Source organism: Spirulina subsalsa CS-330, assembly GCF_028330765.1.
GTDB classification, from domain to species: Bacteria; Cyanobacteriota; Cyanobacteriia; order Cyanobacteriales; family Spirulinaceae; genus Spirulina; species Spirulina subsalsa_A.
In genome coordinates, this window is the sequence record NZ_JAQMTY010000176.1 from 1 (window position 1) to 54,048 (window position 54,048).

50 protein-coding genes and 1 pseudogene are annotated in these 54,048 nt (G+C 54.2%); 20 read left to right on the plus strand and 31 right to left on the minus strand.

Annotation, left to right across the window (positions count from 1 at the left end; all coding sequences use genetic code 11):
- Positions 1 to 306 precede the first annotated feature (306 nt).
- Positions 307 to 693 (minus strand): hypothetical protein, encoded by a 387-nt coding sequence (locus PN477_RS12340; protein ID WP_272119885.1) that lies wholly within the window; start codon positions 691 to 693, stop codon positions 307 to 309.
- Between the two features lie 55 nt (positions 694 to 748).
- Here PN477_RS12340 and PN477_RS12345 point away from each other — a divergent pair, with 55 nt between their 5' ends.
- Together PN477_RS12345 and PN477_RS12350 are read left to right on the plus strand one after the other, a co-directional pair.
- Positions 749 to 1,600: an urease accessory protein UreD gene (locus PN477_RS12345; RefSeq protein WP_272119887.1), complete on the plus strand. Its 852-nt coding sequence runs from the start codon at positions 749 to 751 to the stop codon at positions 1,598 to 1,600.
- 46 nt (positions 1,601 to 1,646) lie between these two features.
- Complete coding sequence (locus tag PN477_RS12350) at positions 1,647 to 3,851, plus strand: ComEC/Rec2 family competence protein (protein ID WP_272119889.1); 2,205 nt, start codon at positions 1,647 to 1,649, stop codon at positions 3,849 to 3,851.
- Here the strand turns inward: PN477_RS12350 and PN477_RS12355 are convergent.
- The 5 genes from PN477_RS12355 to serA all read right to left on the minus strand — a co-directional run bounded on the left by PN477_RS12355 (position 3,838) and on the right by serA (position 9,876).
- Positions 3,838 to 4,263: a hypothetical protein gene (locus PN477_RS12355; protein WP_272119891.1), complete on the minus strand. Its 426-nt coding sequence runs from the start codon at positions 4,261 to 4,263 to the stop codon at positions 3,838 to 3,840. The genes PN477_RS12350 and PN477_RS12355 overlap by 14 nt on opposite strands.
- 226 nt (positions 4,264 to 4,489) lie before the next feature.
- Positions 4,490 to 5,767 carry an adenosylhomocysteinase gene (gene ahcY, locus PN477_RS12360; protein ID WP_272119893.1) on the minus strand — a complete coding sequence of 426 codons (1,278 nt, stop codon included), beginning with the start codon at positions 5,765 to 5,767 and terminating at the stop codon, positions 4,490 to 4,492.
- A gap of 89 nt (positions 5,768 to 5,856) precedes the next feature.
- Positions 5,857 to 6,933, minus strand: a complete 1,077-nt coding sequence (locus tag PN477_RS12365) for a hypothetical protein (RefSeq protein ID WP_272119895.1) — start codon at positions 6,931 to 6,933, stop codon at positions 5,857 to 5,859.
- A 329-nt stretch (positions 6,934 to 7,262) separates the two neighbouring features.
- Positions 7,263 to 8,186 (minus strand): 50S ribosomal protein L11 methyltransferase, encoded by a 924-nt coding sequence (gene prmA / locus PN477_RS12370; RefSeq protein WP_272119896.1) that lies wholly within the window; start codon positions 8,184 to 8,186, stop codon positions 7,263 to 7,265.
- A 109-nt stretch (positions 8,187 to 8,295) separates the two neighbouring features.
- Positions 8,296 to 9,876, minus strand: a complete 1,581-nt coding sequence (gene serA / locus PN477_RS12375) for a phosphoglycerate dehydrogenase (protein WP_272119897.1) — start codon at positions 9,874 to 9,876, stop codon at positions 8,296 to 8,298.
- Between the two features lie 236 nt (positions 9,877 to 10,112).
- On the opposite strand from serA, the gene PN477_RS12380 reads away from it, so the two are divergent.
- Together PN477_RS12380 and PN477_RS12385 are read left to right on the plus strand one after the other, a co-directional pair.
- Entirely contained in the window at positions 10,113 to 10,619 is a 507-nt protein-coding gene (locus tag PN477_RS12380) for a hypothetical protein (RefSeq protein ID WP_272119898.1), read from the plus strand.
- A gap of 226 nt (positions 10,620 to 10,845) precedes the next feature.
- Positions 10,846 to 12,990 carry a tetratricopeptide repeat protein gene (locus tag PN477_RS12385; RefSeq protein ID WP_272119900.1) on the plus strand — a complete coding sequence of 715 codons (2,145 nt, stop codon included), beginning with the start codon at positions 10,846 to 10,848 and terminating at the stop codon, positions 12,988 to 12,990.
- A 369-nt stretch (positions 12,991 to 13,359) separates the two neighbouring features.
- On the opposite strand, the gene PN477_RS12390 is transcribed toward PN477_RS12385, so the two are convergent.
- Both PN477_RS12390 and PN477_RS12395 read right to left on the minus strand, forming a co-directional pair.
- On the minus strand, positions 13,360 to 14,352 hold the full coding sequence (locus PN477_RS12390) for an adenylate/guanylate cyclase domain-containing protein (protein WP_272119902.1): 993 nt from the start codon (positions 14,350 to 14,352) through the stop codon (positions 13,360 to 13,362).
- Positions 14,353 to 14,429: 77 nt separating this feature from the next.
- The gene (locus tag PN477_RS12395; protein ID WP_272119904.1) at positions 14,430 to 15,530 is read right to left on the minus strand and encodes an agmatine deiminase family protein; all 1,101 of its coding nucleotides are present in this window, start codon (positions 15,528 to 15,530) and stop codon (positions 14,430 to 14,432) included.
- Positions 15,531 to 15,720: 190 nt separating this feature from the next.
- Here PN477_RS12395 and PN477_RS12400 point away from each other — a divergent pair, with 190 nt between their 5' ends.
- The gene (locus PN477_RS12400) at positions 15,721 to 17,019 is read left to right on the plus strand and encodes a homoserine dehydrogenase (RefSeq protein ID WP_272119906.1); all 1,299 of its coding nucleotides are present in this window, start codon (positions 15,721 to 15,723) and stop codon (positions 17,017 to 17,019) included.
- Positions 17,019 to 17,210, plus strand: a complete 192-nt coding sequence (locus tag PN477_RS12405) for a hypothetical protein (RefSeq protein ID WP_272119907.1) — start codon at positions 17,019 to 17,021, stop codon at positions 17,208 to 17,210. The genes PN477_RS12400 and PN477_RS12405 overlap by 1 nt, the downstream gene beginning before the upstream one ends.
- 59 nt (positions 17,211 to 17,269) lie before the next feature.
- On the opposite strand, the gene PN477_RS12410 is transcribed toward PN477_RS12405, so the two are convergent.
- From PN477_RS12410 to PN477_RS12445, 8 genes are all read right to left on the minus strand, one after another.
- A complete protein-coding gene (locus PN477_RS12410; RefSeq protein ID WP_272119908.1) occupies positions 17,270 to 17,848 on the minus strand; it encodes a cytochrome C in 579 nt (192 codons plus the stop codon).
- A gap of 1 nt (position 17,849) precedes the next feature.
- Entirely contained in the window at positions 17,850 to 18,755 is a 906-nt protein-coding gene (locus PN477_RS12415) for an AAA family ATPase (protein WP_417158805.1), read from the minus strand.
- Between the two features lie 116 nt (positions 18,756 to 18,871).
- A complete protein-coding gene (locus PN477_RS12420; RefSeq protein WP_272119910.1) occupies positions 18,872 to 19,783 on the minus strand; it encodes a bifunctional riboflavin kinase/FAD synthetase in 912 nt (303 codons plus the stop codon).
- Between the two features lie 68 nt (positions 19,784 to 19,851).
- Positions 19,852 to 20,151: an acylphosphatase gene (locus tag PN477_RS12425; protein ID WP_417158803.1), complete on the minus strand. Its 300-nt coding sequence runs from the start codon at positions 20,149 to 20,151 to the stop codon at positions 19,852 to 19,854.
- Between the two features lie 280 nt (positions 20,152 to 20,431).
- Positions 20,432 to 21,004, minus strand: a complete 573-nt coding sequence (locus PN477_RS12430; protein ID WP_272119915.1) for an alpha/beta hydrolase — start codon at positions 21,002 to 21,004, stop codon at positions 20,432 to 20,434.
- A gap of 122 nt (positions 21,005 to 21,126) precedes the next feature.
- Positions 21,127 to 23,355 carry an O-linked N-acetylglucosamine transferase, SPINDLY family protein gene (locus PN477_RS12435; RefSeq protein WP_272119917.1) on the minus strand — a complete coding sequence of 743 codons (2,229 nt, stop codon included), beginning with the start codon at positions 23,353 to 23,355 and terminating at the stop codon, positions 21,127 to 21,129.
- Positions 23,356 to 23,473: 118 nt separating this feature from the next.
- Positions 23,474 to 24,079 (minus strand): type IV pilin-like G/H family protein, encoded by a 606-nt coding sequence (locus PN477_RS12440; RefSeq protein WP_272119919.1) that lies wholly within the window; start codon positions 24,077 to 24,079, stop codon positions 23,474 to 23,476.
- A 100-nt stretch (positions 24,080 to 24,179) separates the two neighbouring features.
- A complete protein-coding gene (locus PN477_RS12445; protein ID WP_272119921.1) occupies positions 24,180 to 25,499 on the minus strand; it encodes a class I SAM-dependent methyltransferase in 1,320 nt (439 codons plus the stop codon).
- A 176-nt stretch (positions 25,500 to 25,675) separates the two neighbouring features.
- Here PN477_RS12445 and ggt point away from each other — a divergent pair, with 176 nt between their 5' ends.
- From ggt to PN477_RS12465, 4 genes are all read left to right on the plus strand, one after another.
- On the plus strand, positions 25,676 to 27,223 hold the full coding sequence (ggt, locus tag PN477_RS12450) for a gamma-glutamyltransferase (protein ID WP_272119923.1): 1,548 nt from the start codon (positions 25,676 to 25,678) through the stop codon (positions 27,221 to 27,223).
- Positions 27,224 to 27,372: 149 nt separating this feature from the next.
- Positions 27,373 to 27,513 (plus strand): hypothetical protein, encoded by a 141-nt coding sequence (locus tag PN477_RS12455; RefSeq protein ID WP_175551105.1) that lies wholly within the window; start codon positions 27,373 to 27,375, stop codon positions 27,511 to 27,513.
- Positions 27,514 to 27,561: 48 nt separating this feature from the next.
- A complete protein-coding gene (aroQ, locus tag PN477_RS12460) occupies positions 27,562 to 28,029 on the plus strand; it encodes a type II 3-dehydroquinate dehydratase (RefSeq protein ID WP_272119925.1) in 468 nt (155 codons plus the stop codon).
- A gap of 96 nt (positions 28,030 to 28,125) precedes the next feature.
- On the plus strand, positions 28,126 to 28,653 hold the full coding sequence (locus PN477_RS12465) for a HEAT repeat domain-containing protein (RefSeq protein ID WP_272119926.1): 528 nt from the start codon (positions 28,126 to 28,128) through the stop codon (positions 28,651 to 28,653).
- A gap of 20 nt (positions 28,654 to 28,673) precedes the next feature.
- Here the strand turns inward: PN477_RS12465 and PN477_RS12470 are convergent, their stop codons facing one another.
- The 4 genes from PN477_RS12470 to PN477_RS12485 form a co-directional block, all read right to left on the minus strand.
- The gene (locus PN477_RS12470) at positions 28,674 to 29,627 is read right to left on the minus strand and encodes a PhoH family protein (RefSeq protein WP_272119927.1); all 954 of its coding nucleotides are present in this window, start codon (positions 29,625 to 29,627) and stop codon (positions 28,674 to 28,676) included.
- 9 nt (positions 29,628 to 29,636) lie between these two features.
- A complete protein-coding gene (locus tag PN477_RS12475) occupies positions 29,637 to 30,035 on the minus strand; it encodes a KH domain-containing protein (protein ID WP_272119928.1) in 399 nt (132 codons plus the stop codon).
- Complete coding sequence (gene rpsP, locus PN477_RS12480; RefSeq protein WP_072620599.1) at positions 30,035 to 30,286, minus strand: 30S ribosomal protein S16; 252 nt, start codon at positions 30,284 to 30,286, stop codon at positions 30,035 to 30,037. The genes PN477_RS12475 and rpsP overlap by 1 nt, the downstream gene beginning before the upstream one ends.
- 93 nt (positions 30,287 to 30,379) lie before the next feature.
- On the minus strand, positions 30,380 to 31,474 hold the full coding sequence (locus PN477_RS12485; protein ID WP_272119929.1) for a metal ABC transporter substrate-binding protein: 1,095 nt from the start codon (positions 31,472 to 31,474) through the stop codon (positions 30,380 to 30,382).
- Between the two features lie 188 nt (positions 31,475 to 31,662).
- Between PN477_RS12485 and PN477_RS12490 the strand changes: the two genes are divergently transcribed.
- Positions 31,663 to 32,382 carry a metal ABC transporter ATP-binding protein gene (locus PN477_RS12490; RefSeq protein ID WP_417158806.1) on the plus strand — a complete coding sequence of 240 codons (720 nt, stop codon included), beginning with the start codon at positions 31,663 to 31,665 and terminating at the stop codon, positions 32,380 to 32,382.
- Between the two features lie 17 nt (positions 32,383 to 32,399).
- Positions 32,400 to 33,257, plus strand: coding sequence for a metal ABC transporter permease (locus tag PN477_RS12495; RefSeq protein WP_417158807.1), 858 nt, complete (start codon positions 32,400 to 32,402; stop codon positions 33,255 to 33,257).
- Between the two features lie 7 nt (positions 33,258 to 33,264).
- On the opposite strand, the gene PN477_RS12500 is transcribed toward PN477_RS12495, so the two are convergent.
- From PN477_RS12500 to PN477_RS12515, 4 genes are all read right to left on the minus strand, one after another.
- A complete protein-coding gene (locus PN477_RS12500) occupies positions 33,265 to 34,608 on the minus strand; it encodes a restriction endonuclease subunit S (protein WP_272119932.1) in 1,344 nt (447 codons plus the stop codon).
- Complete coding sequence (locus tag PN477_RS12505; RefSeq protein ID WP_272119933.1) at positions 34,608 to 36,032, minus strand: class I SAM-dependent DNA methyltransferase; 1,425 nt, start codon at positions 36,030 to 36,032, stop codon at positions 34,608 to 34,610. Before PN477_RS12505 ends, PN477_RS12500 begins: the two co-directional genes overlap by 1 nt.
- Before the next feature lie 33 nt (positions 36,033 to 36,065).
- Entirely contained in the window at positions 36,066 to 38,453 is a 2,388-nt protein-coding gene (gene hsdR, locus PN477_RS12510) for an EcoAI/FtnUII family type I restriction enzme subunit R (RefSeq protein ID WP_272119934.1), read from the minus strand.
- Between the two features lie 63 nt (positions 38,454 to 38,516).
- The gene (locus PN477_RS12515) at positions 38,517 to 38,762 is read right to left on the minus strand and encodes a hypothetical protein (RefSeq protein WP_272119935.1); all 246 of its coding nucleotides are present in this window, start codon (positions 38,760 to 38,762) and stop codon (positions 38,517 to 38,519) included.
- 282 nt (positions 38,763 to 39,044) lie between these two features.
- On the opposite strand from PN477_RS12515, the gene PN477_RS12520 reads away from it, so the two are divergent.
- Positions 39,045 to 39,302: an AbrB/MazE/SpoVT family DNA-binding domain-containing protein gene (locus PN477_RS12520; protein ID WP_272119936.1), complete on the plus strand. Its 258-nt coding sequence runs from the start codon at positions 39,045 to 39,047 to the stop codon at positions 39,300 to 39,302.
- 358 nt (positions 39,303 to 39,660) lie between these two features.
- Here PN477_RS12520 and PN477_RS12525 read toward each other — a convergent pair whose 3' ends face one another.
- Complete coding sequence (locus PN477_RS12525) at positions 39,661 to 39,864, minus strand: hypothetical protein (RefSeq protein ID WP_272119937.1); 204 nt, start codon at positions 39,862 to 39,864, stop codon at positions 39,661 to 39,663.
- Positions 39,865 to 39,877: 13 nt separating this feature from the next.
- Entirely contained in the window at positions 39,878 to 40,330 is a 453-nt protein-coding gene (locus PN477_RS12530) for a hypothetical protein (protein WP_417158808.1), read from the minus strand.
- Positions 40,331 to 40,663: 333 nt separating this feature from the next.
- Between PN477_RS12530 and PN477_RS12535 the strand changes: the two genes are divergently transcribed.
- Positions 40,664 to 41,347, plus strand: a complete 684-nt coding sequence (locus PN477_RS12535; RefSeq protein ID WP_272119939.1) for an ATP-dependent Clp protease proteolytic subunit — start codon at positions 40,664 to 40,666, stop codon at positions 41,345 to 41,347.
- A 45-nt stretch (positions 41,348 to 41,392) separates the two neighbouring features.
- A complete protein-coding gene (locus tag PN477_RS12540; RefSeq protein ID WP_417158804.1) occupies positions 41,393 to 42,025 on the plus strand; it encodes an ATP-dependent Clp protease proteolytic subunit in 633 nt (210 codons plus the stop codon).
- 74 nt (positions 42,026 to 42,099) lie between these two features.
- On the opposite strand, the gene uvrC is transcribed toward PN477_RS12540, so the two are convergent.
- The 5 genes from uvrC to PN477_RS12565 all read right to left on the minus strand — a co-directional run bounded on the left by uvrC (position 42,100) and on the right by PN477_RS12565 (position 47,682).
- Positions 42,100 to 43,971 (minus strand): excinuclease ABC subunit UvrC, encoded by a 1,872-nt coding sequence (uvrC, locus tag PN477_RS12545; protein ID WP_272119940.1) that lies wholly within the window; start codon positions 43,969 to 43,971, stop codon positions 42,100 to 42,102.
- Positions 43,972 to 44,097: 126 nt separating this feature from the next.
- Positions 44,098 to 44,916: a Cof-type HAD-IIB family hydrolase gene (locus tag PN477_RS12550; protein WP_272119941.1), complete on the minus strand. Its 819-nt coding sequence runs from the start codon at positions 44,914 to 44,916 to the stop codon at positions 44,098 to 44,100.
- A 213-nt stretch (positions 44,917 to 45,129) separates the two neighbouring features.
- On the minus strand, positions 45,130 to 45,387 hold the full coding sequence (locus PN477_RS12555) for a hypothetical protein (RefSeq protein WP_272119942.1): 258 nt from the start codon (positions 45,385 to 45,387) through the stop codon (positions 45,130 to 45,132).
- 235 nt (positions 45,388 to 45,622) lie between these two features.
- The gene (gene phoU / locus PN477_RS12560) at positions 45,623 to 46,294 is read right to left on the minus strand and encodes a phosphate signaling complex protein PhoU (protein ID WP_272119943.1); all 672 of its coding nucleotides are present in this window, start codon (positions 46,292 to 46,294) and stop codon (positions 45,623 to 45,625) included.
- An 83-nt stretch (positions 46,295 to 46,377) separates the two neighbouring features.
- Positions 46,378 to 47,682, minus strand: coding sequence for a sensor histidine kinase (locus tag PN477_RS12565; RefSeq protein ID WP_272119944.1), 1,305 nt, complete (start codon positions 47,680 to 47,682; stop codon positions 46,378 to 46,380).
- A gap of 263 nt (positions 47,683 to 47,945) precedes the next feature.
- Here PN477_RS12565 and PN477_RS12570 point away from each other — a divergent pair, with 263 nt between their 5' ends.
- From PN477_RS12570 to PN477_RS12590, 5 genes and pseudogenes are all read left to right on the plus strand, one after another.
- On the plus strand, positions 47,946 to 48,575 hold the full coding sequence (locus tag PN477_RS12570) for a 7-carboxy-7-deazaguanine synthase QueE (protein ID WP_272119945.1): 630 nt from the start codon (positions 47,946 to 47,948) through the stop codon (positions 48,573 to 48,575).
- Between the two features lie 14 nt (positions 48,576 to 48,589).
- Positions 48,590 to 48,979 (plus strand): 6-carboxytetrahydropterin synthase QueD, encoded by a 390-nt coding sequence (queD, locus tag PN477_RS12575; RefSeq protein WP_272119946.1) that lies wholly within the window; start codon positions 48,590 to 48,592, stop codon positions 48,977 to 48,979.
- Between the two features lie 196 nt (positions 48,980 to 49,175).
- Positions 49,176 to 49,970, plus strand: coding sequence for a CAP domain-containing protein (locus PN477_RS12580; RefSeq protein ID WP_272147314.1), 795 nt, complete (start codon positions 49,176 to 49,178; stop codon positions 49,968 to 49,970).
- A 149-nt stretch (positions 49,971 to 50,119) separates the two neighbouring features.
- Positions 50,120 to 50,941, plus strand: coding sequence for a thiazole synthase (locus PN477_RS12585; RefSeq protein ID WP_272115949.1), 822 nt, complete (start codon positions 50,120 to 50,122; stop codon positions 50,939 to 50,941).
- Between the two features lie 120 nt (positions 50,942 to 51,061).
- Positions 51,062 to 54,048, plus strand: a pseudogene (locus PN477_RS12590) (hypothetical protein); the annotation flags it as partial.

Genomic DNA, 54,048 nt, shown 5'->3' on the forward strand with positions numbered 1-54,048 from the left:
CCGCTGGGCTAGCGGGGATAGTCTGTGGAGCGAACGTAAGACCATAAACTCCTTGCGGGTGGAGGCTGTTGCTATGAAGCAGAAACCTAAGATGTGAATCTTAGGAATCACTGTGGCTTTAGCCCGGTGAGGATGTCAATTCTCCACGCAAAAACTGCAAGCAGGTGCGGGAGTATGACAAGCATCGCTATGGTGAACGCCATCTATAGCGGTTTTCATAAACTTGAGGTACAAAGATCCCCCTCAATCCCCCCTAAAAAGGGGGAAGTGGCGTTCTCATCCTTTCGCAATCTGCTAAATGCTTGTTCAACTCGGATCACTGGTGGAGCGTCGTCCGAGTTCGTAAATGCCACAGCCAACACAGGCGAGGATGCCGCCGCTGACCCCCCAACTCTGACCCAAACTCAACTCCACAAACCAATGACACGCCACACCCCCCACGAGGAACGGAATTAAGGTCATCAGGACGGCGGATAAGCTGTTGAAGGATTCGCGGGCGGGGCGGGAGGCTTCAAAGTCTTTCGCGGACATGTAGAGGGAGCGATCGGCGAAGTTAAACCAACGGGTTAGTTGGTGTTCAATCCAGTGGCGCAGGGTTGTTAAACTCAGGTAGAGCGCGAGCGACCAGAGGGCTGCACCCGCTAGAAAGACGGTATCGACGGGGATAACAAAGGGGAGGAGATCGCGCAACATGGGGGAATGACCAGATTATTTAATCCTATTTAAAGAATTTTGAGTGGATATGGAGATGATTGTAACAAACCCTTACGATGTAGACGCTGGGGGCTGGCAGGGGGAATTAGAGCTTGACTATGGTGCGATCGCAGGCAAAACGGTTTTACAACGCTCGTACCATCGTGCGCCGCTCAAAGTCCAGCGATCGCTCTATCCCGAAGGCGATCGCTGTTGCCACACGGTCATGCTCCATACCGCTGGGGGCATCGTCGGGGGCGATCGCCTTGCAACACAGATCCACCTTGCCCCCCAAAGCCACGCCCTCCTGACCACCGCCGCCGCCACGAAACTCTACCGCAGCAATGGCCCGGAGGCAGAGCACCGCATTACCGCCCAGGTGGAACCGGGGGCGGTGTTGGAATGGTTGCCCCAGGAGGCGATCGCGTTTAACGGGGCGAACTATCGCCAAACCATGGCGGTAGACCTCGAACCGGGGGCGATCTTTGCGGGCTGGGAAATCACACGCTTTGGTCGCACGGCGCGGGGTGAGCAGTTTCTCACGGGCATGTGGCGATCGCACCTGGAACTGTATCAAAACGGTGTGCCGATCTGGTGCGATCGTCAAGGCTTACCCGGCGGCATGGACACCGTCACCCACCCCCACAGCCTCAACCAACAGCCGATCATCGGTAGTTTCCTCTGGTTTGGCCAACCCATCACCCCCGAACTCCTCCACACCCTGCGCCAACTTCCCCCACCGCCCCAGGGTGAATTTGGTCTTACCACCACCCAGCACCACGGCCTCCTCGCCCGCTATCGCGGCGCATCCACCACCGATGTGAAGCAGTGGTTCATCACACTCTGGCAGTATTTACGACAACAGCAACTCAACCGCCCGCCCCTTAAACTACGAATCTGGGGCTAGTCATCGCCTCAATTGAGATTCGGTCAGATCTTGGGAGATTAAACCAATGAGTCGATTGGCTTGGGCAGTGGTGTGTATTGCCTATTTAAGCGGCGTTTTGGGGGCACAATTACCGATCGCACCCGGTGCGATCGCTCTTGCTTGGATCAGCATCGGCTTGGTTCTGAGTCGCGTCATGCCCTTCCGGTGGCGGGCTGGCCCCGATTGGCGCGTTTGGTGTAGTGCTGGTTTCATCGCCGCCCTGGCCGTGGGCTACGTTCACCTCAGCCAACCCCACCCCGTCCCCCAAGATATTCACTATCACCAAGCCCAATTGGCCGGAAAACAGGTGGTGCTCGTCGGTCGCATTACCGAACCCCCACGCCTCACCCGCAAGCAAAAAGTCCGCCTCATTCTCCAAGTGGAGCAACTCAACGGCAACGGCAATATTGCCGGCAAAGTCTACGCCACCATCCCCCTGCTGCACGGCACGGGCCTCGTCCCCGGTCAACAGGTGCAACTCCTCGGCAAACTCTACGATCCACCGCCTCCGAGCATTCCCGGCGGCTTTGATTTTCGGGACTATCTGCGGCAACAGGGGATTTTTACCGGCTTTACGGGGCAACTGATGAGCGAACCCACGGAGCGACCCAAGGGACTCTGGCAAATTCGGCAACGGATTGTGAAGGCGTTGGTAGAAGGATTGGGGAGTCCGTCGGGGTTTTTGGTGGCGGGGATGGTGTTGGGGCGCAAGGCGGTGGATTTGGCGGTGGATGTGCAAACCCAATTTATTCAGGTGGGGCTGGCCCACACCTTGGCCGCGTCCGGGTTTCATGTGTCGGTGTTGGTGGGGATGGTGAAGGGGGTGACGGGGAAATTGCCCCAATGGGTGCAATTGGTGGCGGGGGTAATGACGCTATTGATTTACGTGAGCTTGACGGGGTTTCAGGCATCGGTGGTGCGGGCAGCGTTGATGGGTGGGGTGGGTCTGATCGCGTTGGTGGCGGGGCGACGGGTGCGATCGCTCGGTCTCATTCTCGTCACGGCAACGGTGTTACTGATCATCGATCCGCTCTGGATTGTTGATGTGGGGTTTCAACTCAGTTTTATGGCAACGGTGGGGTTAATTTTGGTGACCCCTTGGGTGATGGATCGGTTTGCTCAGTGGGGACGAGTGCCGCCATCCGTTGCCACCCTCGTTGCGGTTCCCGTCGGGGCGTTGGTGTGGACGTTGCCGCTCTTGATATACCATTTCAAAACTGTTTCGCCCTATAGCATTATTGTCAACATCATCACCACGCCTTTGATTTTGATCATTAGTATCGGCGGCTTTGCCAGTGGAGTTTTGGCGTTGATTAGTCCGATGGTGGGTTCCTATGGCGCAATGTTGCTGGGGTGGCCCGTGCTGGCGTTGCGGGAAATTGTGGCGTGGTTTTATCAGTTGCCGGGAAGCTTGCGGGCAGTGGGTTCGGTGGATCTGTGGCAGGTGGCGGTGATGTATGGTCTGTGGACGATGCTGTGCGGTACGGGCTTACGGCAGTGGAAGCGATGGGGGGTGATTCTGGCGGGGTTCTTGGTGTTGGTGGTTCCCTTGGGGTATCAACAGGCGATCGCTGTCCATTGGACGCTGTTGGATACGGCTCCTGATCCGGTGTTGTTGATCCAAGATCGGGGAGCGGTGGGCTTAGTGGGAACGGGCGATCGCGATGTGATTGACTATCAACTGACCCCGGTCTTGCAGCAATCGGGGGTGAATACCTTGGATGCGGTGCTGCTGCTGCGGGAGCGCGATCGCGCCAATCTACCCAGTCTGGCCACCAATCGCAACCTCAAGCAACTCTGGGCAACCCCGCCCGCCAGTCATGGCAATAGTGCAAATTCTGAAGGATTGAACGCGATCGCACCCCTCGCCCCGAATCAAGCCCTGCAACTCCGGTCTACCACCGTCACCAACATTAACGCCGATGGCTCGCTCCTCTGGCTCCACCATCCACAACAAACCTGGCTCTTGATCCTCGCCCCCCAATCGCAATGGCCCCAGTTTGAGACGCTGCCCGATGCGATCATTGTCACGGAAGCAGCCTTAACCCCGGATCTGTTCACCCGAATGCCTGCCCCGCTGGGCATTATCCTCAGCCGCCGCGAACCGGAGCCAGATCAGACCATCACCGCCCCCCAGACTCAAATCCTTTGGACGAGCAACACCGGCCTCGTGCAATGGACACAACACCAAGGCTTGAGCACCGCCCAAGCGAGTCTCAGTCTTGAGTGATCGACAGGGTGTAGGCGCTGGCAGCACCATTCACATCACCCACATAGATCGCATGTTCCCCCGATGACCACAGGCCGGGGATTTTCGCCATGCCGCCGCTTCGAGTGGCGATCGCATAAAAACACCCATCCGGGCCAACAATCATCAAACTCGGTTGACCACTGCCGCCGTTGGCCGTGGCGCTAATTTCCACCGCCATCGCGCTACTTAAACTGATGCGATGGCTCGGATTCGTCGGTACTGCATTACAACTGAGGGCATTATTTTGAGAGGTTCCCACACATTGGGATGGGCCGCCAAACACATTTGTGCTCGATCCACAGGCTGCATTTTGGGCATCCACAGCACCCGTTAACACCGTGCCCAGCAGTGCCGTAGAGAATAAAACAGAGGGAATAAGGTGCTTAAACATGATGAGTTTCCTAACTCGTGATATCTCAATAATGGCTGATCCTGAACGCCAGTTTGCACACCATAGACCTGTTGATCAATTGGATCAGACCGCTATCAAACAAAACAGGGAAGAGGCGATCGCCCCTCCCCTATTTAGACGCACAGCCCATCAATAATGTTCATGAATGGCCTGTATCCCTGAATGCACTGGAGCGGGTTGACGCTCCAGGGGTGTCTGTCTCGGCTTAGGTTCCCACCGTCCAGGAGTTGATGTACTCTTCTTGGTCGGGGGTGAGACTGTCGATGGCGATCTTCATCGCGGCCAATTTGAGGCTGGCGATTTCTTTGTCCACCGCTGCGGGAATGGAGTGGAGGCCGGGTTCAAGTTTGCCTTTATTTTTCACCAAGTATTCACAAGCCATCGCTTGGTTAGCGAAGCTCATGTCCATCACGGCGCTGGGGTGACCTTCGGCAGCGGCCAAGTTCACCAAGCGACCTTCACCGAGGACGATGACAGATTTACCCGTCTTGAGCTTGTATTCTTGGGTGAAGTTCCGGGCTTCGAGGACTTCGTTGGTCATGGTTTTCAGGGTCGCCAAGTCGATTTCTAAGTCAAAGTGACCAGAGTTACAGACCATCGCGCCATCTTTCATCACCTCGAAATGTTCGGCACGAATCACATGTTTGTTGCCGGTCACGGTGATGAAGAGGTCGCCTTGGGGAGCCGCTTCGGCCATGGGCATGACGCGGAAGCCATCCATGGCGGCTTCGATCGCACGGGTGGGGTCGATTTCCGTCACGATCACGTTTGCACCCATGCCTTTCGCCCGCATGGCCACCCCTTTACCACACCAGCCGTAGCCAGCCACAACCACATTTTTCCCCGCCAGGAGCACATTGGTGGCGCGGATCACACCGTCGAGGGTGGATTGACCTGTACCGTAGCGGTTGTCAAAGAAGTGCTTGGTGTCGGCATCGTTGACATTCATGGCGGGGAAGGTCAAGACCCCGTCTTTGAACATGGCGAGGAGACGGACGATCCCGGTGGTGGTTTCTTCGGTGGTGCCGATGATTTCACTGATTTGGTCTTGGCGTTCTTTGATCAGGGTGGCGGTCACGTCGCTACCGTCGTCGATGATGATGTTGGGGCGATGATCGAGGGCGATTTGGACGTGGCGGTGATAGGTGGCGTTGTCTTCGCCTTTGATTGCAAAGACGGGGATGCCGTAGTCGGCGACGAGGCTGGCGGCGACATCGTCTTGGGTGGAGAGGGGGTTACTAGCGATCAAAATTGCGTCGGCACCGGCATTTTTGAGGGCGATCGCCAAATGTGCAGTCTCAGTAGTGACGTGGCAACAAGCGACGAGGCGAATTCCCGCCAAGGGGGTTTCTTTGGCAAAACGCTCTTGAATTTGGCGCAGCACTGGCATTTCACGGCCAGCCCATTCAATGCGCTTTTTCCCTTGGGGAGCAAGATTAATATCTTTGACCTCGTACTGAGGCTTCGTTATGGTTGCAGTCATACTACTTAAGATCTAAAGAAGGTGTAATTCAGTCTTGCCGATTTTAACTAAAATTTTCCATCGGTGGCAGTGAGTGAAACCGTACCCCCTTAACGAATGGCGTGGGCGATCATTTGAGCATGGACATTGAGCCGATGGCCAAAGTACCAGACATGGGCGTTGTCAGCGATACATTGGCCGGTGGCGAGGGAAATACTATGGCCGGGATTGCTCACCCAGTAGTGTTTACCGATGAGCAAACCGTCCATGGGTTTATTGCCGCGTTGGGCCAAGATGGGCAGAAGACCATGGGCACAGTAGGCGGCAAAGACCCCGGATTTGGCGAGGTAGTCGGGGGGAATAAAACTGATGAAGCCTGCGATCGCATCTTGCATGATCGCGCTAATCTGAGCCGGATCGAGAATGCCCAACGCTAACACCTTCACATTGGGCAAAGGCGGAATCGGGTTCCCCATCGGTACGCCAATGTCGCACAGTTCCGTAATGCCGAAGCTTTGGCAGGCATGGGCAAGGGCGGCGTAGTCCCGATGATAGACGAGACGGCGGCTGTTGGGATGGCCAAAGACGACGAGACGACGGGCGCGATCGCGCAAGGGTCTTAGGCCGGTGGGTTCGCCAATATTGCTACAGACTGGCAAGGCGGCAATGGGAGTCTTGCGATCGCGCCGCAACTTCAACAACAGTCGCCGATAACTTTCTTTGCTCGTCAGCGCGTAATGACTACCCCGCACCAGTTGCCCCGCCAAATGCCGCTGCCACGGCGACAACCAAAAGGAACTCGTCCAAAAAGGGCCATGATCGTAGGGATACACCTCATGGAAGATCGTCACCCAGCAGGAGGCCGTTTTTACCTGCCAATGATGCAACCCCTGCCACAACCAAGCCGGATACCCCCGCCGCGCATAGCCATAGCCCTCGTACTGCAACACAATCGGCGAACTATTCAACTGCGCCAACAGCCCCGCCCGACTCCGCTGCAAAATTTTCTGCACCGGAAACCCATCCACGTCCACATCCCCCCGCCATTCAGGATTTCCCAGCACAAAATAGGTCGTGAGATCAAACTCGGAGCGCAACACCTGCGCCAATAACAAGGCATAGTCCCCCAACCCACTCACATCAGGCGTTAAGGTCGGGACAATTTGCGTGATTTGGTTCGGACTCATGACACCACAGCCTGACAAAAAAGCAACGATGGGCGATGCTCATCCCCCATCCATAATCCTGATTCCGATGCCCTCTGATGCCCTTCACACTTTGTCTGCACAACAGTCCAAACAAAACGCGCAGGATAGTTTCATTATCATGGGGTGATGGTGTTTCACTCCAAAACGTCGAAAATATTCACAGATTCAGTACCCATTCACGGCGGCCTAGTACAGAGTCAAGACTTAATATTCGGATTGTCTTGAATGTCCAACGCTCAACGTGACGGTGCGTTACGCTTCGCTAACAGCACCCTACAAACATCCTAATTCTTGGCATTGACGCTGCACTAGCCCCGGCGCACATTAAAGCAGCACCACTCGCCCCGTTTCCAGAGGGTAGCGATGATCCAGCCGTGGGCTTCGAGGACATCGGACACCTCTTGGGCTTGTTCGAGGAGAATGCCGCTGAGAATCGCCCAGCCTTTCGGCTTCACAAGGTTCGCCATCTGGGGAATCATCGGCATGATGGTTTCGGCCAGAATATTGCACATCAAACCGTCTAAGCTGTCGTCTAGGCCCGCTTGCACGAGGTCAATGCTGCCCTGTTTGACGGTTAAGCATTCTGAGGGGATGTTGTTGAGATTGCAATTTTCAACCGTGGCCTTGACGGACATGATATCGGTATCCACGGCGTAGACATGACCTGCGCCGAGGAGGATTGCCCCGATCGATAAAATGCCGGAACCGCACCCAATGTCAGCGAGGACGGTTTCCGGAGTGCATTGCGCTTCGCGCATTTCGAGGGATTCAAGACAAAGCTGGGTGGTGGCATGGGTTCCTGTCCCAAAGGCGGAGCCAGGATCGAGGCGGAGGGGAATCCGATCGCTCTCTGGAACAGACAGCCAAGCCGGGCAGATCACGAAGCGATCTCCGATTTCCTGAATCTCCCAATGGTCTTTCCAACTGCTCGACCAGTCTTCTTCACGGATCAAGCTCCAGGTTACTTTGGGGGGCAGGATTTCAGCCGCGATCGCATCCTGTTGCAGCCAGATCGAGAGCGCCGACAGATCCAATGTGTGGGCAGTCGCTTCCGGCAGATAGGCCCGCACCCGTAACGCTCGTTCTGTCCCTAGCGTTGGCAGATCTTCCGGTGGGGTTGGAATTAAATCCGTGGCCATCCCCTGACAGCCGAACTCCGTTAAACGCCAAAAGATCACATCTTCAGCAGCCGGATGGCCAATAATTTGTAGTTCCCACCAGCGGTTTGTCATGGACTGTCCTCAATACATCAACATGGCATCATCATCCAGTATCCCCCTCAACCCTGGCCGGAGGGGCGCGATCGCCCCCCATTCTCAGGATTACATCCCACCAGCGGCCCTAGAGAGTGACGGTATAGGCATCTTCAATCCCCGCAATTTGGGTGATTTCCGTCAGCAACCCATCCGGCAACGGATCATCCAAACTCAAGGCCATCACGGCATTGCCGCGCACAATTTTCCGCCCCACCTGCATACTGGCAATATTGACATTGAAATTACCCAACATCGAGCCAATCTGACCAATAATCCCCGGCATATCCCGGTGGAGGGTAAACAGCATATGACCACTGGGAGGCAGGTTGAGGGGAAATCCATCCAGATTCGTCACCCGAATTTCCCCATCGGATTGGAGCACCCCCGTCACCGAATGCTCACCCAAGGAACCGCGCACCTCCAGATGGAGCGCACCGGAATAGTCCGACGTAGAGGCATCCTTGGTTTCCGTGACGTGAATGCCGCGCTCTTTGGCCTCAATGGCGGCATTGACATAGTTCACCCGCTCCCGCAGGGCTTGGGAGAGGAGACCCTTGAGCGAAGCCACCACGATCGGCTGACTTTGGGCCGTGGCAAGATCCCCCTGTAGTCGCACATTGAAGCGATCGACCCGACCGCCGGCCAACTGCCCGACGAGATTCCCCAGGGTTTCCGCCAATTGTAAATAGGGTTTCAGTTTTTCCATCACGTTGGGATTCAACCCCGGAATGTTCACCGCCGATCGCGCCTGTAACCCTAGCAGCACATCGCGAATCTGTTCAGCCACATCAATGGCTACATTCACCTGTGCTTCTGCCGTCGATGCGCCCAAGTGGGGGGTAATCACGATCTGCTCTTCGAGGTCTCGCAAGGGAGATTCTCCGAGGGGTTCCGAGTCGAACACATCGAGGGCGGCTCCTGCGATCGTGCCTGCTTTTAACGCTTCGTAGAGGGCTTGCTCATCCACAATCCCACCGCGAGAACAGTTAATGATCCGGGTGGTAGGCTTCATGAGACCTAAGGCATCGCGCCCAATGAGATTGGTGGTTTCTGGAGTTTTGGGGACGTGGAGGGTAATGTAGTCCGCTTCTTTGAAGATGAAGTCAAGATCCACCAAGCGGCAGCCCAGTTGTTCGGCGCGTTCAGCAGAGATAAAGGGATCATAGGCAATCAGGTTCATCCCCAAGGCTTTCCCCACAGTGGCCACATGGGAGCCGATTTTACCCAGCCCCACAACCCCCAAGGTTTTTTTATACACCTCTGCCCCCACAAACCGTTTCCGCTCCCACCGGCCCGCCTTGAGGGAGCTATGGGCTGCGGGAATGTGGCGCGAGAGGGATAACATCATGGCGAGGGCGTGCTCGGCGGCGGCGGTGGTGTTGCCTTCGGGGGAGTTCACCACGACGATCCCGCGACGGGTGGCGGCGGGAATATCCACATTGTCCACGCCCACGCCTGCCCGGCCGATGATTTTAAGTTGTGTCCCGGCATCGATCACGGCTTTGGTGACTTTCGTGCCGGAGCGAATCATCAAAGCGTCATATTCCGGAATAATGGCAATCAGTTCGTCAACGGGTAAGCCCGTTTTGACATCGACTTTGGCCACTTGAGATAGGATATCGATCCCCGCTTGATCGATAGGGTCAGATACTAGGACTTTAGCCATAACAAATAACGTTAAGAAAATCTGTAACGCTGCCGACGGACGGAGCATTGCAGTAGGCATTGTATCGGGAAACGGGGAACTGCGGGTGATGCTTGGGAAAGAATTCACAACTGGGCGGATTAGGGGCGATCGCACCTCGAAATTTTCCCCTCAATCCGCAGGGAGTTTGGTGTTCGCTGTTATTCTACGAAAGAGTGAACCCTATCCACCCTCCTGCTCTCCACACCAGACTGACCATGAACTATTTAATTGCTGTCTTTCCCGATCGCATCACCGCCGAAGCCGCCTACACCGCCCTCGAACAGGCCAAGCTGCCGATGAATCAAGTCACCATTCTCGGCCGGGGCTACAAAAGTGCCGATGAGTTTGGCCTGATTGACCCCAACCAGAAAGCCCGCGAACAGGCCAGACTGATGGCTTTCTGGTTGGTTCCCTTTGGGTTTGCGGCGGGCTTTACCTTCAATGCCATTACCCATATCAACCTCTTTGCCTGGGCGGGGGAAGTGGGGAATCATCTTCTGGGGGGTTTGTTTGGGGCGATCGGCGGGGCAATGGGCAGTGTGTTCGTCGGCGGCGGGATTGGGATTTCCTCCGGCAGCGGCGACGCGCTCCCCTATCGCAATCGCCTCAATGCGGGTAAATATTTAGTGGCGGTGAAGGGGTCGAAAAGTATCCAACAACGGGCCACCCCTGTGCTCGAAGGGTGTCAGCCGGAAAACATCCAGGGCTATTTTGAACTCTAGGCAGGGCTAGGGGGTTCCTGGCCTTGCCTCGGAGTTCTGAGGGCGCGGCTGAAACGGTCTGATCGCGTCACCGGTTGAAGTTCCGGCGGGCGATCGCAGTGCAGGCAAGATCTCAAAAATTTTGTAGGCTGAGAACAGGAAATTTGTGAAAAAAGATTCTGTTGGCTAAAAATTAGTCATGAAAGTTAAATCGTAAGCCGAACCATCCCCTCGCCGTGAACCCGCCATGACTGAGCCTCACCTGCTTGATATTTTTTCAGAACGCAATGGTACGGAGCCAACCACCCCGGCGGCGGGTCAAGGTAAACTGTTGACGGCAACGCTCCACTCGGAAACCTGGGAACTCTTGGCGGTGAATGGGGCTTTGGCTCAGTTGGCGGGGTTACCGACAGATCCGACAGAGTTAGCGGCGCGATCGCTCAATTTCTTCGACCTCTGCCCCCCGGAATCGTCCCGCGATCGCCAATCTCTCCAACGACGGCTGCGGCTCCCCCTCATTTTGCGCGATATTGCGGCGATCGCCCCCCAAGACTGGCGACTTTGGGACGAACCGCAAATTTTCACCCTCCACAGCCCCCACCATGCCAAACCCCGCTACATTCAAGGCTGGTTCCGCTGGGAACACCTCCGCGCCCACCGCATTGATCCCACCTACGACGAACTCGCCGACCTTGATCTCCACCAACCCGCCAGCCTTTCCCAAACCAACCTCGAAACCCGCATCGCCTGGAATAACTACCAGATCGAAGGGGATGTCATGTGGGAAGGCATCGACATCACCCCCCAGGAAACCCTACGCCGCCTCAATCATGTCTTAGTGGATGTGGGCAGTGCCGTTTTTGATCCCGAACATCTCCACTGCGTCGGGCACAAGCTCCACGCCCTTTTTCATGCCACCACCACCCTCATCCTCAGCATGAAACAAAACCGGGTGCAGCCGTTCCTCTTTTGTAAAGGGCAGGCTGAACCCTTGGAAACGTTGACCCTGAAGGATTTAGAACAAGCCCACGCCCTGCGAGCCATTCAAGCCCATCGCGTCTGGAATGTGCCCGACCTCGAAGCCGATTGCCCCACTCCCCTAGAGCAGATCTTGCTAGAGCGGGGCTGTCGATCGCTGCTGTTGATTCCGGTGTCGCAATCCCTGAGCACAGGCGGGTCGGAGCAGGTGCTAGGGGTGGTGATTTTGGGCTGTCCCACACCCCACCAATACGATCAACTGGATGCCGCCTACGCTGAACAATTGATCCCCGCCTTCCGTACCGCCCTGCGTCAGGCTAATCAAAACAAACTCATGCGGGTACATCCGGCGGTGGAGTGGCGTTTTGCCCAGGAAGCGGAGCGGCGCAGTTTGGGGTTGCCGCCGGAGCAGATTGTTTTTCGGGGCCTATATCCGATGTATGGGATGTCGGATATTCGCGGATCTTCCGATGAGCGGAATCGGGCGATTCAGGCGGATTTGTTGGCGCAGTTTAATTTAGCGATCGCGATTATCGATCGCGTCCTTGAAAACCAAGCGATCGCTTTTCTCCAACAGGTACGGGCCGATCTACAATTACAAATCGATCGCCTCGCTGAAGGAATCAAAGTGGAAGACGAAGTCACCGCGTTGGACTATCTTCACGACCATGTAGAAGCCTATTTTGACTATTTCGAGCAATGTAGTCCAGCGGTGAAGCAAGCGATCGCCACCTACGAACAAGCCTGCAACAACGATCACCATTGCATCTATCACGCCCGCGCCCGCTACGACAGCACCGTACAGCAAATCACCGCCCATCTACGCGACACCTGGGAACAGTGGCAAACCCAAATGCAGACCATCCTACCCCACTACTGCGACACCGAAGTCACCGACGGGATCGACCACATGATCTACCTCGGCAAAGCCATCCATCCCCAATTTTCCCAATTCCATCTCCACAGCCTGCGGTATGAACAACTCCGCGCCCTTTGTGACTGTGCCCGCACCTGTTTCAACCTCCGCGACGAGCAAGATAATCCTCTCCAAGTGGCCCATTTAATTTTGGTACAGGATATCACCGTCGATATTTTCCACGACGAACAAACGGAAAAACTCTTTGACGTGATGGGCACTCGTGACACCCGCTACGAAATCGTTAAAAAGCGCATTGACAAAGCCATTTCCACCCAAGATCAAGCCCGCATCACCCAACCCGGTATGCTCACCATCGTCTATTCCACAGAATCAGAATGGCTCGAATATCAACATTATCTACGCTACCTAGAGCGCGAAGGTTGGATCACTTGCGATCGCATCATGGGAGCCGTAGAACCCTTACAAGGGGTAACCGGCCTGAAATTTGCACGAGTCGAAGTGGTTCCAACGCCAGCAGAAAAGTCAGCATCCTAACCCCAATGAAACAGAAATCATGAATTCTTCTGCGGTTCTGGTTTCCCAATCCCTGTCAGAGGTACAGTTTTTATTTTTTACTCACTGGCCGCCTAGAATTCACTATTGCAGAAAGGAACAGTAAAAGAGAGATAGAGAAGAGCGATTGCCCCTAGCAATTCACAGTAAAAATCAAATGTCAACTTGCGGAAAGTTAAGTTCTAGTGATGTTGTCACCCTTTCAGATTTTTTATTTTTTGTCAACCTGCGGAAAGTGAGATATGGCAATCCTATTTGATTCATGAACAGGCAAGGGGCTTAAGCCCCTTGTTGATGAGGAGATAAGATCTCCGATTGATTTAGGATCGCTATAGAACTCAAAAAAATTGGTTAGATGACGTTGTTGTCCCAGAGGAGTTTGTCGAGGAGGAAGTTGTCGAGGTCTTCAAAGGTGGAGGCGTAGGTGAGGGTGGGGGTTTCGTAGCCTTTGAGGGTGACGGTGTATTGGCTGAAACGTTGTTGGGCGCGGCCGAGGTCGGCGAGGTAGTTGTAGGTGGATTCGCCGAGGGCGATGTCGCGGTGAATTTGTTTGGTGCAGGATTCGAGGCGGAAGGCGGCGTTGACGGTGTCGCCGATCGCGGTGTAGTCGGGGCGATCGCCCGTTCCCGTATTACCTACCATCGCGTAGCCGGTGTTAATCCCCACCCCAATTCGCAGGGGGAAGGGTAAGGTGTAGTGATTGCCGAGGTCGGCGGTCATTTTGTTGAGGTCGCTGACGGCTTGGAAGATGGAGAGGACATCATCTTTGGCGATCGCCTGCTCGCCATGGAACCAGATCGACATCACCGCATCGCCAATATATTTATCCACCCAACTCCCCGATTCACGGATAATCTGACCCGCCTGCCGAAACCAATCCCCGATTAATTTCGAGAGGATCTTTTCATCCAGCTTGCGCGTCAACACCGTAAAATTCCGAATATCCACCACCAGCACCGACATCAAGCGCCGCACATGGAGCACCGAGGTTTGGGTGTCTTTGGCACTGAGTAAGTCCGTTGCCTCTGTGGTTGTATTGCCAAAGAAAAACCGTAGTTCACTTTGACCAAAGGTGACATGATCGCCACTCTTGAGCACCACGGGCACATTGACCCGCCGCCCATTAATAAATGTGCCGTTGCGACTGCCCAGATCAATCAGATAAAAAATGCCGGTTTCGGTATATTGCAACATGGCGTGATTCCGGGAAATCCACCGATCCGGAATCACAAAGTTATTCTCCGCTCCCCGCCCAATTGTCCAATGGTTACGACCCACCAACGGCAAGTAGCGTTTGCCGGTAGGAGTGCGCAGTAACAGATACGGAAGGATTCCCGAATTCATACGGGCAATGGGAGAGAAGAAAAAGTGGGTGGTGTCTTGGCCTTTAATTGTACGGGTGAATGTTTAAAATGCCATCTTTAGGGTTCTTGTTGGGTGGTGCAGTGGATGCCGCCACCCCCAGCGGCGATCGCATCAATATTCAGTTGCAGGATGTCGCGTTGGGGGAAGAGGTCTTGGAGAATGCCTTGGGCCCGTTGATCGGCGATCGCGTCACCAAATTCCGGCACGAGGATCGCCCCGTTGACGCAGTAAAAGTTGACATACCCAGCGGCAAAGTCGTCATTATCAAACGTGGGGCGAATCTGTTGGGGACTTTCGAGCACAACCACTTCGAGGGGGCGATCGTCGGCATCGGTGGCGCGGCGCAGGATGTCGAGATGGTGGCGGGTGACGGCATGGTCAAAGGAATCGGGGTCTGGGTCATAGGCGGCGATGACGATGCCGGGCTGGGCAAAGCGGGCATAAAAATCCGTATGGCCATCGGTCATATCGCGCCCCCGAATCCCCGGTAGCCAGATGATTTTCCGCAGTCCGAGCAGAGGTTTTAACTGGGCTTCGCAGGTGGCTTTGTCGAGGCCGGGGTTCCGGTTGGCGTTGAGCACACAACTTTCGGTGATGATCGCCGTGCCTTGGCCATCGACTTCAATGCCGCCCCCTTCGAGGACTAAATCGGTGGCGATCGCATCCATCCCCAGATGCTCTAGGACGCGGCGAGCGACGCGGGCATCATTGCGGTGGGTTTGTTTGCCACCCCAGCCGTTAAAGTTGAAGTCAATGCCGCCGAGTTGACCCTGGGCATTTTTCACGAAGACGGGGCCAATGTCGCGCATCCACAGATCATCGAGGGGGGCGGTAATGAGTTCAATCGCGCGGCTACATTTACGGGCAGCGATCGCCCGGTCGGCGGGGCGGACGAGCATGGCAACGGGTTCATAGTCGGCGATCGCATTGGCGATCATCGCGAGGGTATCTTGGACAGCGGGCAGGAGGTCGCTGCCCCAGATGGCGCGTTGGGCTCCGAAGCTCATCCAGGTGCGGCGATGGGGTTCGGTTTCGTCGGGCATGACCCAGGTGGGTTCGATGGCGGTAGAAGGTTGGCATCCCATCGTCTGTCCTGCGATCGCGAGTCCTGTACCGGTGATCAATCCTTGGAGGAGCGATCGGCGTTTAATGGGCATGGGGGTTAAAGGTCGAGATGGTTGATTTTGATGATCGTAAACGTTAAGCCCAGGATAAAACCCCTGCGCTCCCCGTGAACCCTGTGCCGTTGACCCATTGCCCCGCGCTGTAAATCCGAACGGAGAGCAGATCGCCGTTCCCAAAAGCCGTTAGGCTAGAACAAGAGCAATCATAGAGATACTAACGAACGTGACATACAATATCGGACTATTAGGGCTGGGCACCGTGGGGACAGGCACAGCAGAGATTTTGCTCAACCCCGACGGTCGGAGTCCTCTGCTCAGGGATATTCGGATTCATCGGGTCGGCGTGCGTGCCCTCAACAAACCCCGGACGGTGGACTTTGAACCCGGTGTTTTAACCACTAACCTGGATGCGATCGTCGCTGACCCCGAAATTGACATTATTGTGGAATTAATCGGCGGTGTTGAACGGGCGCGGGAATTGATTTTGAGTGCGATCGCCCACGGTAAACATATCGTCACCGCCAACAAAGCCGTCATCGCCCGCCACGGTGACGAAATCTTCTCCGCCGCCCAAACCGCAGGCGTGTATGTTCTCCTCGAAGCCGCCGTCGGCGGCGGGATTCCGATCATTCAACCCCTCAAACAATCCCTCGGCGGCAACCGGATCGAGCGCGTCACCGGCATCATCAACGGCACAACCAACTACATCCTCACCCAGATGCAAAACGAAGGAGCCGCCTTTGATGACGTACTCGCCGAAGCCCAAGCCCTGGGCTATGCCGAAGCTGACCCCACCGCAGATGTGGATGGCTTTGATGCGGCTGATAAAATTTCGATCCTCGCTTCCCTTGCCTTTGGGGGACGAGTCCGCTACGAAGACATCGACCGCCAAGGGATTCGCAACATCAGTCCAGCGGATATTACCTATGCTCAACAACTGGGCTTCACAATTAAACTGCTGGCGATCGCCCAATGGAGCACCGCCCAAAACTCCCTACACCTCCGCGTCGGCCCCACCCTCGTCACCAATCACCACCCCCTCGCCAGCGTCAACGGTGTATTTAACGCGATCTTGGTCGATGCCGATCCCCTCGGTCAGGTGATGTTCTACGGCCCCGGAGCCGGGAAAGGAGCCACCGCCAGCGCCGTCGCCGCTGACCTGCTCAACATCACCGCCCTGCTCCAAAGCGAAAAACTCGGAGACGGCCTCCATCCCCTCCTCACCTGCACCCACACCGACTACTGCCCGATCACCCCCACTGAAGCAGTGGAAACTCGGTTCTATGCACGGTTCCTCTGTGGCGATCGCCCTGGGGTGATCGGCCATCTCGGCACGTGCTTCGGTGACCATAATGTGAGCCTAGAATCCATCGTCCAAATCGGCTACCACCAGGATCAAGCCGAAGTTGTGGTGGTGACTCACGACGTGCGCGAAGGGGATTTTCATGCTGCCCTTGATGCGATTCACGGCTTTGAAGAAATCGACGATATTCACATTGCTAGTGTTTTTCGGGTGTTGTAATGCCATTACCCAGTGATTGCGATCTCACCGACCAATGGCGCGACAAAATCCGCCGCGCCAACCGCAACAACATTTTCTGCCATTGCCGCACCTGTGGCGAAGAATGGGTCGCCTCCGATGGTGATGGGCCTTGCATCTGTGGCAGTCGGGATCTAGAAGCGATCGCTTGTTGGCAATTTCCCGACGGTTAAGGCGTTGGGATGGGATTGATCATGTACACCCTAAATTCAGTTGGGGGTTTGGTCGGACATTAAGGGGCATCCTCCCACACTGGCGCGAGGGTTTGGTAGTCGTAGGCGCGGGCGTTGGTGTGACAAAGAACACAGGTTTGCACCGATACCGTCGGCGGACAGCTTAACGCTTCATTTTGGCGGCAATAGTCGCCGACTTTGGGATGAAGGGCGCGGAAAAATCGCGAGGCGGAGAGGGTCGAGGGGAGGGTTTCTTCTCGCCCGGCGGGGCGGGAAAAGTTGCGCACGTAGTCCCACATCAGGCGCACGTCAATATTCGAGATCGGGGGGAGATTGCCTTGGCTGCGACGGAGGTTCACGCCAAAATGCTGCATCGGGTTTTCGAGGAGTTCCACCCACCGCTCACGGGGCAATAAAGCCGGTGGGACAGCCACATGGCAACTGCCGCAGCGTTCGACGTAGATATCCCGTTCAAGGGTTAATTCTTCAGGGACAGGATCGACGGATTTGGTTGGGTCGATCGCAGCTTGGACGGGTTGGGGATGGAGGGCGATCGCTAACCCTAACCCCAGCACTGCCCCCAGGCATAGCACCAATACCCCCGCCAACCATTGCCGTATCCCTTGAATTCTTTGCATATCAATCCACCGGCACAGTATCTAACAATCGTTCAATAATCACCTTAGCCTGCTTTCCACCCGCCGGAATCATCCGATGGGCCAATACATAGGGCGCTAACACCTTGACATCATCCGGCAGCGTATAGTCGCGCCGATCAATTAAGGCATAGGCCTGGGCCGCACGTTGGAGGGCCACCGTTCCACGCGGACTCACCCCCAAAACCACCTCTGCATCCGATCGCGAGGCTCGGACTAACCTCAGCATATACTGTTGCAGCGCCGGGGTCACGGCGACTTGACGGGCTTGGGCTTGGAGTTCGAGCACTTCTTCGGTGGTGATGCAGGGTTCGAGGGTTGTCATGCTCATGGTTTGATGGCGCTGCAACATCACCAGTTCTTCGGATTCCGTGGGATAGCCCAAGGACAGGGAGAGGGTAAAGCGATCCATCTGGGCTTCGGGGAGGGGGAACGTCCCTTGGTATTCGATGGGGTTTTGGGTGGCGATCACGAAAAAGGGCGCGGGGACGGTGAGAGCCACCCCGTCGATCGTGACTTGGGCCTCTTCCATCACTTCTAAGAGGGCGGATTGGGTGCGGGGGGTGGCTCGGTTGATTTCGTCGGCGAGGAGGATGTTGGCGAAGGCGGGGCCCGCTAGAAATTCAAATTCGCGGCTGCTGGGGTTCCAAATATTGGTTCCCGTCACATCGGAGGGGAGCAGGTCGGGGGTGCATTGAATGCGTTGGAATTTGCCGCTAATCGATCGCGCTAGGGATTTCGCGAGGAGGGTTTTACCGACACCGGGCACATCTTCTAGGAGGGCATGGCCGCCGCTGATCAGGGCGGTGAGCACGAGGCGAATGGCGTGATCTTTGCCGACAATGACGCGGGCGAGGGATTCGGTAAGACGGGTGATGCGATCGCTCATAGCGGAAGAGGGAGGACTAATCATGGTTTGGATTTTAGGGGTTTAGGGCAAGATTTGCACAACTACACGGACGTTTTCGCCAATTTCTGGCCGCTCAGGCTTGTCTCTGTCCGCTTTTAAACCCGGGCCCCTTGGCAGTCGGCTGCAATTTGCGCTTTGAGGGCATCGAGAGAGGGAAATTTTTGTTCAGGGCGGATGAATTTTTCGATGGCGATCGCCAGGGTTTCGCCGTAGAGATCCCCCGACCAGTCAAGTAAATGCACTTCAATCGTCGGCTTGGTTCCGGAGACCGTGGGACGACAGCCGATATTCATCACGCCGGTTAGGTTACTCAGACCCGCTGCACTAGACACCCGCACCCGATAGACCCCGTGGCGCGGCAGCAGCTTTTGGTCGGGGACTTGCAGGTTGGCGGTGGGGAAGCCGATGGTGCGGCCCAGTTGTTGGCCTTGGACGACTACGCCGTGCAGGGTGTAGGGGCGACCGAGGGCGGCGGTGGCGATCGCCATATCCCCCGCCGCCAAGGCCTGGCGAATCCCGGAACTGCTCACCCGTTCGGTATCGTGACAATGGAGGGGGGTAATCCGCACCTCACAACCAGAGGCGGCGGCGATCGCTTGTAAGGCCGTCGCCGTGCCGCTGCGATCGCGCCCAAAACAAAAATCCGCCCCGACGCTGACCCGTTGGGCCTGGAGTTGGGCGATTAATATCTCGTCTACAAATGCCTGGGGAGTCATCCGCGCCAATGTGGCCGTAAAGGGCAGCAGCACCAATTGTTCAATCCCAAAGGCTTCGAGCTGCTGGACTTTTTCCGCTAAGGGGGTGAGGAGGGGGCGGCGATCGCCCGAAAAAAACTCGCGGGGATGGGGGTCGAAGGTCACCACCGTAGACACCAAGGGACTCTCGCCCAATTGCGGGCGAGCGATGGGGGCCATCACGGTCTGATGCCCTCGGTGAACGCCGTCAAAATTGCCAAGGGCAAGAGCAGTGGGGGTTAACGCTTGTTGAGTCGAAGAAGTAATCCACACGCTTTACATTTTGACACAATTGCCGTCATTTCCTCACAGTGGATCTCAACTCTCGGCAAATACCACCCTCAATAGCGCACTTCAAAGCCGTTAAGCCCCCGCACCGTCCGATATTCCACCTCAACCCGCTGCACGATCGCCGCATCCGATCCCGAATGACACCAATCCACCATCTTTTCCACCGCCCCCTTCGGCCCCTCAAAAATAGCTTCAACGCGGCGATCGTTAAGATTGCGCACCCACCCCCGTAGCCCCGCTTGTTGCGCCCGTGCGACGGTGGCAAAGCGATAGCCAACCCCCTGCACTTTGCCAGAAATCCAAACATGGGCATGGACAACAGAGGGTTGTGATGAGTAATTCATGGGCATTTGAGGCAATTTTAGGGATAGATCCACAGCCACAGGGCTATTTCAGATCTACGGTACGGTATCATGGGCGGCTTTCAAAAAATCGTTCGGGTCATTGCCAGTTCCACTGCGATCGCATCAGCCGGCACACCCATGGGTTAGAACCCCTCACCCTAAATCCCTCTCCCAAGCGGGGCGAGGGACTTCTGACTCCGTCTCCCTTTCTCCCTTCTTGGGAGAAGGGGTTGGGGGATGAGGGCTATACAATCTAGATGTGCCAAAGTGGGATGCTCCCCATGGGTTAGAACCCCAAGGCTCCAAGCACATCTTCAACGGTTTCAATCCCGTCGCCCGCCGCTTCAATCATCGGACGCGCCCGCTGCACCGCCTCCATCAATTTTTCGCCATCCACATACATCGTGTCGGTGGGATAGTTTTCAAAAAATTCTAACAGGGACACCCGATTATCTTGGGCTGAGGTGGCGATCGCCGCCCGCAATGCTGGCACACTTTCCTCACGGCTATCCGGGTGAACCACCTGGCCCGCTTCCGCTAAGACACTATCCCCGTGGGAACTGTTCAACGCGCCTTGCAGCACAAGATAATTCACCGGCACAGTCCGATTCAGAGCCTCCCGGAGCAGGGCAGGATCTTGTTGGCTCAAGCTCACCAATAATCCCAAGGAGGGGGATTGTTTTCCCGTTTCCGCAAAGCGGGTAATCTCTGACACTGGGATCGAATGGCGCAGAAAACCGTAGGTCAAAACAATATCCTTCGCAGCATAGGCGGCCGTGCTGGGCAGGAAGGTTGCGAGGGTGATGACCGTGGCCAGACTCGCCGTTTGCACCATTGTCCGAAGGGAGAAGAACGCCATAACAAAAAACCTCAACCAAGTAGAAAAAAAGAGCGATCAGCGTGAGCCAGGAACGTCAGCGATGGATCTGGGGCTGATTCCTATTCATGATGACGGATTCGGGGGCGAAAAGATGCCGCCGATCAACCACTTTCTTGACCGGACTCCTGGGAATTTTGGGCAACATAATCGGCCCACATTTGATCATAGGCGGCTTCCATATTGCGGGCGAATTGCCGACCGTTCCAGAGAGGAGCCGATCGCCGCGCTGCCCGTAATTTCAGCATCACCTGCTGACGTAATTCGGCATCCGTGCCCAATTTCACCCCCCAGTCCACATATTCGGCGGCGCTGTGGGCGATGCCTTCGGTGATTCCGGCGTTGAGCATCATTGTGTAGCTGTTGCGGGCGGCGAACTGTTGGCCGACGCGGGTGACGAGGGGAATGCCCATCCAGAGGGTTTCCATGGTGGTGGTTGCGCCGTTGTAGGGGTAGGTGTCGAGGATGATATCGGCGATCGCCATATTGGCGCGGTGGTTGGCTTCGGCAAAGTCCACGCCGAGGAACTTGAGGCGATCGCGCTCTACCCCCACCTGATCGGCAAGGGTTAAAAACGCCCGTTCCATATCTTCGGTATCGTTCGATCCCTTAATTAAAAAGTAACTACCGGGCACATTTTTGACAATTTCCAATTGCAGCCGCATCGTGTCGGGGTGACGTTTATAGCCTTTTTGGACGCTGTAGAATGCGATCGCCTCTGTTGGTATGTCTAAATCCTCCCGGCGCAGGGTCGGCAACCCCACCTCAAACCCATCGCAGGCAATATAACTATTCGGCAGCCGCACAATTTTTTCCTGATAATAGTCCTGAGCATTCTCTGGCAACACATAATCATCAGCAATAAAATAATCAATCGTCGGAATCCCCGACGCATCCCACCCCAACCATGTCACCTGAATCGGCGCAGGTTTCAAGATCACTACACTACACACCGTATCCACAGTGATGCTATCGAGTTCGATTAAAATATCAATTTCGTCCTCAAAAATAGCATCGGCTAAACTGGCCACATCCGTTGCTTTAAAGGACTGCTTCACCTGCGACACATACCAATCTTGGAGCGGTTCATGATAATCCGGCATGGCCATTAAATAGGCGTAGGTGTCGTATTTTTCGCGATCGCAATGCTGAAACAAGGCCCGCGCTAACCACCCCACGGAATGCCGCCGTAAACAATAGGATAAATAGCCGATTCTTAACTTGCGATGGGGGTCGCGGGTTTGGATGCGATCGCGATGCCCTTGGGCGTAGCGGGCTTGGCGTTGAGGCGTGTGGCGGGCCGTGTTTTCAGCGCAAACTTGGGTGATCTGTTGCTGGAGGCGGTGGCGATCGGCCGGTGCATCTTGAAAATAGGGCGCGAAAAAATAACTATTAAATAACCGAGAAATTTGATCGAGGGCCAAATCTTGCGGGCGAGTGGTCACAAATTCCTGTAACAGTACCTGCTGATTCTGAAAAATTTCTGTACTTTCGTCCCATTTCCCCCCGGTAATCACCACAGATTTTAAGAGTGTTTTCAGAGCATCAATGCGATCGGCTAAGGATGTCACTAAACTGAGGTGATGTCGTGCTGCTGCGATGCCCTTTTGATACTGATCCGAGTTTTGATAAAATTCGGCCCGTGATGCGGTTAATTCGGTATTCAGCGGGTCAATTATGAGGCCTTGCTCACAAATTTGGGCCGCGAGATAGGGCATATTTTTCAGATAGCCAATATTTTTAGCCGCTTGCCCCAACAGATCCCCATAGGTTTTCGCCTGTTCTGTTCCGATAAAATAGGGCAAACTCGCTTCTATAATGGTCAACATTTGCGGATGACCCGGATCACGATTCAATAACTCTTGCATCACTGCCATCCAGAGCATCGGATCAAAGGATTCTTGCGGGGTCTGCAACAGGTCAGCGAGGGGAGCCTGATCCAGTTGGGGGCTGCAATATTGTTCGGTTTTGAGGTTAAGGCGGAGGCTTTGTAAGTGGCTATCGATGCGATCGGGAAACAGGACTTGGATTTGTTCACGAATTTTCACCGCTTGCTGAATATCGCCCTGGAGTTCTTGATAGAAGGCTTCATGGTTGAGGATGTCGAATAGTTCCCGCTGCCACTGTTCTAGCTCGGCATCGTCACCCCCAAACATCCCCATCAACCATGTTGAATCCGCATCTTCCGGTTGACCATTCAACAACAACACCAGCCCCAAATACCAATAATTGGTTTTATTTTGGGGATCTTGTTGAAGGGCGGCTTCATACTGTTGAATCGCGTCGAAATAGTGACCAGCACGATAAAGGTCTTGAGGGTTAATATCTGGCATTGTGTAGGGCTTAAATCAGCAACAGTGAGGGCAGAGCGTTCCAATGATAAAGGTGAGTTGAATAGCTCAACTCACCTTGATGGCATTACGCCTTAAATCACGAGAACTTAAGCGACGTTTATGCGCCCAAATCTTTCCATTGGGTGCTGCCACCGACAGAGTCACCCAAGTTAGCACAGACCCGTGCCGGAGCACCATCTACTGTCGGTGCTTTAGGAGCGGGTTCAAAAGTGTTACCACCAGCTTGAAGACTTGTCACTTTGATGGATTCGCAAAGGCTGGCTTGAGTGGTGGCTTCCCCTGCATTGTTACCACCGGCTGCACCGGAAAATTCAGTTGCCACAACACCGATGTAAGCTTTCAAACTAGGCTTAATGGGAGTTGCGTAGATCCGAGCCGCAGTCGATGTATTGTTGGTCATGATCTGATAGCGATAGTTCACGGTTTGAGTAGCAACACCCAAGCCCAGTTGTAGAATATCGCTTTGGAAAGATTGGGATTCCAAGTAGGAAGCCTGTTGACCGCGCATCAAAGCGCCGATGTTGTTGCGGGCTTCTGATTGTTTTGCTTTGTTGGCTTGACCCAAGAGGGAAGGCAACGCGATCGCAGCAAGAATACCGATAATGATGATCACAACGAGCAGTTCGATCAGGGTGAAACCCTCATCTTCTTTGCGGGTGCTATTGAGATACTGTAAAAATTTGGCCTGAAATTCTGGTTTCATAGGACGTTTTGCCTCAACGCTGGCTAGCTTCTGTGTGTAAGATACCCAGTTTAAACCCATGACCTATCACCGACGCTAAATTTTTTTAAATTGTTGCCCCTCAACGGGTGATCAGCAGATATCCCCCGGCCTCTAACCCCTGTACGGTGCTGTAGACTGCGGCTTGGGCATCGTCGGGAGTGGTGGGGGTGTTGGTGATTGGGTTAATGGGGTGCAGGGTTTGCCAGCGTTGGGCGATCGCTTGAAAGGTTTGGGGGCCGTTGAGTAACGGCAGCAGAATACAGGCGGCTAGTGTGGCATCAACGAGGGCAGATGCGCCTCGTTCCGGTAAAAAGGCTTGGATGTTGAGGGGGTTGAATTGGGTTGCACAGCGTTCTAGTTCGGCTCGGAAGGCGGGGGTGTTCAGTTGGGGGTGGAGGTGAATTGTAGAACTGCGCCAGTCCGATCGCCCCCAGGCTGCGATCGGTTTAATGTCCTGAGGGAGTTGGGGATGGCTGCACCAAAGGTCAATGAGGCGGTTAGTGGGGTGAAACAGTTCAAAGAGAGCGAGTTGATCTTCAATACTGGCTTCGGGGAGAGCCATTTCCCAAAAGGGAGGCAGATTATTCGGGGTTTTGAACAAATCGAGGAGGTTCCATTTTTGCCATTCCACCATGCTGATAAAGTCGAGTTGGGTGAGGCGGAGCAATTCAAAGACGTGAGGCACGGAAAAGCCGCGATCGCCCATTAGCAAATAATTCGCCAAAATTGATTCTTTCGACTCTCCTACCTTTTGCCAGTTGGCCCGCTGTTTCAGCAGGGTGTAATCATGAAGCGCTTCAAAGGTTTCCCGCACCACATCGACTTCCACATCTTCAGGATTACTATCCATTAGCCCCATCATCCGAAACGCCGTTTGCACCCGTAACATCGTTTCACGGCCATAAAGACTATGGAGATTAAACCGGAGGATGCCCGTGGGTTTTAACACCCGACTCATGGCAGCCAAGCCCGCTGCTGGATCATCGAGTAAATACAGCACCTCATCACAATTGATGTAGTCAAATTCAAGGCCCAAACTGGGTAAATCTTCAAGATCTAACACTTGAAATTCAACGTTTTCAATGCCATGGTACTGAATCCGCTTTTTGGCAAATTCCACCGATTCCGGGGACAGATCAACACCGATCACCTGGCTGCTCGGATTGGCTTGGGCGAGGCCGAGGGCTTTGATGCCGGAACCACAACCCGCATCTAAAATCACCATGCCGGCCGGGTCGATCACGGTGCGATCGCGCCGATAAAACGCGGTAATCAAATTATGGATATAGAGAAAATCTGGATCATCGGCGTAGGTATGTTCAACGGGGGTGCTGGGATAGGGGCAATGGTCGAATTGGCGGCGGATTTTTTCGCGGAGTTCGGGATCGGGGGTAGACATAGGAAAGAATTACACAACAGATCAGCCGGTCAGGATTGACGCAGTGCGACGGGCAAACAAGGGGTTTAAACCCCTTGCCTCGCCAAAAATGTGTCAGGCCTGCCTGTATTTTAGCGGAGGCAACCTATGGCACAATCAAAAGCGGTTTCGTTGACAGGATCAATCCGTAGAGTGATATGGGCAAAACACGGGGTGGAGTAGCAGCCGGACATCCGCAGACCGCAGCGGCGGCGATGACGGTGTTTGAGGCGGGGGGGAATGCGTTTGATGCGATCGCAGCGGCCATGCTCGCGTCGTTTGTGACAGAACCCACCCTCACTTCAGCGGCGGGGGGCGGGTTTCTCTTGGCCCATGGGTGCGATCGCGCTCCCGTGCTCTACGACTTTTTTACCCAAACCCCCCGCGAAAAACGACCCGTGGCGGACTTGGATTTTTACCCCGTTGATGTCAATTTTGGCGATGCGGTGCAATCGTTTCATGTGGGCCTAGGGGCGATGGCGACACCGGGGAATTTAGCGGGGGTGTGGACGGTACAGCAGGAGTTGGGGCGGTTGCCGTTTGGGGTGATTGCCGAGCCGGCGATCGCCTATGCCCGTGATGGTGTGCCCCTCAGCGACTTTCAAGAATTTTGCATCAACACCGTCCTCGCTCCGATTCTGCTCGAACGGGCCGAATCCCGCCGCATCTATGCGCCCACGGGTCGCCTCGTGCGGCACGGTGAACGGCTCGTACAGCGGGAGTTTGCCACCACCTTAGAAGCGATCGTGAGCGAGGGGATTGACCTGTTTTATCGCGGGGCGATCGCCGATCAACTCGTCGCCGACTGTCAAACCCACGGCGGCTATCTCACCCACGCCGACCTTGCCCATTACCAAGTAATCAAACGGGACCCCCTGCCCATTACCTATCGCGGTCAAACCCTCCTCACCAACCCGCCCCCCAGTTCCGGCGGCGCGTTAATGGCCTTTACCCTCCAACTCCTGGCCACCGCAGGCTTAGACAGCCTGCCCTGGGGTAGCGAAACCCATCTCCGCGCCCTGATTCGCGCCATGCAACTGACGAACCAAGCCCGCACCGATGGCTACGACGATCGCATCTATGACCCCAACATCACCGCTGATTTCCTCGGCGCGGATCACTTCGCCCCCTATCAAGCCGCCCTCGCCGCTGGGTTAAACCGTTGGGGCAGCACCACCCATATCAGCGTCATGGATGAATGGGGCAACGCCGCCAGCGCCACCACCTCCAACGGCGAAGGTTCCGGCTACATGATTCCGGGAACGGGGATCATGGTTAACAATATGCTCGGAGAGGCGGATCTGAATCCCCAGGGGTTCCATGCGTGGGAAAGCGATCGCCGCATGTCTTCGATGATGGCCCCAACGATGATCCTCACTGATGGTCAGCCTACTCAGGTCTTTGGCTCTGGGGGGTCGAACCGAATTCGCACGGTACTCACGCAGATTGTGACGAATTTGGTGGACTTTGGGGATGATCTCAGTACCGCCATTGCTCGCCCGCGTTTGCATTGGGAAGGGGGGACATTAAATCTGGAACCGGGCTTAGGGGAAGGGCTAGAGTTGAGCGATCGCTACACCGATCATCAACTGCATTGGCAAGCCCAAAATATGTTTTTTGGGGGGGTGCATGGGGTGGAACGCCTCCCCAGTGGCGAGTTTGCCGGGGCCGGGGACGATCGCAGAGGCGGCGCATTTTTGCCCTAAAACCTGCATTTTTTATTAAGAAGATGATCAAAAAACTTTAAAAATCGTTACAATGTGAGCAATAATTGAAAGCAAATTTAGAAAACTCGCGATCAAGCCTGAAAACTACCGTTAAAATTAAGTTAGGTCTTGCAGGAGCACTTTGTTCAATGGACTATCTAGACAAGGTATTGGAACAACTCAAAGATTGGGCACGCCGGATTGTGGACGCTCTCTTTGGCCCGGAACCGGAACCCGAACCTGAGCTAATCCCAATTCCTGTGGACAATCCACGCCGCCATGTACGCTAGTCCTTCGAGTGCTCAGTGCAAACTGAGTTCCTCTTTGAGGCAATAGTCATGGCACACCACCCGAATACTCTGTTTAAACTCCTGGTTTTGCACGGCCCCAATCTCAATCTATTGGGCCGCCGCGAGCCAGGAGTTTATGGTACGGTCACTCTCGACGAAATTAACGCCGCCCTCACCACCGATGCAGCAGAATTAGGGGCAACGGTTGATTGCCTGCAATCCAATCATGAAGGGGTCTTGGTGGATCGGATTCATGATGCTTGGGGGGATATCGATGGCGTGATTATTAATGCCGGAGCTTACACCCATACGAGTGTTGCGATCCGTGATGCGATCGCCGGGGTGCAAATTCCGACGGTGGAAGTTCATCTCAGTAATATTTACCAGCGCGAACCCTTTCGCCACCATTCCTATCTCGCGCCGGTAGTGATTGGGCAGATTAGCGGCTTTGGGGCGATGAGCTATCGCCTCGGTTTGCGGGCGATCGTGGCCCATCTTCAGGCCCTCAGCACCTAGGATCGAGTCCGTTTCGGGGCGCATGATCAGAACGTTGGTCAGGTTTGGCAGGATTCGCCGCTAAAATTGGGTGTGCATCCTGAATATTGCCGTCCTATGCCTGATTTATCCCCCCTGACTGTAACGGAGATTGGCGCGATCGCTGACCCCCGTGATCGCGCCCTCACCCTCCAAACCCATCTCCCCCACCTCAACACCCTTCCAGACTTTCTCGAAACCCTCCAAGCCTTCATTAACTCAGAAGCTGATCCGGGGGTGCTCTCGATCGCAATTCGGGCGTTGGCCCATTACGGGACGCAGGATCTCGGTGTGTTGAACTGGTTTAAAACCTATAGCCAATATGCCCCCAATCCCAGGGTGCGATCGCTGGCCGTGCAAGAACTCGCCCGCAATTGGACAACGGATTTTAACGTCTATGAAATTCTGTCTAAATGTGCCTTTGCCGATCGCTTTCGTCGCCAACATCCCGACGAGGTTAATCCCCGTTTCCATGCCTTAAAGGCCATGATTGAGCATTATCACGACATGCCCCAAACCTGGGAGTTTGTCAGCGATCGCGCCACCAACGACAACGATCCCCAAGTGCGCGACTTTGCCCAAGCCCAACTTGATCAGCGATCGTGAGGGCGATCGCGCCTCAGAGCTTACCGTTTTTCATACTGCTCGTAGGCTGCCACAATCCGCTGCACCAAGGGATGGCGCACCACATCCGCCGCCGACAGTTGGCAAAAGGCAATCCCCTCCACCGCTTTTAAAATCCGTTGCGCCACCACCAAGCCCGAATCCTGCTGATTGGCTAAATCGGTTTGAGTAATATCGCCCGTGACCACCATTCGCGACCCGTAGCCCAAGCGCGTCAACACCATTTTTAACTGTGCCGGCGTGGTGTTTTGGGCTTCATCCACAATCACAAAGGCATTTTTTAAGGTGCGTCCCCGCATATAGGCCAGGGGAGCCACTTCGATTTTGCCCCGCTCCATCAAGTCGGGGATTTTTTCCGGGTCGATAAATTCGTAGAGGGCATCGTAGAGGGGGCGCAAAAACGGATCAACTTTCTGCTGCAAATCCCCCGGTAAAAAGCCCAGTTTTTCCCCCGCTTCCACGGCGGGACGGGTGAGCAAGATCCGCTCACAATCATCATTGAGTAAGGCTTTCACCGCCAGCACTGCCGCGAGGAAGGTTTTACCGGTTCCGGCGGGGCCGATGCAAAAGGTGACGCTGTGGGATTGGATGGCGTTGATGTATTGGCGTTGGCGAAAGGTTTTGGCGCGGATCGATTCGCCGCGACGGGTGACGGCGAGGATATTTTTTTGCAGGTCGCGGTAGTCGTCGCCGCGCTGGGTATCGACAGCATGAAAGGCGGTGAGAATATCCGGCTCGCCGATGGTTTGCCCTTCGTCCCAGAGGGGTTGCAGCGATCGCACCACCTGCCGACACCGTTCCACGGCCTTCGGTTGCCCCGTCATCATCAACGCTTGCCCCCGCAACACAGCGGTTACCCCCGTCTGGCGCGAGAGCAATTTTAAATGGGCTTCACCAATTCCCGCGAAGGCGATCGCCGTCTCAGGGTTAGGGAACTCGATCGTTTCCGTGATCACGGGATCAACCTATCCATTACGGCGAGGGCGGGATGGGCGCGGCAGGGACGGCTTCGGCATTGAGTGGTTGCTACTGCGTCGGCGCGATCGCCCTGCCGGACGTGAATCCGTCTGGCTGACGGGTTCCGGTGGCTTCCCGAACACTTCGAGACGAGCCGTTTGTCCCACATTTTGAGCAGTGGCCGCTAGGACGGTACGGATGGCTTCGATGTTGCGTCCCCCGCGTCCGAATACCCGCCCATGATCCGCCTCTTCAAAGGCAACACGCACCAAAACACCCAAATTCCCACGGACATATTCACAATGAATCCGCAGCGCATCGGGGGTATCGAGCAAGGGTTCAATCAAAAACCGTACCAACTCACCATAGTCGGGATACGAGCGTTCGAGATTGATCGACTCAGACATTAGGCATTTTTGAGTTGTTCAAACACTTGGGCTTTGGTCAACAAATCCCGCACGGTTTCCGTCGGTTGGGCTCCTTGCTTGAGGCGGGTGACAATGGCCGGAACATCAAGGCGGGTTTCGTCGGTGCGAGGATTGTAGAAGCCCAATTCTTCGAGGGGACGACCATCACGACGGGTGCGGCTGTCCATAGCCACAATCCGATAGCTGACTTCACGCTTTTTACCGTACCGTTTGAGGCGAATTTTGATCATGGGAGCTGGAGTGCTTTTCGTTAAAAAGTTGTGCTTTACGATTGTACGAGGTTTTGTGGGAATTCGGAAAGGGGTAGACCGAGGGGAATCCGGTTAATTTGTGGGGTTAGGCGGTGCAAAGTCTTGACATTGCCCACCGAGACCCGTGGCGATCGCACAGGTATTCGCCACCATCATGTCTACATAGCTCCCCAAAGACCCCCTAGACCCGGTGAGCAGCGGCGTTGCTGAGGACTTGACTCCCGCTTCCCGCGTCACAGTGTCGAGGACAGTATTGTTAGCGATGTTTTCCGGGAAGACCGTGGGGACTTGGGTGGCTTGAATTTGCTCGACGAGACGTTTAAGCGTGGCGGCGCTCGGCGCATCTTCGGTGCTGAGGCCTTGCAGGGCTTCGGCTCGCGTTAACCCATAGGCCGCTACGAAGTAGTTAAAGGACGCATGGGTTGTGACGAGAATGCGCTGGTCAGCGGGAATCGTGGCGATTTGTTCCCCGATCCAAGTATCGAGGGTGGTGAGGGTTTGGGTGAATTGATCGGCGTTGCGGGCGTAGGTGTCGCGGTGCTGGGGCGCGATCGCACTCAATTCAGCGGCGATCACCTCAACGGCTGCGATCGTCTGTTCCACATCGTGCCACACATGGGGGTCGGGCTGTGCTGCGTCCCCCTCAGGATCATCCCCCTCATCGCCGTGATCCTCATGCTCCGGTTCCTCATGATCCTGTGCCCCATGCTCGTCTTCGTGGCCATGACCATGACCATGACCATGATCATGATCATGGTCATGGTCAAACATCAACGGATTCGGCACAGCCACTTCAAACACCGCCACCGTTTTCACCCCCGTTTCCGCAGAATCCGCCAATTGTGCGATCGCCGGTGTCAGGTTGTAACCGTCATAGAAAAAGAGTTGCGCTTGGGCGATGGCGCGGCGATCCGATGGGGTCGTGGCATAGGTGTGGGGATCTTGGTCGGGGCCCATTAAACAGGTGAAATTGGTGGTCTCTTGCGTCGCCCCCATCACCTGCTCCGTTAAATCACAGAGGATATCGCTCGACACCACCACCGTCACGGCGGGGGAGTCGGGAGAAGTATCCGACGTTGAGGCGGCCGAGTCTTGGGACTCCGGGGCTGGGGTTGTACACCCGGCGAAGAGGAGAGAACCGAGGGTCATCCAAACAGCAAAACGCATGGCAACAAAAAAATGATAATGATTATCATCCTAGTTAATTTTGCCTCCCATCGCAAGCTGCTGCTGATCCATAACGCGCCAAGGTTGACCGCATGATCCCCCGGATGGCAGCGATCGCGCCATTCCCCCACCCCACAGCCCCCATCCTAGAGTATATTAATGATAGTCATTCTCATTCTCACTTCCCCATGCTTGAAGTCCGCAACGTGACCGCCGCCTACCGCGATCGCTGGGCCATTCAAAACGTATCCTTTGTGTTGCAACCGGGACAAGCGACGAACCTATTAGGGCCCAATGGAGCGGGGAAAAGCACGTTAATGAAGGTGATGCTGGGGTTAGTGCCGCCCGTGAGCGGGTCGATTCTGTGGCATAATCAGCCCTTCGCCCCCCATCGCCATCGCGTCGCCTATGTACCCCAGCGCACGGTGATTGATTGGGACTATCCGATTACGGTGCAGAATGTGGTGCGGATGGGACGGACGCGGCAAACGGGATGGTTGCGAAGTTTTTCGGCGGCTTCTAATGCGATCGCTCACCACGCCCTCGATCGCGTTGGCATGGCCGACTATGCCCACCGTCAAATCGGAGAACTATCCGGCGGCCAACAACAGCGCGTTTTTATCGCCCGCGCCCTCGCCCAGGAAGCGGATCTATTTTTTCTCGATGAACCCTTTGCCGGGGTCGATCAAACCACGGAAACGATTCTGTTTGATCTCTTCGCCGAATTAAAAGCCGCCGGAAAAACCCTGTTGGTGATTAGTCACGACTTCGGCGACACCCTCGCCCATTACGATCAATTTCTCTTACTCAATCAAACCCTGATCGCCGCCGGAAACCAAAGTGAAGTGATCTGCCCTGCCTGTCTCGAACAAGCCTACGGGAAACGCTTCTACCTCGCTGCGGCCTAGGGATTGCCATGACCGCGTTGCTAGAATGGCTCCTTGACCCGTTGCAATTTGCCTTCATGCGCGATGCCCTGGCGATGGGGGTGGTGTTGGGGGTGCTCTGCGCGGTGACGGGGAGTTACTTGATCGTGCAGCAAATGAGCATGATCGGCGGGGTGATTTCCCATTCGATTGTGCCGGGCCTGTCGATCGCATTTTTCCTGGGGATTGATGTGGGGATTGGGGCGTTTGTGGCGGGGGTGTTGAGTGCGATCTGTGTGGCGCTGTTGGAGAAGCGATCGCGCCTCAAGGTCGATGCCGCCATGTCCCTCACCCTGACCACGTTTCTCGCGTTTGGCATTTTACTGATCAGCCTCTTGGAAACGAATCAGGTGGATCTCTCTAGCCTGCTGTTTGGCGATATTTTGGGGGTGACGCGGGGGGATTTGGGGCGCACGATCGCGATCGCGGCTCTGATCATCACCTTGGTCAAACTCTTTTACAAAGAACTCCTCTTTTACAGTTTCGATCCCCTCGGCGCTCAGGCCAGCGGTCTCCCCGTCCAAGGTTTGTATATGGGTTTAATTAGCGCGATCACCCTTACGATTGTGGCGACGATGCAGGTGGTGGGGGTGTTGCTGGTGATGGCGCTGCTGGTGGGGCCAGCGATTACCGCCTATCTCTTGGTGAAGGAACTCCATCAGATGATGTGGGTGGGGTCGGTGTTGGGCGCGATCGCCAGCATCAGCGGTATGTATGCGAGTTACTACCTCGATCTGCCGTCGGGGCCTGCGATCGTGATGGCGATTTTCGTCGGGTTTCTCCTCGCTCTCTGTTTCAGTCCCCGCCGGGGTTGGCTTGTTGCCAAGGCGCGATCGCCCCACACGCCGCATCAATAAGCAAGGCTCAATCGGATGGGGTCAGGTTGAAGGCTTCTTTTAATACGGCTTGCATGAGTTGTTGGGCGTGGGTTTGGTTTTGGGTGATTTGGGTTTCGAGTTGGTCGCAGAGGGTGAGGAGTTTTTCGATTTTGGCGACGATGGCTTGTTGTTCGGAAAAAGATGGGATTGGGATAATGATAGTGTTAAGTATTTTTAGACTCAAAAATGGTTGAAGTCCGCCCTTGGTTAAGTCCTTATATATTTCATCTCGATGGAGTACAAAATAATTGAAAATATATTTATTAAACAAAAAATCTTGATTGAATTTTAAGATCGCAGTATTTTTGAAACTGAACTCAAAATCAACATTGATAATTGCAGGAGTTCCACAGCCAGCTCCAATATTAACTAACAAAATTTCCCCTTTTTTTGGATATGCTTTTGAGTACAATTCTTTGTGAAACTCTTCCGAAACATAATGACATGCATTCCAGTCAATTTTGTCTGGTTTCACATGTGTTGCTGCAATATACGGATAGCCGCTAGCAACTTTTGGGGGTGTATTATGGAAGCCATCAGTTATTTTTATGCAGAGGTCTCCCAACCGACACCACTCCCAACCCTTCGGGAGTTCAAAGGGTTTTTCCTCGTCAGTGATGGGGGGTAGGGGTTTTTGGGGTTTGATTTTTTTGGCTTTGACGAGTTCGGCTTTTTCGGCGGCGATCCGTTTGAGCAGTTCGCTGGCGGGTTCAATGTGGGGATTGTGCGATCGCCACTCGGCGGTGAGCTTCCCTGCGATCGCCTCCTGCAAAATCTGTTGGCGCAATTTTTTCACCAGGGCTTGCTGGTGGGCAAGTTCGCGGCTAAGAGAGTTTACATGGTTAGATCTCTCTCTAAATGAATCAATAATTTTATCTTGCTCCCTAACCGGAGGAAGCCAAATTTCGTTATTCAAAAAATCCTTTTCATTGAGATATTTTCTATGCGTTATGCCACTACTAGATCGCTCACAAATATCATAAAAAATCAATGAATTGGTAAAGTTATTAAGCCAATCAATAGAAATAATATCTTCGTTGATTTTGTATGCCCAAAAATTTCCAGTGATGATTGCGTCATTAACTTCAGATGAAGCAACACCAAACGCACCATAGCGTGCATCTATTTTTGACATTACAAAAAGCCCTTCCTTGAGAATGAATTGCTTCTTTGTGCCAATTTTTGATCCAATTTCGTGATCTCGAACCGAAACACCACCGTGTTTTGTTCTAATTGTCACCCTCTTATATTGTTTATTGTCTTGAATGGTAATTGGCAATTTTACTCTTGTTAGAAATTCGCTAAATTTATATTTATTCCAATCAGTCACTAAACCAACTCCTTTCTCAACTGTTCCAGCAACTCATCACCCTTAGCAAAAGACTGATGTAACAGATCCAATAACTCCCCGCTGCTGTACTGCTTCTCCTCCTCAGAACGATGCGGGTTTTTAATATCGAGATTGTAGCCATTCGCCTGGATCGTCTCAATATCCACCAACCAAGCCCGCTCATTCTCCTCACGATTCCCCCACCAATTCCTTAACCCCTCAAACTCCCTAAACTGAATCGGCTTCGTCTTCGAGTAAGCCTTATAACCCTCCGGCAACCGATGCTCATAAAACCAAATCTTTTCCGTCCGCTGACCCTTCCTAAAAAACAACAAATTCGTCGCCACCGACGCATAGGGCTGAAACACCGAATTCGGCAACCGCACAATCGTATGTAAATCACAATCCGCCAACAACTTTTCCCGGATACGCTGCTTCACCCCATCCCCCGTCAACGAACCATCCGGCAACACAATCGCCGCCCGGCCCCCCTCCTTCAACAATCGAAGCATCAAAATCAAAAACAAATCCGCCGATTCCTTCGTCCGATAGGTTTGCGGAAAATTGTTTTCATTATTATTAGAAACCACCCCCCCAAACGGCGGATTCGCCAAAATCACATCCACCCGATCCTTAGACGTATATTCCGTCAACGGCCGTTGCAACGCATCCCCAAACCGGATATTTGGTGTCACCACATCATGCAAAATCAGATTCGTATTCGCCAACATATAGGGCAACGGCTTATACTCCCAACCCCGCACATTTTGACCAATCGCCTCACGATCCGCCACCGTCTGCGCCGTTCCCTTTAAATACTCAATCACCGCCACCAAAAACCCCCCCGTCCCACAAGCCGGATCAAGCACCAACTCCCCATGAGCCGGGTTAACCATCTCCGTCATCAACTGCGTAATCGCCCGTGGTGTGTAAAACTCCCCCAACGTTCCCGCACTCTGCAATTCACTCAAAAACGTTTCATAAATTTGCCCAAACAACTGCAAATCCTTACTACTATTAAAATCAACCTCATTCAACTTATTGATCACCTGCCGTAGGTGAATCCCCGACTTCATATAGTTGTAATTATTGGCAAACACCCCCCGCACCAACACCGCCCGATGATTGCCAGTGGAAAGATCAATATTCGACAACGTCGGAAACAACGTCCGATCCACAAACTCCAACAACTCATCCCCCGTCATCCCCTCATCATCACCCGCCCATTCATCCCAATGCAAACTCGCCGGAATCGGTGAAGTGTAATCATCCTCCATCAACTCCAATTCCTTATCCTTATCACTGAAAATTTTCAGAAACAACATCCAGCCCAATTGCAGAATGCGTAACTCATCACTCCCCGTCCCCGTATCTTGCCGCATAATATTGCGGGTCGATTTCACAATACCTGATACATTTGCCATAAACTCTAAATCAATCGCTCCCTAGTTAAGACTTCACGCCGCCTCATACAGCGCCCGTTCCAATTGAGAAACAGCCTGTAAATATTGCGGCTTTCCCCCAAACAATTTAATAATCTCCGTTGGTGTGCCGAACTGGTCAAACGGATTCACCTTCAGCACCTTAATATCCTCAATATTTTCAATGCCCTCATCCGCATATTTATCCAGCAACGCCTCTAGAACCTTCCGAGCGCGATCGCCATATTGGGTAAACACATCCCGCTTCCTGACCTGGTTCGCCCGCTCCGCACGGGTGAGAGGCGGCTGATCAAAAGCAGCGTGGCAAATCAGATCAAAAATATCCATCTCCTTACCAATCGCAGCCTTGAGATTTTCCAACACAATCCCCTGCTGCGTCAATTCATCAACAATCACCTGCTTTCTATCCGCACTGCACCATTGAGTCAGAAAATCATGCAGCGACTCGTATTGCTCCCGCACCTTCTGACGAGTGTAGTCCTTAAGATTTTCCGTGATCAGTCTACCATTGCCATCTATGTATTGAATGCGCTCGTTCAGAATCGCAACATTCACCCCATTCACATAGACCTTCCGCCGTGGCTCACCGATAATCTCGCCCCCCGTGATGATCTCCGGTGGATCATCGGGCGGATCGAAGTTCACCGCCTCCCCCGTTGCGTCTGTAATCGTTTCCCCTGTGGCCAACTCCTCTTCCGGCGTTTCAAATTCATCATCCTCACGAAGCTCTTTCACCCGCACTGGATCGCCATCAAAATCCGGATCAACAAACAGATCCGTAACACTGCGAAAATCAAGAATCGTGAAAAAAGTCTTTCCAAACGCTTCATTAATGCGCGTCCCCCGGCCAATAATCTGCTTAAACTCCGTCATCGAGCCAATATTGCTATCCAGCACAATTAACTGACAGGTTTGGGCATCAACCCCCGTCGTCATCAGCTTAGAAGTCGTGGCAATCACCGGATAGCGTTCTTCGGGATTGATAAAATTGTCTAGTTCGCGCTTGCCTTCCTGATTATCGCCCGTAATCTGCATCACATACTTAGGATTTTCAGCCATCAAATCGCTGTTCGCATTCGCCAACGCCGCCCGCATCCGTTGGGCATGGTCAATATCCACACAAAAAACAATTGTCTTCGCAAAACGATCGGTTTTTTTGAGATATGCCGTGATCTTATTCGCTATGGTTGCCGTCCGTTCATCAATTACCAAATTTCGCTCAAAATCCTTGCGGTTATAAATGCGATCCTCCACCAATGCGCCGCTTTTATCCGTTTTTCCCGCCTCCGGCCGCCAACCATCAAGATCCACATTCAAACCCACCCGCACCACCTTATAGGGAGCCAAAAAACCATCTTCGATTCCCTGTTTCAACGAATAGGTATAAATCGGATCACCAAAATATTCTGTATTGGAAATCGCTTTCGTTTCCTTGGGCGTAGCCGTCAGTCCGATATGGGTTGCCGTTTGGAAATACTCTAAAATTTCTCGCCAAGCACTATCGTCCGCCGCGCTCCCCCGGTGACATTCATCAATCACAATCAAATCAAAGAAATTTCGGCTAAATTCCCGGTAAGCATCCTTATCTTCGTCGTAGTTGGTAATTCCTTGATAAAGGGCTAGATAAATTTCATAGGATTTATCAATCTGCTTTTTCTTGATCACCGTCATCTTGTCCTTAAAATGACGGAAATCCCCCCGGCGGGTTTGGTCGATTAAAGCATTCCGATCCGCCAAGAACAAAATACGTTTTGCCGCCCCCACTTTCCAAAGCCGATGAATAATCTGAAAAGCGGTGTAGGTTTTGCCCGTCCCCGTCGCCATCGTCAGCAGAATCCGTTCCTGACCTTTTGCGATCGCCTCTACCGTGCGATTGATAGCGATTTGCTGGTAATAGCGGGGGCTGTGACTCGTGCCATCAAAGAAATAATCCTGGCTGCTGATCCGCTCAACTTCCGGCGTAACAATGCCTTTATAGCGTTTATAACGTTCCCAAAGTTGTTCCGGGCTAGGAAATTCATCTAGAGAAATTGTCCGCTCAACAGCACCACTAGCGGCGGTGCGGTCATGTTCGTAGAACCCATCACCGTTACTACTGAATGCCGTTGGAATATCGAGAATTGTGGCGTATTCTAGCCCCTGCTGAATCCCGTCCATCACCGAATGCTTATTGTTTTTCGCCTCAATGATGGCGATAGGAATATTCGGCTTGTAGTAAAGAATGTAATCCGCTCGCTTGCGCTTGCCACGGGTGGTGAGGTTGCCCTTCACATAAATGCGGCCATCGGTGAAACTGACTTCTTCTCGAATTTGTTTCCGAATATCCCAACCGGCCTTTTCCAGAGCAGGCGTAATAAACTGAGTACAAATATCCCGTTCTGATAAATCTTGCTTATTCGTCATGTAATTCCAACCTCTAAACGTAATACTTTACGCCACATCTCAAACTAACTCTGTCTGAATTCTTCATTCCCCCCCCGTCCCCTCCCTCACCAAATACGCCCCCAACTCCTGCGCCAAATCTCGCAAAAACCGCGCCGCGTTCTCCTGCCCCTCCCCCTGCAACCGTGCCGCCACCAACTCACACACCTGCACAAACCCCTCATCCACCAACTCCCGATGACGGTCGAGGGTTTGCGCTTCCTCCCCAAAGGGACATTCCATGAGTTCTTGAATCAGAGCGAGATAAGCCTGCACAGGTCGTTCATCCATAGCCGCAAGGTCAAAACAGCACCCCCATTCTACCCCCAACCCAAAAACCCAACCCAGAGACCGGGTTTCTTGCATCCCCTCATTTCCCGCCACAACCTCCCTGTTTGATCTCGTTACTTGGCTCTGCCAAATAACGCTTCCCCGGAGGCTCCGCCTCCATCCCAGGCGGCAGAGCCGCCCGAAGCTCGTGCCATGGCTCTGCCGTGGCACGAGGATAAACCCGGTTTCTCATTGCCCTAGCAACCCATTAAAATAGATCCCAACCCACCCAAACTTCCCCCCATGACCCTCACCCGCATCACCGCCGCCGGAACCGCCACCATTCCCCCAGAAATTATCGACTGGCTTCACCTCAAACCCGGCGACCCCATCAACATCGCCATCTCCCCCGATGGCAAAGTCTACCTAGAACCCGCCCCCAAAACCCCTCAAATTGATGTCCGTAGCCTATCCGGTTGCCTCCATAATCCCAACAGAAAACCCGTCACCCTCGCTGAAATGGAACAAGCCATTACCGAAGCAGCAGGAGCCTCAATGTGAACGGTTTGGATACTAACGTTAAATCAACAAGCCGGATGCAATGAAACTGCATCTTTTGATATCAAACTAGTACAGAGTCAAGACTTAATATTCGGATTGTATTGAATGTCCAACGCTCAACGTGACGGTGCGTTACGCTTCGCTAACAGCACCCTACAAACATCCTAATTCTTGGCATTGACGCTGCACTAGGACAGTTACCTCAAGTCAAACTCTTGAACTCATAACAGAGAAACCTATCCCTCTCTCATCCATCACCCCAACCCCAAAACAACACCCCCATTCTACCCCCGCAGCCCAGAAACCGGGTTGCCCCCATCCCCTCATTTCCCGCCTCAACCCTCCCAAAAACCCGGTTTCAAACCGACTCAATATTCCTAACCTTGCGTAACTCCTCCAAAAACTCCTCCCGCGTCACCGACCCTAAAACCTCCCGCCGTTCCTGGGTGTAATCCCCCTGTCCCCAACCCATTTGTTGCAAAAACCGAATCGCATCAGACTGTCCCAAATGATTGACTAAAATCTGATAGCCCTTTTCTCTTAACTCTAGTGCATTCATCATCAACGACTCCTGTTTACTGCTCCTGGAAAACCTCAATCAGCCACACCACCGGATTACGAATCGCCACCTTTAATTGGTGTTCATGCCTGCGAGCCGTCTTGAGCAGGCGATCGTCCGTAGAAAGAAAAATATCCGCCCCAGATGCTTCCGCACAAGCCAGATGAAAAGAATCAAACAGCCCAAATCCCAGACCTTCTAGTTGTTGTGAAAGTTCCTCAACTGCCTGATTGATTTCCTGCATTCGTGTTGCTAATGCCAAGAGATTAAAGATGCTGTTTTTTTTATCCAGATTCCGCATTTTTTCCAGTTCTACGAGAACGGCTTCTCTGGAAAATAGTTGCCATTCTCCCGTGCTAACCCGTTCCAGAATACTTAAAACTGAGTTTCCCTCTAGCCGAACCCGCTCCTGCACCCAGTCATCAAAGGGGCGATTGAGACAACACACATCCAAATATATCGCAACCATCACACCCCTTCCATAACCCCAACGCCAAAACAGCACCCCCATCCTACCCCCCACAGCCCAGAAACCGGGTTGCCCCCATTCCCTAAATTCTCCCAAAAACCTGGTTTCTATGGCCGATCGCATCCTTGGCGTTTCCAGAGTTACAATTCACGGCTGCCCAGATTGTTCAGACCGAGGGGCGATCGCATAGACCGCGTTGGGTTTGGGGCGTGTCCAGGGTGCGATCGCGCCTCGGCCCAGAGCAAATAAGCTAAAATGCCTTATTAATCATCAAATTCGTTATTCAGCACGTTTTTAAAACGTCGCATTCGCCCTATCGAGTCAGACCTAGACATGAATTTACCGATTCAGGCCGTTCAAGCCCCCTATCGTGGTGGTGGCAACTATCGCACCCCGCCCCCGGATTTACCCTCACTGCTACTCAAAGAACGGATCATCTATCTAGGTTTACCCCTAGTCTCCTCCGATGAGTACAAAGAGCAGATGGGTTTGGATGTGACCGAACTGATCATCGCGCAATTGCTCTATCTTCAGTTTGATGATCCCGAAAAACCCATCTTTATGTACATCAACTCCACCGGCACTTCGTGGTACGGTGGCGATGCGATCGGCTTTGAAACGGAAGCCTTCGCCATTTGCGACACGATGAACTACATCAAACCCCCCATCCATACGATCTGCATCGGTCAAGCGATGGGAACCGCCGCGATGATTCTCGCCGCCGGGACTCGTGGCTGTCGCGCCAGCCTCGCCCATTCCACGATCATCCTGCATCAACCGCGCCAAGGGGCACGCGGCCAAGCCTCCGACATTCAAATCCGCGCCAAAGAAGTCTTGGCCAACAAACGCGCCATGCTCGGCATCTTAGCCAAAAGTACCCAGCAAGACATCGAGCGCCTGGAAAAAGACACCGATCGCATGTTGTACATGACCCCCCCCCAAGCCAAAGACTACGGCATTATCGATAAAGTGTTGGAGAGTTCTAAGGATTTACCCAAAGCCTTACCGGCTCTCTAGACCCGTCACCCATTGCATTCCTGTTCCTCATTCTTCACTGTTATCATGCCCATTGGTGTTCCGAGAGTTCCCTATCAAATGCCCGGTCAGCCCTATTCTGACTGGATCAACATCTACGATCGCCTGTACCGGGAGCGAATCATTTTCCTCGGTCGCGGCATCAACGACGGCATCGCGAACCAAATCATCGCGATCATGCTCTATCTCGATTCCGAAGATTCGAGCAAGCCGATCTACTTGTACATCAACTCCCCTGGCGGTTCCGTTACCGCTGGCCTCGCCATCTTTGACACGATGCAACACATCAAGTCTGAAGTGGTGACGATCTGCGTCGGCCTCGCGGCCTCCATGGGGGCGTTTCTGCTCGGCGCGGGGACAAAAGGCAAGCGCCTCGCTCTCCCCCACGCCCGGATCATGATCCACCAACCCCTTGGGGGAACCCAAGGCCGTCGCCAAGCCACGGATATCGAAATTGAAGCCCGCGAGATTCTCCGCATTAAACGGCAACTCAACGAAATCATGGTGGAGCAAACCGGCCAGCCCCTGGAAAAAATCGAGAAAGACACCGATCGCGACTACTTCATGTCGCCCCATGAAGCCCTCGCATACGGCATCATCGACAAGGTGATCGAAGAAACGCCGGATAAAGCAGCGGCAGCGATCGCCGCCCAGCGATAACCGCTCTGTCCATGATCTACCCAAGACGGACAAGGGGCTTCAGCCCCTTGTTTCATTTTTGGCTGTGATCGGGGCTAGTGGTCGGGGGTGGGGTGGAAATAGTCGTAGATGGTGCGGGCGAGGTGGGGGCCAATGCCGTTGACGGCTTGGAGTTGGTCGAGGCTGGCGGCGCGGATGTAGTCCACGGAGCGGAAGTGAGCGAGGAGGAGTTTTTGGCGGTGGAAGCCGAGGCCGGGGACTTGATCGAGTTGCGATCGCCGACTACTTTTTAAACGCTGCTGCCGGTGGAAACTGACGGCGAAGCGGTGGGATTCGTCCCGGACACGGCGCAGCAGTTGCACACCGGGCTGATCCGGGTCAGTGGGGAGCGGCTCCGATGCACCGGGTACAAAAATTTCTTCGCGCCGTTTGGCCAAACTAATCACCCGCAGATCATCGAGCACATCGAGTTTTTGCAGCATCGTCACCACGGCGGAAAGTTGCCCTTTGCCACCATCGATCAGCACCAGATCGGGAAATTCGGGGTCTTCGTGGCGGGGCACGTTGCGATCGCGATAGTTCCGAAACCGACGACCGATCACTTCGGCCAGGCTGGCGAAATCGTCCGAGCGACCGATTCGCACATCCGGGTTTTGGATTTTGTAATGGCGATAATGCTGTTTGGCGGGCATGCCGTCGGTGAAGACCACTTGGGAGGCGACGGCGTTGGAGCCTTGGCTGTGGGAGATGTCGTAGCCTTCGATCCGTTGGGGCAGGTCGGGGAGGTCGAGGAGGTCGGCGAGGTCTTGGAGGGCGTGGGTGTTGCGATCGCTCAACCGTTGGGTGCGATCGAGTTCGTATTGGGCGTTACGCTCCACGAGTTCGATTAGGTCGGCTTTTTGTTGGCGTTGGGGATTAACGAGGGTGACTTTGCGGCCCCGGCGTTGGGTGAGCCAATCCGTGAGCAGATCTGCGGCGGGTAACTCATGCTGCACGAGAATTTCGCTGGGGATTTCCACAGCATCGACGCGCCAATAATGCTCCTCTAAAACACGCTGTAAAATTGCGCCGGGGGTTAAGGATTGGGACTGGGCAAAAAAGCCCAAACGCCCCACCAATTTCCCCGCCCGCACTTGAAAGAGTTGGATACAGCAATGCTGATCATTGGCCGCTAGGGCGATCGCATCCCGTGACACCGTATCATCGGGCAGAGTCATTTTTTGATCACCATGGAGGGCGGTTAAGCCTTGGATTTGATCCCGCAATCGGGCCGCTTTTTCAAAGGCCAAATCCTGGGCCGCCTGCTCCATTTGCGCCTGTAATTGGCTGATCAATTCTCCCGATCGCCCTTGAAAAATCATCGCCACTTTTTGGACAATTTTGTGATAGTCCTCCGGGGTAATCAAGGCCTGACAGACTCCCGGACAGCGGCCAATATCATAGTTTAAACAGGGACGATCTTTAAACAGGGGGCGACGACGTTGACGGAGGGGAAAAATGCGTTTAACAAGGTTCAGGGTACTCCGGAGCGATCGCACATCCACATAGGGGCCGTAGTAGCGATCGCGTTCATTACTCAACCGACGTTTTCGGGTTAGAAAAATACGCGGATAATCTTCTGACCAAGTAATACAAACATAGGGATATTTCTTATCATCCTTGAGCAGCACATTAAAGTAGGGTTGATGCTGCTTAATTAGATTCGCTTCGAGGGCGAGGGCTTCGGCTTCGCTGTCGGTGACGATGAATTCAATCTCCACCACTTGCCGCACCATCAACGCGATCCGATGGGTATGGTGTTGCCCTTCTCGAAAGTATGATCGCACCCGCGATCGCAACCGTTTCGACTTGCCAATATACAAAATCCCATCGGTGCAATCGCGCATCAAATACACCCCCGGCTCGGTGGGAATTTCCTTGAGGCGCATTTCTAACCGTTCAGGGTTTTGAATCAGTGGCGTAGCCATGGGTCAAATTACAATAGGACAGAACATCATGTTCCCCTCACCCAACCCTCTCCCCCAGGAGAGGGCTTCTGGCTCCCTTCTCCCCGTGGGAGACGGGCCGGGGATGAGGGAAGACTCTGCACAGCATCACGCCAGGAGGAATTTTTGCACCGCTACAGCCACCCCATCCGCCTCCACCGACGGCGCAACCCAATGGGCGGCGGCTTTCACCGTGTCCGGGGCATCGCCCATGGCAACACTGAGGCCGACGGCTTGGAGCATATCGAGATCGTTGTAGTTATCGCCGATCGCCATCACGTCCGCTAGCTCCAAACCATAATAGGAGCGGGCGAGATGGGTGACGGCGTGGCCTTTGCTGGCTTGGGGGTGGGTGAATTCTAAAAAGGTGGGGGAGGATTGGGTGATGTAGAGGTGATCGGGGGGGTAGGCGGTTTGGCACTGGGTAAGCAGGGCCGCGATCGCCTCCGTATCGGCGCAGAGCATCAGCAATTTCGTTAAGGGGCGGTCTAACAATTGCCGCAGATCCCCGACGGGATGGGCAGGCAGGCCCGATCGCGCCATGTACGATTCAGTTTGGGGCGTGATGTCCCGCACATAGAGGCGATCGTCATGGTACACATGGACATCAAGGCGATCCGCCCAATCGGGATGATCGGCGAGATCCAGCAGTTCCGCGAGACGTTCCGGGGGGACGGGACGATGGAGGAGGCGATCGCCCGTTTCGGGGTGCTGAATCCACGCACCGTTATAGGCAATGATCGGCTCGCGGCTGCGGATTTGGTCGCGAAACCGTTGGGCCGAGCAATACATGCGCCCCGTCGCGATCGCCACCGAGATCCCCCGCGCCATCACCGCCTCTAGGGCCGCACAAACCCCCGGCGACACGGCATTACTCTGACCTGCGATCGTGCCGTCAATATCCAAAATTAAAAGCTGAATGCCCATGCGATCGCACCAAAAACACCCTTCAAATCCTAGCGCGGGTTGCTTCCTTTGGGCGGGGTGATCCTCCCACGGTGGATGCCCTCATCCCCAACCCTTCTCCCCGTGGGAGAAGGGAGCTAGAAGCCCTCTCCTGGGGGAGAGGGTTGGGTGAGGGAGCTAGAAGCCCTCTCCTGGGGGAGAGGGTTGGGTGAGGGGTTGGAGGCCGATCGCGCCCTAACCCTCGTCGGTCTCAGACTTAGCGAACCGTTGCCCCAATTTTTTAACAGCCCAACTCACCACAATGCCCGCGATCAAAATCGAAATCGCCGGGTTAAACAGAGGCTGCCACAGGGCATACCAGAGATCCCAACCGAGGGGAATCCCCGCCGATCGCCCGATCAGCGCGATCGCAAACCAAATAAACCCCCCCAACACGAGGAACACATCAAACACCAAAATCCGATCAATCCACTCTAAAACCTTGTTATTCATCGTTCAAATACTGTCGTTAAAAACACCTTAAAATCATTGCTTCGGTTCCCAATTTTGCCGCAAACCAGGCTAGAAATTATCAAGATCGCCCCATATCTTAATAGTTTTGTACAGTTAGAGCGATCCTAAATCAATCGGAGATCTGATCTCCTCATCAACAAGGGGCTTCAGCCCCTTGCCTGTTCATGAATCAAATAGGATTGCTATAGAGCCTAATCCGGCGAAATCAGAATCATTAACCCCGTTTTCCCGTCACAATATAGGACACTCGCTGGCCGATATTCGTGGCATGATCCGCCATTCGTTCAATATGCCGAATCGCCAACACCATCAGCAAAATCGGCTCTACTACCCCTTGAATATCCCGTGATTCGGCCAAGGTGCGATAGAGGCGATCGTAAGCATCATCAATGGTGTCATCCATTGCTTTTAACTCCGCCCCCGCCCCCGGATTGAGATCCGCCAAGGCAATGAGACTCACCGCGAGCATCCCCTGGGCCTGTTGCGACATTTGCTCAATTTCACCCAGACAGGCATGGGGCGGATAGTTAAACAGTTTGACCGCTAATTCCGTTAAATCCTGGGCGTAGTCCCCAATCCGTTCAAGGTCGCGCACCAACTGCATAAAGGCACTCAGCAGCCGCAAGTCTTTCGCAACAGGGCGTTGGAGGGTCATCAGTCGCGCACATTCGAGTTCAATACTGCGATAGTAGCGATCAATTTGGCCTTCAACGGCGGTGATATCTGCGATCGCCTGAAAATCGTGGTGAAAGAAGGCCTGATGACCGAGGCGGCAGGACTGTTCGACCAAGGTTCCCATCCGCAATACCTCCTGACTCAACTGTTTTAAAGCGCGTTCAAGTTGGGTGGCATGGGGAGAAGTGGAAGCGGAAGCTGATAAAGTCATATCCGAAAAATACTATTTAATTGTTAAGGGCTTTTATGAATTCTTTCTATCTTAGACAGGAGTTGATCAGACAAGATTAAGATTTAGTGAATGTTTGGTAACTGAATTTGCAGCCATGCGCCCCCAGTGTGGGGATGATTTTGGGCGGTGACTAGTCCACCATGGGCGATCACAATTTGTTGAACGATGGCAAGGCCGAGGCCGCTGCCGGAGTTGGTTAAGGGAGATTTGATCTGAGGGTGGGTCTCTAAACGCTGGCGCGAGGTGTCGCCTCGATACAGACGTTCAAAAATGAATGGAATTTCGTCCTCGCGGAAGCCAGGGCCGCTATCAATAACATCAATTGTATGCCAATTTGCTAAATCACTATCGGGGCCGGGGGTATTTAAGGCAACCAGAATTTCGCCACCTTCGGGACTATGTTTAATGGCATTGTCCAAAACATTCAGCAGCACTTGGATGAAGCGTTCGACATCCACTTCTAGTTCGAGTTCCGCTGAGCCGTGGTAGCAGAGTCGAAGTTTTTTTTGTTCGGCAATGGGAACGAGGGTTTGCCAGGCGGTCAGGATCAGGGTGGCGACGCGGACGGAGCGACAGTGCAGGAGTTGATCGGGGTTCGAGGTGAGGCGGCTGAGGTCGAGGCAGCTTTGGATTAGATCCATGAGGCGTTTCAGTTCGCGCAGCATTTGTTCAACCCATTGTTTTTCGGGGAGGTCAAGGCGGCGCAGGAGGGTTTCGGCGACGAGTTGGATCGAGGTGAGGGGGGTGCGGAGTTCGTGGGTGAGGTCGGAGAAGGCGCGATCGCGGGCCTGTAAGGCCTCTTGGATGGATTGGCGATTTTCTAAGAAGACCCCCACATGGTTATCGGGAAGGAGCAGGGTAGAAGCCCGCAGGGCGATCGCATAGGGCGTGGGAACCGCCCAATCTTCTTTCGCCACCGTGGTCGAGCGATAGACCCATTCCTGATGTTGAGATTGCCCTGTGGCGCGGGTGGTTTCAATCAGTTGATCCAGTTCATAGGAGCGGACGAGTTCGAGCAGGAGGCGCACCTGTCCCGGTTGCCAGCGATCGATCTGCAAGGTTTGGCGAGCGATGGGATTACACCAGAGCAATTGGTTGATCGCATCAACGCGCAGGTAACCAATGGGGGCCACTTCAAGGATTTTTGTCCAAAGTTGGCCTTGTTGTTGGCTAGTTTGTTGGGTTTCGAGGAGGCGGTGAAGCGATCGCCGCAGTCGATACAGCGGGGCGAGGGATGACGTATCTTGCAATGCAACGGGCAAAATTTGGAGCAGTTGTTCAACCTGTTGGGCAAAACGGTACTGTTGCCACGCATTGATCAGCAACCCTGTACATAACCCCAAAACAAACACAAGGACAAGGGACATAGAGCAGCTATCAACAGTGAACGGTGATTGAAACGAGCAACCTCACCGACCCGGAGGCAATGGATCGGGCATGTTGCGCCGATGTGATCACGAAGCGTAGAATACGGAGCGTGGCATAAACACTCAGGCATTCTCCTCTGTAACCCTGTAATTTTTAGCCCTATCTTAGATCATCTCGATCCTCCGGACTCAAGATCATCGCGGGTCTTGCCCTGAGCGATGCTTGAACCTGTCAAGATGAAGACAATCCCGCAGCGTTGATTATGGTCACTCCCTCCCTAACCCCTCACCCCGCCCCGCCGAGCTATCCGATCGTGGAACAGTTCCACTCGATTCAAGGCGAAGGCGCGTGGGCGGGGGTGAGTGCGTTGTTTATCCGGTTGGGGGGGTGTGATGTGGGCTGCCCCTGGTGCGATACGAAAGAATCCTGGCCCCAGGATCATCATCCCCGGCAGGAGGTGGCGGCGTTGGTGGCGGCGGCGGTGGCGGCGGCCCCGGCCATGGTGGTGATCACGGGGGGGGAACCGTTGCTCCATGATCTCGAACCCTTAACAACGGCGTTACATGAAGCAGGGCAGCGGGTGCATTTGGAAACGTCGGGGGCGTATCCGTTGCGGGGGACGGTGGATTGGGTGACGCTGTCGCCGAAGCGGTTTAAGCCGCCCCACGGGTCAATCTATCCCCAGGCGCAGGAGTTGAAGGTGGTGGTGAGCGATCGCACGGATCTCGATTGGGCCGAAACCCAAGCCGCCCAAGTGCCGGATTCCACCCTCTGTTACCTCCAACCGGAATGGCAGACCCCCACGAGCCAAGGGTTGATTTTTGACTATGTGCGCCACCATCCCCGCTGGCGGATGAGTCTGCAAACCCACAAACTTTTAGGGGTGCGTTAATCCCGCGATTCTGCATGATGACTGAAACCTGGACGATTTATAAAGAGTTCCGTTTTGAGGCGGCGCACCGCTTGCCGAACCACGACGGTAAATGCCAGCGGCTCCACGGTCATAGCTGGGTAGGGCGGGTCTATGTGCGGGGCGATCGCCTCACGACCGACGGGGCGAAGGCGGGGATGTTGATGGATTTCAGCGCGGTTAAGGACTACCTGACCCCCCTACTGGAAACCTATCTCGATCACCATTACCTCAACGACACCACCGGCCTACCCAATCCCACCAGTGAATGCCTGGCCCAATGGATTTATCACCGTCTTGATGCGGCGGGGTTGCCGGGTTTGGATGGGGTGGAAATTCGGGAAACCTGTACATCGGGGTGTTTGTATCGTTGCGATCGCTTCTGAATCTCACTGCGATCGCTTCTGAATCTCACTGCGATCGCTGCTGATCTCACTGTGATCGCTGCTGATCTCACTGCGATCGCGCCTGATCTCACTGCGATCGCTCTCCTCTGTGACGTTTGATGAATCCGGGGGACGAGAAGGGCGAACAAGCTTGCTAGCATCAGGGTGATGTGATGTTTCATTCCCCAAAAGCCCCATGGTGTCTTTCAAAATCGTGCCCGTTTTAGCGATCAGTGCAATCCTGACTGCGCCCTTGGTCTCCACGGGGCGCGATCGCCCTGCCACCCCTCGCCCTGCCACCCCTCGCCCTGCCACCCCACCCCAACCCACCCAAATTGCCCAAGTGACCACCGCTGCCGACTTTTACCGCCGCTACCAACGCGACCCTAGCACCATCCCCCTCCCCGATTGCGCCACCACCACCTCCCAACTCAGTCGCGCCGAAATCCAAGCCATCCTCCTCGAACACAACCGCTCCCGCATGGATGCCGATCGCCACGTTCCCCAAGGCTTACCCCCCCTTCCCGCCGTCGCCTGGAACTGTGACGCGGCAGCCGTGGCGCAAACCTGGGCCAACCAAAGCAAAGGAACCCAGGGCCACAGCCCCAACCCATGGCGACAGCAACAGTTTAGCGATCGCACCTCCCTGCAAGGTCAAGCCGCCAAGCTCGGCGAAAATCTAGGCTGGGCGGGGGGAAGTGCCCCCTCAGTGATTCCGCCCGTGGTGAGCAGCGCCACCGCCTGGGACGCTGAACGCAGCGACTACAACCACAACACAGGCGACTGTAGCGGGGTCTGCGGCCACTATACGCAAATGGTTTGGCGTGAGAGTACTGCGATCGGCTGTGGGGTGCATCGGGGGGCGGTACAGTTTCCCGGCAGCAGCCAAGTATGGCCCCATGGCTACTTCCTCGCCTGTACCTATCACAACGCTGGCAACATCAACGGCGACAACCCCCTCATCCAACATCCCGATTGGTACTATCAATAACCGTCGGGGCCGCGTGGTAATTTCCCCATGATGCACCTCAGATCCGGGTTACAATCCGAGGCGCAGCGCCGCCAGCCATCCCAGCCCGCTACAATAAAAAACCCCTGCTCCAGCGGGCATAATCACCTTCATTGCATCCGGACTACCCTATGTTGACTGCTCCTCCCACCCTCACCACTCCCCAAGACACCCTCACGATCGCCGGTCGCACCTTCACCTCGCGCCTGATGACCGGAACCGGCAAATACAGCAATTTTGCCACCATGCAGCAGAGCATCGCCGCCAGTGGCTGCGAAATCGTCACCGTTGCCGTGCGCCGCGTCCAAACCCAAGCCCCCGGCCATGAAGGGTTAGCCGAAGCGATCGACTGGGGCAAAATCTGGATGTTGCCCAACACCGCCGGCTGCAAAACCGCTGAAGATGCGATCCGCGTCGCTCGCCTCGGTCGGGAAATGGCGAAACTCCTCGGCCAAGAAGACAACAATTTCGTCAAGCTCGAAGTGATCCCCGATGCGAAATATCTCCTCCCCGACCCCATCGGCACGTTAGAGGCGGCGGAACAGTTGGTCAAAGAAGGGTTTGCCGTGTTGCCCTACATCAACGCCGATCCCCTCTTGGCGAAGCGCCTCGAAGAGGTGGGCTGTGCCACGGTGATGCCTTTGGGGTCGCCCATCGGATCGGGTCAGGGGTTAAACAATCTCGCCAACATCAAAATCATCATCGACCAAGCGAATATTCCCGTGGTGGTGGATGCGGGGATTGGTGCGCCCAGTGAGGCGGCGGCGGCGATGGAGGCGGGAGCCGATGCGCTGTTGATTAATAGCGCGATCGCCCTCGCCCAAAACCCGCCCGCTATGGCCCAAGCAATGGGCATGGCTGCGATCGCGGGTCGTCTCGCCTACCAAGCCGGACGCATTCCCATCAAAGCCTACGCCGCCGCCAGTTCCCCCCTCACCGGAACCATCAGCTAAACTGCATTAAATTCCCCACGTATAAAAATTCGCTAATTCTTGGGTATGATAGGCGGGTTAGGGTGCGATTTCATGTTTTGATGCTATATTTCCGATTCGCCGCGATCTGGCCATAGATTCATGTTCCGCACCCGCACTACCCTCCTGACCCTCTTAGTCCTTTTGGTTTCGCCTGCGATCGCCCGTGCCGAGGGGAGCGTTGATTTAATCCGAAATGGGGGCGATCGTCCTTATCTCCTCTACCGCGACACCCCTGACCCAGACTCCGGCAACATTTCCCGTGAGCCAATCATCAAAGTCTATGCACAAGCGGGTGAAACTATCTATATGGGATCATCCGCAGTTGGTGTAGGTCAGGGCCTTACTGATTCTGCTGGTAACGGGGTCTGGATCAGATATCGCCGCGCTGGTGAAACGGAGTGGACATCATGTGACAACACTTTAGGTTTTATCGCCAATCGAGATCAAGAGCTTGCCGGCCCCGACCCTGACGGGACGAAAGGCGGCTATAAACCCTGTGAAATACCATCCACAGCAACAACTACAAATGGTATCTGGGAAGTTCAGTTCATTAGCCCTAAACCCGATGCTCCTGATGGATCGACCTATGCTCCTCAAAATCCTGAGACGTGTAGCAGAACTGATTGGTGTCAAATCCCAGGGGTCGAAGCATACGAAGATGATTTTTTTGTTGCCGCATGGGATGTCACCGTTAAGGAAGCCCCCAAAGGCCGAGTGTTTGCTAATTATCTGCCGCTGCGCGTTAGCACAACGGACACCACCAAAGAGATTGCATCTAAACTTATCACCCTCACCAAAGACGGCTATCAATATGAAGTAAACTTCAATAACCTTCAACCTCAAGGATTTATATTCTTTGCCAACAACAAAGGATTTACCAGTGCCAATAATCCTCAGTTTAAGTCTGTCCAGCTCCCCGCCACCTTTCATAGCCCAGAGTTACCCGACAACCTAATTACTGACGATATCACCCACAAACTCTTCTTCAACATCCCCGACAATCAGACCAACGACGCCAGTATCCCAGGCGACTGGTGGTTACGAACACCCGATCCACCGCCCGATCCAGAGCAGTTTCGTTTTCAAGGGGAGGAAGGAACGGTCGGCCAAGCCGGAACCAATCCCCTCACCGGAGCCTTCTACTTTAATAACCCCTCTACAACCCGCAGGTTTACCTATCGCATCGGTCTTGATGTTGACCAAGACGGCATCATCACCACCAACGGACGGGATGTGATCTTAATCGGTACGGCTGAAACAGGTGAGAACAAAGTGGAGTGGGACGGCAAAGATGGCCAGGGCAATCCTATTCCCGCTGGAGCGACTCCCTACCAAGCCACCGTTACCCTCTTTGGTGGTGAGGCACACTTTCCACTCATGGATGTGGAAAAAAACCCTAATGGTCTGATTATCACCCGTTGTGATGAAGCAGTCCGCACCAGTTGTGTTCCGAGTACAACGGCTCCTAATACCGTCTTTTACAACGATCTTGACCTAGGCGGTGGTCAAGCGATTTTGGGAACAAGCAGCGCCAGCGGTGCGCATAAGTGGACTGGGAGCGACCTTGGCTTTGGAGATCTTCGAGGCATTGATACCTGGGTTTCTATTCCGAGCCAATCGATTCCCCTCCAAGACTCGATTATTATCAAACAAACCAACCTCGTTACGGATAAACAAGCGGTCGGCTCTGATTTCTTTCCTGGTGACGAGATTAACTACACTCTGACCGTTAAAAACAACGGGCCGAGCGACCTCCTCCCCACCACCGCCAACGACCCCGCCACCGGCCCCCCCAGCGAAGATCGCGCCCTCGTGACGGATACCTTTCCCAGCGGCATTGAAAATGTGACCTGGACTTGCACAATCAGCACCATTGCGGCCCCCAATACTCCCCTGCGCAATTGTGACACCGCCAGCGGTTCCGGTGATATTAGTGAGTATGTCAGCTTGGCTGCTGGGGAGCAGGCTAATTTTGCGATTACGGGGGCGATCGCATCCACCGTCACCGCTGGCACAACCATCACCAACAGCGCCACCTCCAGAGTCCCCAACGATGTCACCGACCCCAGCACCGACCCCAACAGCCAAAAAGACAACACAGACGATGCAGCGATCACCATCGGAACTCCAACCACAGCGGATTTAAGCTTAGACAAAACCGTCAGCGCGAACACAGTCGGCAGCACCACTACAGTCACCTATACGCTCACTGTTAACAATGCGGGAGAAGCAAATGTCACGGGGGCCGCCGTTGTTGATGATGTGCCGGATACGCTGACCAATGTGCAATGGACTTGTACCGCCAGTGCAGGAAGTGCATGTGGTGCAGCGAGTGGGACGGGGGATTTAAATACGACGGTTGATCTACCTAAAGATGGGTCAGCAGTCTACACCATTACAGGAGATGTACCGAGTACATTTAATGGGACATTAACCAACAGTGCGGAAATCGTACCTCCGGCCGGAATCACCGACCCCACAACCAGCAATAACACCGGCAATGCACCGATTATCTTACCGGTGAATACTGCTGATTTAAGTCTGAATAAAACCGTCAGCGCGAACACAGTCGGCAGCACCACTACAGTCACCTATACACTCACTGTTAACAATGCGGGAGAAGCGAATGTCACGGGGGCTGCCGTTGTTGATGATGTGCCGGATACGTTGACCAATGTGCAATGGACTTGTACCGCGAGTTCAGGGAGTGCGTGTGGTGCAGCGAGTGGAACGGGGGATTTAAATACGACGGCTGACCTTCAGAAAGATGGCTCAGCGATCTACACCATTACGGGGGATGTACCGAGTACATTTAATGGGACGCTGACAAATAATGCTAGTGTTGCGCCGCCTGCTGGAATTACTGATCCGAATAATGCGAATAACGATGATGCGGAAGATATTATTCTACCTCTCAACACAGCAGATTTAAGTCTGAATAAAACCGTCAGCGCGAACACAGTCGGCAGCACCACTACAGTCACCTATACGCTCACTGTTAATAATGCGGGAGAAGCAAATGTCACGGGGGCTGCCGTTGTTGATGATGTGCCGGATACGTTGACCAATGTGCAATGGACTTGTAC

Bases quoted from the DNA above. Each gene is read 5' to 3' on its own strand.
- aroQ (WP_272119925.1), top strand. From the start codon at position 27,562: ATGGCACACCACCCGAATACTCTGTTTAAACTCCTGGTTTTGCACGGC.
- PN477_RS12445 (WP_272119921.1), bottom strand. From the start codon at position 25,499: ATGTCTACCCCCGATCCCGAACTCCGCGAAAAAATCCGCCGCCAATTC.
- PN477_RS12485 (WP_272119929.1), bottom strand. From the start codon at position 31,474: ATGCGTTTTGCTGTTTGGATGACCCTCGGTTCTCTCCTCTTCGCCGGG.
- PN477_RS12535 (WP_272119939.1), top strand. From the start codon at position 40,664: ATGAATTTACCGATTCAGGCCGTTCAAGCCCCCTATCGTGGTGGTGGC.
- ggt (WP_272119923.1), top strand. From the start codon at position 25,676: ATGGGCAAAACACGGGGTGGAGTAGCAGCCGGACATCCGCAGACCGCA.
- prmA (WP_272119896.1), bottom strand. From the start codon at position 8,186: ATGACAAACCGCTGGTGGGAACTACAAATTATTGGCCATCCGGCTGCT.
- PN477_RS12455 (WP_175551105.1), top strand. From the start codon at position 27,373: ATGGACTATCTAGACAAGGTATTGGAACAACTCAAAGATTGGGCACGC.
- PN477_RS12425 (WP_417158803.1), bottom strand. From the start codon at position 20,151: ATGCCCATGAATTACTCATCACAACCCTCTGTTGTCCATGCCCATGTT.
- PN477_RS12355 (WP_272119891.1), bottom strand. From the start codon at position 4,263: ATGTTTAAGCACCTTATTCCCTCTGTTTTATTCTCTACGGCACTGCTG.
- rpsP (WP_072620599.1), bottom strand. From the start codon at position 30,286: ATGATCAAAATTCGCCTCAAACGGTACGGTAAAAAGCGTGAAGTCAGC.
- PN477_RS12350 (WP_272119889.1), top strand. From the start codon at position 1,647: ATGAGTCGATTGGCTTGGGCAGTGGTGTGTATTGCCTATTTAAGCGGC.
- PN477_RS12415 (WP_417158805.1), bottom strand. From the start codon at position 18,755: ATGAGCGATCGCATCACCCGTCTTACCGAATCCCTCGCCCGCGTCATT.
- PN477_RS12585 (WP_272115949.1), top strand. From the start codon at position 50,120: ATGTTGACTGCTCCTCCCACCCTCACCACTCCCCAAGACACCCTCACG.
- ahcY (WP_272119893.1), bottom strand. From the start codon at position 5,767: ATGACTGCAACCATAACGAAGCCTCAGTACGAGGTCAAAGATATTAAT.
- phoU (WP_272119943.1), bottom strand. From the start codon at position 46,294: ATGACTTTATCAGCTTCCGCTTCCACTTCTCCCCATGCCACCCAACTT.
- PN477_RS12515 (WP_272119935.1), bottom strand. From the start codon at position 38,762: ATGGATGAACGACCTGTGCAGGCTTATCTCGCTCTGATTCAAGAACTC.
- PN477_RS12435 (WP_272119917.1), bottom strand. From the start codon at position 23,355: ATGCCAGATATTAACCCTCAAGACCTTTATCGTGCTGGTCACTATTTC.
- PN477_RS12570 (WP_272119945.1), top strand. From the start codon at position 47,946: ATGGTCACTCCCTCCCTAACCCCTCACCCCGCCCCGCCGAGCTATCCG.
- PN477_RS12365 (WP_272119895.1), bottom strand. From the start codon at position 6,933: ATGAGTCCGAACCAAATCACGCAAATTGTCCCGACCTTAACGCCTGAT.
- PN477_RS12385 (WP_272119900.1), top strand. From the start codon at position 10,846: ATGACTGAGCCTCACCTGCTTGATATTTTTTCAGAACGCAATGGTACG.
- PN477_RS12340 (WP_272119885.1), bottom strand. From the start codon at position 693: ATGTTGCGCGATCTCCTCCCCTTTGTTATCCCCGTCGATACCGTCTTT.
- PN477_RS12555 (WP_272119942.1), bottom strand. From the start codon at position 45,387: ATGAATAACAAGGTTTTAGAGTGGATTGATCGGATTTTGGTGTTTGAT.
- PN477_RS12380 (WP_272119898.1), top strand. From the start codon at position 10,113: ATGAACTATTTAATTGCTGTCTTTCCCGATCGCATCACCGCCGAAGCC.
- PN477_RS12580 (WP_272147314.1), top strand. From the start codon at position 49,176: ATGGTGTCTTTCAAAATCGTGCCCGTTTTAGCGATCAGTGCAATCCTG.
- PN477_RS12345 (WP_272119887.1), top strand. From the start codon at position 749: ATGATTGTAACAAACCCTTACGATGTAGACGCTGGGGGCTGGCAGGGG.
- uvrC (WP_272119940.1), bottom strand. From the start codon at position 43,971: ATGGCTACGCCACTGATTCAAAACCCTGAACGGTTAGAAATGCGCCTC.
- PN477_RS12390 (WP_272119902.1), bottom strand. From the start codon at position 14,352: ATGAATTCGGGAATCCTTCCGTATCTGTTACTGCGCACTCCTACCGGC.
- PN477_RS12565 (WP_272119944.1), bottom strand. From the start codon at position 47,682: ATGTCCCTTGTCCTTGTGTTTGTTTTGGGGTTATGTACAGGGTTGCTG.
- queD (WP_272119946.1), top strand. From the start codon at position 48,590: ATGATGACTGAAACCTGGACGATTTATAAAGAGTTCCGTTTTGAGGCG.
- PN477_RS12440 (WP_272119919.1), bottom strand. From the start codon at position 24,079: ATGAAACCAGAATTTCAGGCCAAATTTTTACAGTATCTCAATAGCACC.
- PN477_RS12475 (WP_272119928.1), bottom strand. From the start codon at position 30,035: ATGTCTGAGTCGATCAATCTCGAACGCTCGTATCCCGACTATGGTGAG.
- PN477_RS12505 (WP_272119933.1), bottom strand. From the start codon at position 36,032: ATGGCAAATGTATCAGGTATTGTGAAATCGACCCGCAATATTATGCGG.
- PN477_RS12540 (WP_417158804.1), top strand. From the start codon at position 41,393: ATGCCCATTGGTGTTCCGAGAGTTCCCTATCAAATGCCCGGTCAGCCC.
- PN477_RS12465 (WP_272119926.1), top strand. From the start codon at position 28,126: ATGCCTGATTTATCCCCCCTGACTGTAACGGAGATTGGCGCGATCGCT.
- PN477_RS12395 (WP_272119904.1), bottom strand. From the start codon at position 15,530: ATGCCCATTAAACGCCGATCGCTCCTCCAAGGATTGATCACCGGTACA.
- PN477_RS12530 (WP_417158808.1), bottom strand. From the start codon at position 40,330: ATGGTTGCGATATATTTGGATGTGTGTTGTCTCAATCGCCCCTTTGAT.
- PN477_RS12430 (WP_272119915.1), bottom strand. From the start codon at position 21,004: ATGGCGTTCTTCTCCCTTCGGACAATGGTGCAAACGGCGAGTCTGGCC.
- hsdR (WP_272119934.1), bottom strand. From the start codon at position 38,453: ATGACGAATAAGCAAGATTTATCAGAACGGGATATTTGTACTCAGTTT.
- PN477_RS12520 (WP_272119936.1), top strand. From the start codon at position 39,045: ATGACCCTCACCCGCATCACCGCCGCCGGAACCGCCACCATTCCCCCA.
- PN477_RS12550 (WP_272119941.1), bottom strand. From the start codon at position 44,916: ATGGGCATTCAGCTTTTAATTTTGGATATTGACGGCACGATCGCAGGT.
- PN477_RS12410 (WP_272119908.1), bottom strand. From the start codon at position 17,848: ATGCAAAGAATTCAAGGGATACGGCAATGGTTGGCGGGGGTATTGGTG.
- PN477_RS12490 (WP_417158806.1), top strand. From the start codon at position 31,663: ATGCTTGAAGTCCGCAACGTGACCGCCGCCTACCGCGATCGCTGGGCC.
- PN477_RS12405 (WP_272119907.1), top strand. From the start codon at position 17,019: ATGCCATTACCCAGTGATTGCGATCTCACCGACCAATGGCGCGACAAA.
- PN477_RS12525 (WP_272119937.1), bottom strand. From the start codon at position 39,864: ATGATGAATGCACTAGAGTTAAGAGAAAAGGGCTATCAGATTTTAGTC.
- serA (WP_272119897.1), bottom strand. From the start codon at position 9,876: ATGGCTAAAGTCCTAGTATCTGACCCTATCGATCAAGCGGGGATCGAT.